At 38.0% G+C, this 57,671-nt stretch carries 56 protein-coding genes and 1 other annotated feature (2 of these 57 cut by a window edge); of the genes, 53 read left to right on the plus strand and 3 right to left on the minus strand.

Annotation, left to right across the window (positions count from 1 at the left end; genetic code table 11):
- The 3 genes from MKZ14_RS04390 to coaD form a co-directional block, all read left to right on the plus strand.
- On the plus strand, nucleotides 1-1,016 hold the 3' portion of the coding sequence (locus tag MKZ14_RS04390; RefSeq protein ID WP_036077102.1) for a hypothetical protein. It extends 406 nt beyond the left edge of the window; only the last 1,016 of its 1,422 coding nucleotides appear in the window; the start codon falls outside the window, past its left edge; its stop codon occupies nucleotides 1,014-1,016.
- Between the two features lie 71 nt (nucleotides 1,017-1,087).
- Nucleotides 1,088-1,654, plus strand: a complete 567-nt coding sequence (rsmD, locus tag MKZ14_RS04395; RefSeq protein WP_036077105.1) for a 16S rRNA (guanine(966)-N(2))-methyltransferase RsmD — start codon at nucleotides 1,088-1,090, stop codon at nucleotides 1,652-1,654.
- 1 nt (nucleotide 1,655) lies between these two features.
- On the plus strand, nucleotides 1,656-2,147 hold the full coding sequence (coaD, locus tag MKZ14_RS04400) for a pantetheine-phosphate adenylyltransferase (protein WP_036077107.1): 492 nt from the start codon (nucleotides 1,656-1,658) through the stop codon (nucleotides 2,145-2,147).
- 58 nt (nucleotides 2,148-2,205) lie between these two features.
- Here coaD and MKZ14_RS04405 read toward each other — a convergent pair whose 3' ends face one another.
- A complete protein-coding gene (locus MKZ14_RS04405; protein WP_258859592.1) occupies nucleotides 2,206-3,105 on the minus strand; it encodes a hypothetical protein in 900 nt (299 codons plus the stop codon).
- A gap of 118 nt (nucleotides 3,106-3,223) precedes the next feature.
- Here MKZ14_RS04405 and MKZ14_RS04410 point away from each other — a divergent pair, with 118 nt between their 5' ends.
- Nucleotides 3,224-4,270 (plus strand): SepM family pheromone-processing serine protease, encoded by a 1,047-nt coding sequence (locus MKZ14_RS04410; RefSeq protein ID WP_258859591.1) that lies wholly within the window; start codon nucleotides 3,224-3,226, stop codon nucleotides 4,268-4,270.
- Between the two features lie 44 nt (nucleotides 4,271-4,314).
- Here the strand turns inward: MKZ14_RS04410 and MKZ14_RS04415 are convergent, their stop codons facing one another.
- On the minus strand, nucleotides 4,315-5,526 hold the full coding sequence (locus MKZ14_RS04415; protein ID WP_333006140.1) for a nucleotidyltransferase: 1,212 nt from the start codon (nucleotides 5,524-5,526) through the stop codon (nucleotides 4,315-4,317).
- 167 nt (nucleotides 5,527-5,693) lie between these two features.
- On the opposite strand from MKZ14_RS04415, the gene MKZ14_RS04420 reads away from it, so the two are divergent.
- From MKZ14_RS04420 to ileS, 31 genes are all read left to right on the plus strand, one after another.
- The gene (locus tag MKZ14_RS04420; RefSeq protein ID WP_004224818.1) at nucleotides 5,694-6,227 is read left to right on the plus strand and encodes a YceD family protein; all 534 of its coding nucleotides are present in this window, start codon (nucleotides 5,694-5,696) and stop codon (nucleotides 6,225-6,227) included.
- 24 nt (nucleotides 6,228-6,251) lie between these two features.
- Complete coding sequence (gene rpmF / locus MKZ14_RS04425) at nucleotides 6,252-6,425, plus strand: 50S ribosomal protein L32 (protein WP_004224819.1); 174 nt, start codon at nucleotides 6,252-6,254, stop codon at nucleotides 6,423-6,425.
- A 163-nt stretch (nucleotides 6,426-6,588) separates the two neighbouring features.
- On the plus strand, nucleotides 6,589-7,356 hold the full coding sequence (locus MKZ14_RS04430; protein WP_333006132.1) for an enoyl-CoA hydratase/isomerase family protein: 768 nt from the start codon (nucleotides 6,589-6,591) through the stop codon (nucleotides 7,354-7,356).
- 110 nt (nucleotides 7,357-7,466) lie between these two features.
- Nucleotides 7,467-7,844, plus strand: a complete 378-nt coding sequence (locus MKZ14_RS04435; RefSeq protein ID WP_333006130.1) for a transcriptional regulator — start codon at nucleotides 7,467-7,469, stop codon at nucleotides 7,842-7,844.
- Between the two features lie 357 nt (nucleotides 7,845-8,201).
- On the plus strand, nucleotides 8,202-9,122 hold the full coding sequence (locus tag MKZ14_RS04440; protein ID WP_312125009.1) for a 2-dehydropantoate 2-reductase: 921 nt from the start codon (nucleotides 8,202-8,204) through the stop codon (nucleotides 9,120-9,122).
- Entirely contained in the window at nucleotides 9,119-9,514 is a 396-nt protein-coding gene (locus MKZ14_RS04445) for a DUF3397 domain-containing protein (protein WP_221679721.1), read from the plus strand. The genes MKZ14_RS04440 and MKZ14_RS04445 overlap by 4 nt, the downstream gene beginning before the upstream one ends.
- A gap of 414 nt (nucleotides 9,515-9,928) precedes the next feature.
- Nucleotides 9,929-11,545, plus strand: coding sequence for a bacillithiol biosynthesis cysteine-adding enzyme BshC (gene bshC, locus MKZ14_RS04450; protein ID WP_339280639.1), 1,617 nt, complete (start codon nucleotides 9,929-9,931; stop codon nucleotides 11,543-11,545).
- A gap of 254 nt (nucleotides 11,546-11,799) precedes the next feature.
- On the plus strand, nucleotides 11,800-12,231 hold the full coding sequence (gene mraZ, locus MKZ14_RS04455) for a division/cell wall cluster transcriptional repressor MraZ (protein ID WP_004224832.1): 432 nt from the start codon (nucleotides 11,800-11,802) through the stop codon (nucleotides 12,229-12,231).
- A gap of 62 nt (nucleotides 12,232-12,293) precedes the next feature.
- Nucleotides 12,294-13,244 (plus strand): 16S rRNA (cytosine(1402)-N(4))-methyltransferase RsmH, encoded by a 951-nt coding sequence (gene rsmH / locus MKZ14_RS04460; RefSeq protein ID WP_112117457.1) that lies wholly within the window; start codon nucleotides 12,294-12,296, stop codon nucleotides 13,242-13,244.
- Entirely contained in the window at nucleotides 13,245-13,616 is a 372-nt protein-coding gene (gene ftsL, locus MKZ14_RS04465; protein WP_004224836.1) for a cell division protein FtsL, read from the plus strand.
- Complete coding sequence (locus MKZ14_RS04470) at nucleotides 13,613-15,835, plus strand: penicillin-binding protein (protein ID WP_048394667.1); 2,223 nt, start codon at nucleotides 13,613-13,615, stop codon at nucleotides 15,833-15,835. Before ftsL ends, MKZ14_RS04470 begins: the two co-directional genes overlap by 4 nt.
- Before the next feature lie 57 nt (nucleotides 15,836-15,892).
- Entirely contained in the window at nucleotides 15,893-17,809 is a 1,917-nt protein-coding gene (locus tag MKZ14_RS04475) for a stage V sporulation protein D (protein ID WP_048394665.1), read from the plus strand.
- A gap of 125 nt (nucleotides 17,810-17,934) precedes the next feature.
- Nucleotides 17,935-18,906 (plus strand): phospho-N-acetylmuramoyl-pentapeptide-transferase, encoded by a 972-nt coding sequence (mraY, locus tag MKZ14_RS04480; RefSeq protein WP_048394663.1) that lies wholly within the window; start codon nucleotides 17,935-17,937, stop codon nucleotides 18,904-18,906.
- Nucleotides 18,906-20,255, plus strand: coding sequence for a UDP-N-acetylmuramoyl-L-alanine--D-glutamate ligase (gene murD, locus MKZ14_RS04485; protein WP_339280640.1), 1,350 nt, complete (start codon nucleotides 18,906-18,908; stop codon nucleotides 20,253-20,255). The genes mraY and murD overlap by 1 nt, the downstream gene beginning before the upstream one ends.
- A gap of 40 nt (nucleotides 20,256-20,295) precedes the next feature.
- Nucleotides 20,296-21,375, plus strand: coding sequence for a putative lipid II flippase FtsW (ftsW, locus tag MKZ14_RS04490; protein WP_333006122.1), 1,080 nt, complete (start codon nucleotides 20,296-20,298; stop codon nucleotides 21,373-21,375).
- 20 nt (nucleotides 21,376-21,395) lie between these two features.
- A complete protein-coding gene (locus MKZ14_RS04495) occupies nucleotides 21,396-22,229 on the plus strand; it encodes a cell division protein FtsQ/DivIB (RefSeq protein ID WP_036077132.1) in 834 nt (277 codons plus the stop codon).
- Nucleotides 22,207-22,935 (plus strand): DUF881 domain-containing protein, encoded by a 729-nt coding sequence (locus tag MKZ14_RS04500; protein WP_036077199.1) that lies wholly within the window; start codon nucleotides 22,207-22,209, stop codon nucleotides 22,933-22,935. The genes MKZ14_RS04495 and MKZ14_RS04500 overlap by 23 nt, the downstream gene beginning before the upstream one ends.
- 123 nt (nucleotides 22,936-23,058) lie before the next feature.
- The gene (locus MKZ14_RS04505; RefSeq protein ID WP_036077135.1) at nucleotides 23,059-23,778 is read left to right on the plus strand and encodes a DUF881 domain-containing protein; all 720 of its coding nucleotides are present in this window, start codon (nucleotides 23,059-23,061) and stop codon (nucleotides 23,776-23,778) included.
- Between the two features lie 3 nt (nucleotides 23,779-23,781).
- Nucleotides 23,782-24,153 carry a small basic family protein gene (locus MKZ14_RS04510; protein WP_048394651.1) on the plus strand — a complete coding sequence of 124 codons (372 nt, stop codon included), beginning with the start codon at nucleotides 23,782-23,784 and terminating at the stop codon, nucleotides 24,151-24,153.
- 95 nt (nucleotides 24,154-24,248) lie between these two features.
- On the plus strand, nucleotides 24,249-25,532 hold the full coding sequence (ftsA, locus tag MKZ14_RS04515) for a cell division protein FtsA (RefSeq protein ID WP_004224856.1): 1,284 nt from the start codon (nucleotides 24,249-24,251) through the stop codon (nucleotides 25,530-25,532).
- Between the two features lie 53 nt (nucleotides 25,533-25,585).
- On the plus strand, nucleotides 25,586-26,743 hold the full coding sequence (ftsZ, locus tag MKZ14_RS04520) for a cell division protein FtsZ (protein ID WP_004224858.1): 1,158 nt from the start codon (nucleotides 25,586-25,588) through the stop codon (nucleotides 26,741-26,743).
- A 182-nt stretch (nucleotides 26,744-26,925) separates the two neighbouring features.
- Entirely contained in the window at nucleotides 26,926-27,759 is an 834-nt protein-coding gene (locus MKZ14_RS04525) for a sigma-E processing peptidase SpoIIGA (RefSeq protein ID WP_339280641.1), read from the plus strand.
- 13 nt (nucleotides 27,760-27,772) lie between these two features.
- Nucleotides 27,773-28,480, plus strand: a complete 708-nt coding sequence (sigE, locus tag MKZ14_RS04530; protein ID WP_009373518.1) for an RNA polymerase sporulation sigma factor SigE — start codon at nucleotides 27,773-27,775, stop codon at nucleotides 28,478-28,480.
- Between the two features lie 114 nt (nucleotides 28,481-28,594).
- On the plus strand, nucleotides 28,595-29,368 hold the full coding sequence (sigG, locus tag MKZ14_RS04535; protein ID WP_004227313.1) for an RNA polymerase sporulation sigma factor SigG: 774 nt from the start codon (nucleotides 28,595-28,597) through the stop codon (nucleotides 29,366-29,368).
- A 131-nt stretch (nucleotides 29,369-29,499) separates the two neighbouring features.
- Nucleotides 29,500-29,742, plus strand: a complete 243-nt coding sequence (locus tag MKZ14_RS04540) for a YlmC/YmxH family sporulation protein (RefSeq protein WP_225340754.1) — start codon at nucleotides 29,500-29,502, stop codon at nucleotides 29,740-29,742.
- Between the two features lie 119 nt (nucleotides 29,743-29,861).
- On the plus strand, nucleotides 29,862-30,566 hold the full coding sequence (locus MKZ14_RS04545; RefSeq protein WP_054549893.1) for a YggS family pyridoxal phosphate-dependent enzyme: 705 nt from the start codon (nucleotides 29,862-29,864) through the stop codon (nucleotides 30,564-30,566).
- The gene (locus MKZ14_RS04550; RefSeq protein ID WP_004227319.1) at nucleotides 30,550-31,047 is read left to right on the plus strand and encodes a cell division protein SepF; all 498 of its coding nucleotides are present in this window, start codon (nucleotides 30,550-30,552) and stop codon (nucleotides 31,045-31,047) included. Before MKZ14_RS04545 ends, MKZ14_RS04550 begins: the two co-directional genes overlap by 17 nt.
- 20 nt (nucleotides 31,048-31,067) lie before the next feature.
- On the plus strand, nucleotides 31,068-31,349 hold the full coding sequence (locus MKZ14_RS04555) for a YggT family protein (RefSeq protein ID WP_004227322.1): 282 nt from the start codon (nucleotides 31,068-31,070) through the stop codon (nucleotides 31,347-31,349).
- A gap of 169 nt (nucleotides 31,350-31,518) precedes the next feature.
- Nucleotides 31,519-32,307 carry an RNA-binding protein gene (locus MKZ14_RS04560; protein WP_339280642.1) on the plus strand — a complete coding sequence of 263 codons (789 nt, stop codon included), beginning with the start codon at nucleotides 31,519-31,521 and terminating at the stop codon, nucleotides 32,305-32,307.
- A 95-nt stretch (nucleotides 32,308-32,402) separates the two neighbouring features.
- On the plus strand, nucleotides 32,403-32,927 hold the full coding sequence (locus MKZ14_RS04565) for a DivIVA domain-containing protein (RefSeq protein WP_004227329.1): 525 nt from the start codon (nucleotides 32,403-32,405) through the stop codon (nucleotides 32,925-32,927).
- 96 nt (nucleotides 32,928-33,023) lie between these two features.
- Nucleotides 33,024-33,247, plus strand: a binding site (T-box leader).
- A 112-nt stretch (nucleotides 33,248-33,359) separates the two neighbouring features.
- A complete protein-coding gene (ileS, locus tag MKZ14_RS04570; protein WP_048394646.1) occupies nucleotides 33,360-36,128 on the plus strand; it encodes an isoleucine--tRNA ligase in 2,769 nt (922 codons plus the stop codon).
- A gap of 99 nt (nucleotides 36,129-36,227) precedes the next feature.
- On the opposite strand, the gene MKZ14_RS04575 is transcribed toward ileS, so the two are convergent.
- Entirely contained in the window at nucleotides 36,228-37,433 is a 1,206-nt protein-coding gene (locus MKZ14_RS04575) for an AraC family transcriptional regulator (RefSeq protein WP_339280643.1), read from the minus strand.
- 202 nt (nucleotides 37,434-37,635) lie between these two features.
- On the opposite strand from MKZ14_RS04575, the gene MKZ14_RS04580 reads away from it, so the two are divergent.
- From MKZ14_RS04580 to opp4B, 18 genes are all read left to right on the plus strand, one after another.
- Nucleotides 37,636-37,971 (plus strand): hypothetical protein, encoded by a 336-nt coding sequence (locus MKZ14_RS04580; RefSeq protein ID WP_048394642.1) that lies wholly within the window; start codon nucleotides 37,636-37,638, stop codon nucleotides 37,969-37,971.
- A gap of 24 nt (nucleotides 37,972-37,995) precedes the next feature.
- Nucleotides 37,996-39,564 carry a cation acetate symporter gene (locus MKZ14_RS04585; protein ID WP_004227344.1) on the plus strand — a complete coding sequence of 523 codons (1,569 nt, stop codon included), beginning with the start codon at nucleotides 37,996-37,998 and terminating at the stop codon, nucleotides 39,562-39,564.
- A 164-nt stretch (nucleotides 39,565-39,728) separates the two neighbouring features.
- Nucleotides 39,729-40,208, plus strand: coding sequence for a signal peptidase II (lspA, locus tag MKZ14_RS04590; protein ID WP_004227346.1), 480 nt, complete (start codon nucleotides 39,729-39,731; stop codon nucleotides 40,206-40,208).
- Nucleotides 40,205-41,116, plus strand: a complete 912-nt coding sequence (locus tag MKZ14_RS04595) for an RluA family pseudouridine synthase (RefSeq protein ID WP_054549866.1) — start codon at nucleotides 40,205-40,207, stop codon at nucleotides 41,114-41,116. The genes lspA and MKZ14_RS04595 overlap by 4 nt, the downstream gene beginning before the upstream one ends.
- Before the next feature lie 240 nt (nucleotides 41,117-41,356).
- Entirely contained in the window at nucleotides 41,357-41,905 is a 549-nt protein-coding gene (gene pyrR / locus MKZ14_RS04600; RefSeq protein WP_004227349.1) for a bifunctional pyr operon transcriptional regulator/uracil phosphoribosyltransferase PyrR, read from the plus strand.
- Between the two features lie 14 nt (nucleotides 41,906-41,919).
- Nucleotides 41,920-43,230: a solute carrier family 23 protein gene (locus tag MKZ14_RS04605; RefSeq protein WP_054549867.1), complete on the plus strand. Its 1,311-nt coding sequence runs from the start codon at nucleotides 41,920-41,922 to the stop codon at nucleotides 43,228-43,230.
- Nucleotides 43,231-43,424: 194 nt separating this feature from the next.
- Nucleotides 43,425-44,303, plus strand: a complete 879-nt coding sequence (locus MKZ14_RS04610) for an aspartate carbamoyltransferase catalytic subunit (RefSeq protein ID WP_048394636.1) — start codon at nucleotides 43,425-43,427, stop codon at nucleotides 44,301-44,303.
- Between the two features lies 1 nt (nucleotide 44,304).
- A complete protein-coding gene (locus MKZ14_RS04615; protein ID WP_054549868.1) occupies nucleotides 44,305-45,582 on the plus strand; it encodes a dihydroorotase in 1,278 nt (425 codons plus the stop codon).
- Entirely contained in the window at nucleotides 45,582-46,682 is a 1,101-nt protein-coding gene (carA, locus tag MKZ14_RS04620; protein WP_016994256.1) for a glutamine-hydrolyzing carbamoyl-phosphate synthase small subunit, read from the plus strand. Before MKZ14_RS04615 ends, carA begins: the two co-directional genes overlap by 1 nt.
- Complete coding sequence (gene carB / locus MKZ14_RS04625) at nucleotides 46,675-49,872, plus strand: carbamoyl-phosphate synthase large subunit (protein ID WP_333006117.1); 3,198 nt, start codon at nucleotides 46,675-46,677, stop codon at nucleotides 49,870-49,872. The genes carA and carB overlap by 8 nt, the downstream gene beginning before the upstream one ends.
- A 1-nt stretch (nucleotide 49,873) precedes the next feature.
- Nucleotides 49,874-50,647 (plus strand): dihydroorotate dehydrogenase electron transfer subunit, encoded by a 774-nt coding sequence (locus MKZ14_RS04630; protein ID WP_333006116.1) that lies wholly within the window; start codon nucleotides 49,874-49,876, stop codon nucleotides 50,645-50,647.
- Nucleotides 50,644-51,555 (plus strand): dihydroorotate dehydrogenase, encoded by a 912-nt coding sequence (locus tag MKZ14_RS04635; protein WP_333006115.1) that lies wholly within the window; start codon nucleotides 50,644-50,646, stop codon nucleotides 51,553-51,555. The genes MKZ14_RS04630 and MKZ14_RS04635 overlap by 4 nt, the downstream gene beginning before the upstream one ends.
- A complete protein-coding gene (gene pyrF / locus MKZ14_RS04640) occupies nucleotides 51,555-52,259 on the plus strand; it encodes an orotidine-5'-phosphate decarboxylase (RefSeq protein WP_036077160.1) in 705 nt (234 codons plus the stop codon). The genes MKZ14_RS04635 and pyrF overlap by 1 nt, the downstream gene beginning before the upstream one ends.
- A gap of 3 nt (nucleotides 52,260-52,262) precedes the next feature.
- Complete coding sequence (gene pyrE / locus MKZ14_RS04645) at nucleotides 52,263-52,892, plus strand: orotate phosphoribosyltransferase (protein ID WP_333006113.1); 630 nt, start codon at nucleotides 52,263-52,265, stop codon at nucleotides 52,890-52,892.
- An 880-nt stretch (nucleotides 52,893-53,772) separates the two neighbouring features.
- Nucleotides 53,773-54,768 (plus strand): ABC transporter ATP-binding protein, encoded by a 996-nt coding sequence (locus MKZ14_RS04650; RefSeq protein ID WP_036077163.1) that lies wholly within the window; start codon nucleotides 53,773-53,775, stop codon nucleotides 54,766-54,768.
- A gap of 4 nt (nucleotides 54,769-54,772) precedes the next feature.
- Nucleotides 54,773-55,762, plus strand: coding sequence for an oligopeptide/dipeptide ABC transporter ATP-binding protein (locus MKZ14_RS04655; RefSeq protein WP_016994267.1), 990 nt, complete (start codon nucleotides 54,773-54,775; stop codon nucleotides 55,760-55,762).
- A gap of 53 nt (nucleotides 55,763-55,815) precedes the next feature.
- Nucleotides 55,816-57,549, plus strand: coding sequence for an oligopeptide ABC transporter substrate-binding protein (gene opp4A, locus MKZ14_RS04660; RefSeq protein ID WP_036077165.1), 1,734 nt, complete (start codon nucleotides 55,816-55,818; stop codon nucleotides 57,547-57,549).
- Nucleotides 57,550-57,631: 82 nt separating this feature from the next.
- Nucleotides 57,632-57,671, plus strand: partial view of an oligopeptide ABC transporter permease gene (opp4B, locus tag MKZ14_RS04665; RefSeq protein ID WP_036077167.1) — the 5' portion only. It continues 926 nt past the right edge of the window; only the first 40 of its 966 coding nucleotides appear in the window; it begins with the start codon at nucleotides 57,632-57,634; its stop codon lies beyond the right edge, outside the window.

Raw genomic sequence — 57,671 nt, forward strand, 5'->3', positions numbered from 1 at the left:
CCTATTCAATTGTTTCGATTTCTACAGACAGTAAAGTGAAAGGACAATGGGTTACAGGTTTACCCCTAGTAGGTCAACAACAACTTGTACTTGTCAATTACACAATGTTTAGAGGAAACGGTACTGTTCAAGATTTATATTGGCAAGCTGGGGAGCTTAAAGCGCAAGAGCAAACACCTGTATTATCAATTTATGCACAGCAAGAAGTCCCTAATGATTTTCTGAAATCAGTAGAAAATATACAGCTTCTAAGTGATGAACATATTGCAATTATTCAAGAAAAAAGTCCAGTAGCAGTTCATGACGAAAGATTGTTATTTTTACCAACACTTACTGCACAAGCTGTAGAGCAGGAAGTAATTTTATCACAAATAAAATCACAATATAATTTTGTAGATTCTCCAGAATGGTTGCCTGAGGTTGTGGCATCCTATTTAATAAACGATCCAATTGGTGGAGAAAAAACAAAGAAAATCATCAAGACATTAAATGATTACATGACGGATAGTCAACAACAAGCTTGGCAGGAAACATTGAAAAAGCTTGGAGATGAATCGATTTCACCAGATACAATGGACAAGTACTTATCACAGGTATTAGATGCCAAAACATCTTATTTTGCCTTAAATGCAGCTCAGCAAAATGGAACCTATCCACTTTTATTTGAGGATGCACGTGATATCTATGTGGATGATACGTTGAAAGAAGATGTTCATGTTATTCTATATGATGGACAGGTGTTATATACGGCAGATACATTATTGCCTTACCTTGGCTACTCGGCTGAGGAAGGAAAGAATGGCTATTATGTAAATAGTGAGCATCGGACATTCCGCTTTCCGAAAGAGCCTGGATTTTATGTATTCAACCAACGTAGATATTCATCAATCTCTGAACCAATTATTAAGATTGCTGATCATTATTATGTAGAAGAAGCTTGGTTACAGCGATTATTCCAAGTTGAACTGCAAAAAAAGGATGAGCGTATTCAAATATTAACACAAGAGCAACAATAACTTTTGCAGCGGAGGGCCAACCTTTCGCTGCAAAATACTTTATATAGACGAAAGCACGGTGAGATATTGATATGAGAGTTGTAGCAGGAGAGCGCAAAGGAATGCCGCTTAAAGCAATAGCAGGAAATACGACAAGGCCTACAACTGACAAAGTAAAGGAATCCATTTTTAATATAATTGGGCCGTTTTTTGATGGAGGTTTCGCGCTAGATCTGTTTGCTGGAAGCGGTGGCTTGGGGATTGAATCATTAAGCAGAGGGGCGGAGCGTGCCGTTTTTATTGAGAAAGATCCTAAAGCATTCCAGGTGCTACAAGAAAATATAAAAAAATGCCGTTATGAAGAATATACAGAGCTTTTTCGTATAGATGCAAAACGCGCTGTGAAAGCGCTATTAAAACGTGACATTACGTTTAAACTCGTTTTTTTAGATCCACCATACCATCAGCAGGAATATTATGACCTCGTACAGATTTTGGTCGATAACAGTAAAATACAACAAGATGGTATTATTTTATGTGAACATGCAAAAGAGGTACAATTACCTCAAAATTTTGGGGAATTTGTTTTAACAAGACAAGAAACATATGGCGGAACAATTATTTCTGTTTATCGCTGTACAGAGGAAGAGGGAGAATAAGTTGTCTGAAAAAATTGCTGTAGTTCCTGGAAGTTTTGACCCTGTAACATTCGGCCATTTAGATATAATTAAACGTGCGGCGGATGTGTTTGATATCGTATATGTAGCAGTATTAAACAATTCAGCAAAGAATCCTTTGTTTTCTGTAGAGGAACGTATGGCTTTGATGGCTGAAGTGACAAACACCTTACCTAATGTTCGTATAGAGAGTTCTTCAGGCTTATTGATTGATTATGCTAAGGAAAAAAAGGCGAAGGCAATTGTTCGTGGCTTACGAGCAGTGTCAGATTTTGAATATGAGATGCAAATTACATCGATGAACCGTTTCCTGGATGAAACAATCGAAACATTTTTCATCATGACGAAAAATCAATATTCATTCCTAAGTTCTAGTATAGTAAAAGAGGTTGCGAAATACGGTAGTGATGTTAACGAGCTAGTCCCTACATGTGTCGTAAAGGCTTTAAAAGAAAAATATGGTTTTGCACAATAAGGATGCAGAGGATGTCAAAAGAACAACGACATCCTCTTTTTAATATTTAGAGCGATTGTTATTTTAGAAAAAATAGAGCATAAATAGTGGGTACAATGATTATGCTAAGGAGGCGGAATTTAATATAAGGTCGTACAGAAAGTTTTGCAGATTTGGCGATAACAAAAATTTGTAAGTGAATACTTATACTTTGCATCGTTAACAAAATCACAACAAGTAAATGGATATACGGAAGATCTGGAAATGCTGTAACTGTCATTTTAAGACCGTTCGTTACCTCCAGAACAGCTGCTATGGAAAGCTCAAGCGTATAGGGAAGCTTTGGTATCAGCTGATCTAAGCCTTGTTGTACGATGGTTTGAATCGTTGTGAAAAAGATGATGGTTGTACCAACTAGCAGAATTGTTGGGGCTGTTTCTTTAATACTTTCCGAAAATGGAGCACTATAGAGTGGTGTGTTGTGTACGGAGATATTAGGTGAATCAGTTTTGCGAAAGAAAAAGTAGCCAGTTACTAGGCAACAAATATTAAACGTATGTAGTAAACATAAAAACAACCATCCAAATGTATTATTGTGTAGTAAATCAAGACTTACAAAACCTAATACAAAAAGTGGACTGGGGGCATGACAAACAGCTAGCAAAAAATTTGCCTCTTTAGGGTGTAGTTGACCACTATTTTTCAAATAAACAATAGTGGTTGCGCCAGTTGGATAGCCTCCAAGAGCACTAATAATGTAGGCTTGTACGTATAAAGAAGCCCTTTTAGTTTTGGTACGCATAGGGGCTGTTAAACGCAGAAGCCATTGTGTTAACACAAGATACGGCAATAAGTACGGAAAAAGTGCTTCCATGAAAAGATTTAAGCCTAAATCAGTACCACTGTGAGCGGTTTGTGGGAATAACAAGAGTAAGAGAATTAGAATTACGCAGAGCACTATTTGAATTGTAGCAAACATGTTATCATCTCGTTTCAACTTTTTGTCATTCACATAGGCAAATGCTAAAATCAATATATGTGAGAAAGGCAAAAACATGAACGTATGGTTTTGCAAGCGTCCTAGGAGGTGTTTTCAAGTGAAGAAAAAAATTAGTATTTATGCAGTGTTAATAGTCGTGATTTGTTTTATGATGTTATACCGACTAGACGCGTATATTATGAAACCTGGAAGTGCCTATGATGTCAGTAAATTCGTTACTGTGGATAGTAAAGAGGCAGATAGTGAGGGGTCTTTAAGTTTAATGACAGTTGCTATGCAGCAAGCCACACCATTTTCGTATTTGTGGGCGAAAGTTCAAAAATATCAAAAGCTAATGGATATTGAGCAAGTACGAAATCCTTTAGAGGATGATGAGGAATATAATATTCGACAGTTAAAGTTAATGTCTGATTCACAATTTAATGCCAAATATGTAGCCTTCCAAAGAGCAGGACTAGAGACAAAGGTTCTTTTTAATGGTGTATTCATATTAAATGTATTAGACGGAGGAGCTTCTGACGGTATTTTAAAAGCTGGTGATGAAATTATCGAGGTTGATGGTCAAAGAATAACTAGCCAGCAAATGCTTGTGGATCTATTAAAACCTAAGCAGCTTGGCGATAAAGTAACCATTCAATTTATACGTAATGAAGAACAACATCAGGAGACTATTACACTACAGGAAATTCCAAACGCCCAAGAACATAGAGCGGGTTTAGGTATTTCCTATACAGAAAGCAAATCAATTGAAACGAATCCGAAAGTGACGATGAAAACAGAGGATATTGGGGGACCTTCTGCTGGACTGATGTTTACACTTGAAATATTAGACCAACTGCTTGATGAAGATTTAACAAAAGGTTATGCAATTGCTGGTACAGGTGAAATGCTAATAGATGGATCGGTTGGCAGAATTGGTGGAATAGATTATAAGGTTATTGCCGCTGATCGTGACGGTATGGAAATCTTTTTTGCACCAGATGATGAAATCACTCAAGAAATGAAAGCGAAGTATCCAGAGCTAGAATCGAATTATGCAACTGCTGTCAAAACGGCCAAAGAGATTAAAACAAAAATGAAAATCGTTCCCGTGAAAAGCGTTGACGATGCTATCAATTATTTAAAGCAACTTCAACCAAAATAATGTAAAGGGATGCTAAGAGGACTTTAGCATCCCTTTTGATGTCTTTAGCAACGAATAGGTGGTGTTTGATAATCCCTTGGCAGCGTAAGCCCCTTTGTTCCTTGCTCGATACTTAAATTATAAAGCTCTGCTGCATGAATATCGATAGCTAACATCGCATCATTTGTAGCTGCAACTCGACTGATTAAGGGTAATTCTATATTCTTTTTTTGCTGACCTAAATAAGCTTGTCCTGTCGAACTCATACCCAATAGCCGAATAAAAGAGGGTGCGTTAAAACTTTGAAGCTGCTTTTTGGTAAACCCTGTATAGATATGTGTTATCATCCGTTGAAGGCGGGTCCAAGTATAACGCTTAGATTTTATTTTTTCCATAAAGCTATAAAATGTAGAGCTGTTTTTTGCTGCTTTTACAATTGCGTTTTCTATGCCCTCTGTTACTTCTGCATAACGAGTAAGTTCTGAAGGGGTATGTCTTATAATGGTGAACTGTAATAACGGCCAAAAGGTTTCCCAGCTTGCAAATTGGTTATACTTTGTATGCCAGTCTGTTAAATAATCAAAAGTAGCAGTAGGAACAACATTTTGTACACTTTGTAAAGAATTTGTAGAGGCAAGGGCTTTACGTATGCCAGTGGCACTGGCGATCGATGCATCTTCCTTTAATGCATCATGATATCCTGCTGCAACGCGAGGAATTGTTAATGGTTTAATGTTGCTGTTAAGTGCCCTTGCTGCTTCAAGATAATGAAAACCCAATATATTATTTGGTTGTGCAAGATCGATGTATGGAGCAGGGTACATCTGAGAAAGCTGTTCATAGGCGTAATGTAGGCTTTTTGGGTAGCTTGCACCTGTTTTAAGGCTGTCTTTAATGAACTGGTCATATTCTGTACGGTGGCTGTCAATCAGCTCAAAAGTGTTTTGAAAGGGCTGAATAGAGCCGTCTTCACTTCCAAAGGCAAAAGAGTTGCAACCAACAGCACTTAATAAGGAAATGGCTCCTTTTGCGAAGTCTGTGGCAGGTGCTGTACTATAGACATAAGGCAGTTCAATAACAATATCTACACCGCCAGAAAGTGCCATTTTCGTACGTGTCCATTTATCTACCATGGCAGGTTCTCCACGTTGTAAAAATGTGCCGCTCATAACAGCGATTACGAGATCTGCCTGTGCTGCTTTTTTAGCCTGTTCTAAATGATAAGCATGTCCGTTGTGAAAAGGATTATATTCAACAACAATTCCAACTGCTTGCATGCTTCTCCCCCTTATAATTTGTGTCTTTATTTTAAACTGTTAGGAGTAAATACACTTCTCATAGTATATAATTATAGGTGGGTTTTAAAGTGGTGACAAGAAATTATCTTGACATCTATTTTTACACATTATATAATCAACAGTGTTGTCTCGAGGTGATTAAACGAATGAAATGGTCAATTCATCAATTATCTAAATACCGCCAAAACGGGATGCCAATCGATGCCTTTGTCCAGCTGGACGAAGTGATGGAGCGAAACCAGGATATTCGAGCAATTTCGCCCGTTCATGTAAAAGGGCTATGTACTTTTGGTGCATCGCAAATGACATGTCAGTTAACTGTGACAGCAACGTTAACACTACCATGTGCTCGCACATGGGAGGATGTTGAGTTTCCAATTGAAGTTGAGACAGTTGAAATTTTTAGCTGGATTGACGAAGATAAACGAGGAGACGATGACGGAGACATTCACTATATTGACGGTGAAGTCATCGACATGAAACCAGTTCTTGAGGAATTAGTTTTGCTTGAGGTACCAATGCAAGTGTTCAAGGAAGATTCTGAAGGACAAGTGCATGGTGGTAAAAACTGGTCTTATGCAACAGATGAAGACGTAGAGCTACACAAAAAAGCTGACGAACAAAAAGTGGATCCAAGACTAGCTGCTTTAGCTAAGTATTTTGATCAAACAGACGAATAGACGATCTGTAAGGAGGTGCCATCAATGGCTGTACCATTTAGAAGAACTTCTAAAACTGCAAAAAGAAAGCGTCGTACGCATTTCAAATTATCTGTACCTGGTATGGTAACTTGCCCTAACTGTGGTGAGGCTAAATTATCACACCGTGTTTGCAAAGCTTGCGGACAATACAAAGGTAAAGAAGTAGTAAGCAAATAATACAGTGTTTGCTCACTTAAAAGGCTAGTAGAGAGACCATGGCTCTTTACTAGCCTTTTTGTTTGCTTGAAAAGACGGAATATTTCGTTGATTATGAAGTTCTTTACAATAGTGAAATAATTGTGTGATACAATTTATTCATTGCGACAAAGGGGGTAGTAATATGTCTTATACAATTGACAATCATGATGGCATTATGACGTTTACCATTAACCGAGAAGAGAAACGGAATGCGGTCAATGATGAAGTGATGAACGGTCTTCAAGAAGTCATTACATATATTCGTGGGCACGAAGATGTGCGTTTCTTAGTAGTGACTGGTGCTGGCGATAAATCGTTTTGCTCAGGAGGGGATTTATCTGAGTTTCATTCATTAGAAACAGAAGATGAGGCATTTGGTATGTTAAGTAAGATGGGGAAAATATTATATGAACTTGCAACACTGCCGGTGCCGACTATTGCTCTTATAAATGGTACTGCTGTTGGAGGTGGTTGTGAGATTGCTACAGCCTGTGATTTTCGTCTAGTGGCAAGTCATGCGAAGTGTGGCTTTATTCAAGGGACCTTAGCGATTACAAGTGGTTGGGGTGGTGGTACATACTTATTTGAGCGGGGATTACGCCATGATCGTGCGATGAAGATGCTTGTAGATGCAAAGCCATATCCCGCACAGCTATTATATGAGATAGGGTGGGCTATGCGTGTTTTTGAAGGCTCGAAAGAAGAAGCGTTGGATGATTTTATTGAACATATGCGTAAAATCCATCCTTCTGTTCATAAGGCGTATAAAGAAATTGAACTTCGGAAGTGGCGTGAACGCAATATGTATGAGCGTGTAATGGAGGAAGTTCGGACATGTGCAAAGTTGTGGGAAAGTGACGCGCACCACCAAGCAGTTAATAATTTCTTGACAAAGAATAATAATAAGTAATGTATAGAGGCAGTGATAAGAGGAAATCAAGATCACTGTCTTTTTTCATGCAATGATTCTATTTTGCTCGTTACTGCATATAGTAGTAAAAAATGCGAGGGTGATAGATTATGGAATTGAAAAAAAGAAAAGATCAATGGACAAAGGAAGACGATGAAAGACTAGCAGAGATTGTCTTGCATAATGTGCAAAATGGTAAAACGCAGCTAGAAGCCTTTGAAATGGCGGCTGCAGAACTAGGTCGTACAAAACAAGCATGTGGTTTCCGCTGGAATAAAACATTACGTGGTCAATATAGTCAGTCGCTATTAGCTGTGCGAAATCAGCCCCAACAATCTATGCGAAGTCATTTGAAATTAGCGTTGACAAGTTTTGACGAATTAACGGAGGCTTATCAAACGCTTGAAATGAAGCATCGTGAATTGCAAAATGAGCATGATAAGCTAGTGAAATGGCTTCAGCAAGGTTATTCATTAATGAAAGATTAAAATTATGCTTACGTGGCTTTTGGAACATGAATTACATTGCTTTTCTTTTATGGACATAAAACCCTTTCTGTATATCGTCAATAATCAGTCTATCCTGTATAATAAAAGAACCTGCGTAGAAGGTGCCTTAGATGTATTCTAAGGCACCTTATTCTTATAGTTTTATGAATGTATTATTCAGAGGTGAAGCATCAGATGGGTGTTTTAGAAGTCTACTGATATAAGGGCATGCAAAAAAGTGCGTAACCCTCTTTGATGGTGTGAATAATATCGTGTTGCTTCAAAGTATCCCAGAGTGTTTCAATTTTTTTGAACAATCCAGATGTAAAGACCTCGAGGTAACATTGATCAGTAAAGATGGAAAGGGTGGAGACAATGAAAGTAGCGATAATTGGGGCAGGGGCGGTTGGTCAATTAACAGCAAGCTTTTTAGCGGAGTCTGGTGTACCGGTAACGTTGGTTGCCAGAAGGCAGGAACAAGTAAATGAACTAAATGCCAAGAAGTTAACACGTATCAACGTTGATGGGACTAAAACTGTGCAAAGGATTGTTGCTACTACGGATTTGGCTAATCTCCCGAAGCAAGATTTACTAGTGATTGCTGTTAAATATGGACATTTGCAAAAGCTCTACAATCAATTATCCTTATTCTCAAGTGATATGCCGTTGCTTTTTATGCAAAACGGCTTAGCGCATTTTGAGGAGGCGCTACTCTTGCCACAAAAAAATATCGCCTTTGGTTCAGTGACCTTTGGAGCTCAATTGTTGGACCAATCAACGGTTCAGCATAGAGGAGTAGGACTATGTAAAATAGCGATAGAACGAGGAGAACACCAGGCTTTTCAACAGCTACTACAATTACAACATTCCTCATTTCCTATTGAATTGGCTAGTAATGCAGAGCAAATGCTTTTTGCAAAAGCGGTACTTAATAGCTTAATTAATCCATTGACAGCTGTATTGCAAGTAAAGAACGGAGAGTTAGTGACTAATCAACAAGCATTTATACTGCTAGAGAATATTTATCGAGAGCTTACGGAAGCTTTTGAAGAGATTGAACACACCATATCTTTTAGTGATGTGATAGACTTATGTAGGAAAACGGCCAACAATACTTCATCTATGCTAGCAGATCGTCTGCAGGGGAGAAAAAGTGAAATCGAAACAATTGTTGGTGTCATTCTAAATAAAGCTTTAGCAAACGGTCATAATTTACCTACTTTGCGTACTTTATATCATCAAGTGCTTGCAATAGAGGAGAGCGGTGAAAGAAGTTGAAAGACCTTTTACATATAGTTATTAGTATTATAATTTTTTGTCCAATTGTTCTTTTCATCATTGTTTATCTGGTTGGCAGGAAAGTTAAAATTCGTGGCACACATGCTTTTGGAGCAGCCTCTGATGTTACGACATTGTGCTTGTTTTTTTCTGTTCCATTAGCTATCGGTGTGCTTTGGCGTGTGAATGTTGGGGCGCTTTTGGTGATACTCGCGATAATGATGGCCATGATTTTTACATATATTGATTGGCGGACAAAAAAGGAAATAGAAGTAAAGCCGTTATTAAAGAAAATTTGGCGTTTTTTATTCTTAATACTTAGTACAGCTTATCTAGTGATATGTATCGTGGGTGTTATTCAATCCATTATGGAATATTTACAGGTTGTCTAAGCATTTTCTTTTCATGTTGAAGCTTTAAGCGTTAAAATAATAGCATTAAAATAGTTATAAAAATCATTCTATGGGGATGAGAATATTGATTGCATTCATAAACCTTCGTAACTAGTTCAGTGACATGGACGAAGTGAACCAGCACATGTTTTTTGTACCAAAAGCAAAGTTGGATATAGAAAATCCTACTTGAGGGAGATCGATGCTTTTTAATGAGTTTGAAATGTCTGCTGAAACATTGTCAAAAAGTGTTTGATGATACACTGTTACCTCAAAGCCGCTAGATCGCGGATTTTTTTTGAGCTATTTGAACGTCAAGGCGACATTGGAAGCCTCATGTGCATAGTATGAATGAAATTCAATTTCTTGTTATGAGTAAGGAAATGATTTAGTGAGTAGAGGAGTTTATGTTAAATGAAACTGGAGTCAATCCAAGTACCTATAAAAAATCATGTACTAGCAGATTACTGGTCGCCAAATACTGCCATTCATCAATTTTTTGAGTATGAATACAATGATCAAGCTTTTGAGAAAAGAGCGGAGCATTTAGCGCGAAATTCCCGTGATCAAAAAGAGTTAACAACAATCATCCGTCAATTTATGGAGCCGCTGGGGTTATCCAAAAAAACGAATGAACATTTAGAACAACTAGAGCAAGGAGCTATGGTAATAGTTGGTGGACAACAAGCAGGTATCTTAACAGGCCCTCTTTACTCCGTTCATAAAGCTATTTCAGTTATTGCATTAGCGAAAGAGCAAAGTACGAAGCTTCAACAGCCTGTTATTCCTGTTTTCTGGATAGCTGGAGAAGATCATGACTTAGAAGAAATCAATCACACCTATACGGTACATGGGGAATTGCTGAAAAAAAGAGCTTATGGGGAGCGCTCTAGACGTAAAACGATGGCTTCTGCAACAGCCCTCAACAAAGAGTTGATGACGCAATTAATTAATACAATTATTCGTGATATTGGAGAAACAGAGTATACAGAAACGCTGATTAAGCAACTAGTTGACGCATTGAACAATAGTGAAACATTTACAGATTTCTTTGCCTGTCTAATGAATCAATTATTCAAAGAGGAAGGCTTATTATTAATCGATGCCGCTAACTTTGAATTCCGTCAATTTGAACATAAATATTTTGCTCAAATCATTCAATCCAATGTAGAAATTGCTAGAGTAGTAACGGAAAAGGAGCAAGAGCTTGAACGTGCTGGCTATGGTAAGCCTATTTTAGCAACATATGAAGCAGCCAATTTATTTTACGTAGAAGATGGGGAGCGACATCTTTTAGAAAGAAAAAATGATCTGTTTGTTAATTTAGCGGCAAACCTTAAATTTACACAAGAAGAGCTATTAGAAGTGGCGCATAATCATCCTGAACGTTTAAGTAATAACGTAGTAACTCGCCCATTGATGCAGGAGATGACATTGCCAGTATTAGCGTTTGTTGGAGGTCCAGGAGAGCTAGCTTATTGGGCGACACTGAAAAATGCATTTTCAGTGTTAGATTTACAAATGCCGATTTTTGCTCCGCGCCTACATATAACTATTGTCACTCGTCATGTAGAGCAATTATTACGCGAGCATCAACTAACTGTTACTGACGTATGGGAAGGGAAAGCATTACACCTGAAAGAACGTTTTATTGCAGATGTACAGGACAGTGAAGCCAAACGCCAAATTCAAGCTATGCAGCAGTTGTTAGTAGAAAAATATGAAGAGCTAGCCTCCTATTTAGAGAAACAGCATCTGCAATTAGATAAGATTCTTGAGAAAAATCAAGAAAATCATGCGAAGCAATTTGACTATCTACAGCAAAAAATAGAACAAACTGTATTAGGTAAGCATGAAACGACGATTCGTAAATTTATGACATTGCAAAATGAATTATATCCGAATGATGGTTTCCAAGAGAGATCCTTTAATCCGTATCAATATTTCAATGAGTTTGGACCTATGTTAATTACTGAAATGCTGAAGCAAAATTATAGCATCGGTAAACACCACTATTTACTTTATTTATAAAATTAATAAACAGATACTTTTTACCTAAGTAGTAATTTGATATCCTGTGAATTTGATGAATAATGTCGAGATAAATAGTATTTAAAGAGCTATCCTACCAGGGGTGGCTCTTTTTTTGTATCATTTAGCACATGTCAAAAAAATTCCTAAAGGTCTAATTGCATATTAAGTGATAAAATGTCAAGTTTTTTTTAAAAAAAGTGGAGGAAAGTGGGGGGATGTGGTACATTATTTAATAAAGTGGGGTGAGTAGTATGTTCATGGGAGAATATCAACACTCCGTTGATGCGAAAGGGCGATTAATCGTACCGGCAAAATTTCGTGAAGCTTTAGGCGAAACGTTTGTTGTCACAAGAGGTCTCGATAACTGTCTATTTGGCTATCCTATGAATGAATGGCGAAAACTCGAAGAGAAATTAAAAGGTTTACCAATGACCAAAAAAGATACACGAGCATTTGCGAGGTTTTTCTTTTCTGGAGCAACAGAGGTAGAGATAGACAAGCAGGGGCGTATCAACATCCCAGCTACCCTTATGCAGCATGCGCATCTAGTAAAAGAATGTGTGGTGTTGGGTGTTTCAAATCGAATCGAGATTTGGGCTAAGGATGCTTGGGAAGCTTACTTTAGTGAATCTGAACAATCTTTTAATGAAATTGCAGAAAATATGATTGGCTTTGATTTTTAACTTGTAATAGGCATTACAACGTGATAGTTGAATGAGGTTAAGGCCTGAGAGGAGCGAGTGGTATGTTCGATCATACAACCGTGTTATTAAAAGAAACTGTTGATGGGTTGAACATAGATCCTGATGGTGTATATGTGGACTGTACACTAGGTGGTGCGGGACACAGTGAATATCTAGTACAACAATTATCAGATAAAGGCCGCTTAATTTGTTTTGATCAAGATATGACGGCTATTGAAAATGCGAAAATTCGATTAGCACCTTATTTAGAGCGTGTTACATTTATCCATTCGAATTTCCGTTACTTAAAAGAAGAACTATTAGCTCATGGCATTAAGCAGGTTGATGGTATTTTATATGACTTAGGCGTATCTTCTCCACAATTAGATACACCTGAGAGAGGCTTTAGTTATCACCACGATGCACCACTTGATATGCGTATGGATCAAACTGCAACACTGACAGCATCAGATGTTGTTAATCAATGGGCATACGAAGATCTTGTTCGTATATTTTTCCGTTATGGAGAAGAAAAGTTTTCTAAACAAGTTGCCCGTAAAATTGAAGAGGCTCGAAAAACAGCACCGATTGAAACAACTGGTCAACTTGTAGAATTAATTAAAGAGGGTATTCCAGCAGCGGCACGCCGAAAAGGTGGACATCCGGCAAAGCGCATTTTCCAAGCAATAAGAATTGCTGTTAATGATGAGCTAGGCGCAGCAGAGGATTCATTAGTCGATGCGATTGATATGATTAACGTAGGGGGGCGCATTAGTGTCATTACGTTCCATTCATTGGAGGACCGCCTATGCAAGACAATCTTTAAGGAAGCGTCATCATTACCGGAATTACCGCCAAATTTACCTGTAATTCCTGATGACATGAAGCCAACTTTAAAGCTTATTACACGAAAGCCTATTATTCCTTCTGATGAAGAATTGGCAGTTAATAATCGTGCGCGTTCAGCGAAGCTTAGAGTGGTGGAGAAAATTAACGACAAAGGGCGTGAGTAAATGGCAGCAGTTCGTGTAAGGCAACAGCACCAACATCAACAAGTGCAACAACCGATAACACCACCTAGTCCACAACCCACTATCATACGTCGTAAAAAAACGAACCAGAAGTTTGAAAAGACAATGCTAATTGTTTTAATTGGCATTATTGCTGTACTAGGAATTCTTGTATTAAATAAACAAGCAGCGATTCAAACAACAAGTATAGACATTCAAAAAATCGAATCAGAAGCAGAAGAGATTGCGAAACAGAATGTTGACTTAACGGTTCGTGTAAGTGAACTTTCTACATACGAAAACATATGGAAAAAAGCTAAAGAACTCGGTTTAACTCAAAATGAGAAAAATGTAAAGGTAGTGCCGGGAGAATGAAAAAAAAGAGATTTCGATTCCAATGGGGAGCCTTTCTATTATTAATTTTTTATGGAGGGCTCTTTTTTCTATTATTCACAAGAATGGTGACATTACAGGCTACAGGTGAAGTGGAAGGACAAGAGCTTGCAGCGAGAGCAGCAGCTAAGTATGGTAAGGAAAGTGTAATTACAGCTAATCGTGGGAAGATTTATGATCAAAATGGTCAAGTAATTGCAGAGGATACATTGAGTTATCGCATGATTGCCATTGTAAGCGAAAAGGCTACAACAGATCCAAAGAATCCTCGTCATGTAGTGGATTCGGAGAAAACGGCAAAAGTACTAGCGAAATATATTCCAGCGATGAAGGAAAAGGAAGACGAGATTGTTAAAAAATTGAACAATCGATATAGAAGTGATGGTGAACCTTTATATCAAGTTGAGTTTGGTAGCGCAGGCCGTGGCATTAGTCACGAGGTCATGAGTAAAATAAAGGAAGAAAAATTACCAGGAATTCTCTTTGTGAGTGACTTAAAACGGTATTATCCAAATGGTGTATTTGCCTCTCATTTAATTGGCTATGCTCTCAAAAAAGATAATGAAGATGGCACGGTTACAACCAAGGGAGAAATGGGTCTAGAATATACGTATGATAAAGAATTAACAGGCGTTAATGGCAAGGTGGAATATGAGACAGATGCTTTCCGCTATTTGCTTCCAAACAGTGAGAAAATGATTACACCTGCAAAAAATGGGGACGACATTTATTTAACACTTGATAAAACAATCCAAAGCTTCTTAGAGGAAGCAATGACAAAGGTTGAACAGGAATATAATCCTGAGTCGATGACCGCGGTAGTAGCAGATCCGAAGACTGGAAAGATTTTAGCAATGTCACAGCGTCCTACATTTAACCCAGAAACACGTGAAAGTCAAAATATGAAGTGGCTGAATGAGGTGATTGAGGAAACAATTGAGCCTGGCTCGACGATGAAAACTTTCACGCTTGCTTCAGCTATCGATACGGGAAAATGGACACCGAATGATTGGTTTATGTCAGGTTCATATACAGTATTTGACCGTACGATTCGAGATCACAATAGATATGGTTGGGGTCCAATCACTTATTTAGAAGGTTTTCAACGCTCTGCCAATACTGGTATGGCCCATTTATTAACTAAGATTGGCGATGACGTATTTATTGATTATCTAGACCGCTTTGGTTTTGGGCACAAAACGGGAATTGATTTACCGAATGAAGCAGCGGGTACTATTTTATCGAAGTACCCTATTCAACGAGTAACAACAACTTACGGCCAAGGTTCAACAGTAACACCTATTCAGTTAATCCAAGCGATGACTGCTATTGCGAATGATGGCAAGATGATGCAACCGTATGTTATCGACCGTATTGTTGATTCTTCTACAGGGAAAATTATTCAAAATCATGAGCCTGTTGAAAAAGGACAGCCGATTAAAGCTGATACAGCGAAACAAGTACGAGAAATCCTAGCTTCAACATTAACATCAAAACATGGGACAGCGAAGGATTTTATATTGGAGGATTATGAGGTTGCAGGGAAAACGGGGACTGCCCAAATTCCGAAAGCTAGTGGTGGATATCTTTCAAACCAATACCTTTATTCATTTTTAGGTTTGGCTCCTGTAGATGATCCACAGCTAATTGTATATGTCTCAGTGAAAAAACCTAAGCTGAACAATGAGCTTGGATCTGTACCAGTATCAAAAGTCTTTAATCCAGTTATGTTAAATAGCTTAAAGCACCTTAATATCAACCCAGACGATGTTCAACATGTCAATAAAGTCAGTATTCAGGACTTTACAGGTCAAAGTGCTGAAGCGGTTGAAGTAGAATTAGCCAATGATGGTTTACAACCAATTGTTGTTGGTAGTGGTGGTAAAATTATTGAACAATATCCAACGAACACTCAAAAGCTGGTAAAAGGTAGTTTTGTATTTTTAAAGACAGATGGCGAGGTAACATTGCCTGACTTTACGAATTGGTCATTACGTAATTTACTAGTCTTCAAATCTATGACTGGACTAGAGATGGAAATATTCGGCGAAGGTTTTGTAGCAAGTCAAAGCGTTTCAGCTGGAACCGTCATCACTGATAGTTCCCCGATTGTTGTTAAGCTCAAAACACCTGCTGAAAGCTTTGTACAAGACGTTGAAGCTGCCTCTGAGGGTGAAGTTGAAGAAGTAGAGGATGAATAATACTGAATAGAAGTCCACTTTATTTCATACGTTGTAAAAAACAAGGTGTGATGTCGAATGAAGTGGATTTCTATCCATTCTAAAAAGCGTTTACGTATTTTATATGTGTTGTTTATGTGTGTAGCAGTGGCAATTGTTGTTAGGTTGTTCTTTTTGCAAGTGTTAGATCAAAAAGAATTGACTACTAAGGCAGAGGAGAACTGGGACAGGGAAATTCCATTTGCGAATGAACGAGGGCATATAACAGATCGAGATGGAGAGAGTATTGTAACTAATAAGCTAGCGCCTACTTTATATTTCATGCCTTCACAAAGTGATGATATTGAAGGAGCTGCTGAAAAAATTGCCCAGGTTCTAGAAGTGGATAAAGCGAAGCTATTAGAGAAAATGCAAAAAAAAGCGTACTTAGTGAAACTAGCACCTGAAGGCAAAAATATACCTTATGAAAAAGCAGTAGAATTACAAGGCATGCAAATTGAAGGATTGTATAGTGGTGTTGATTATTCTAGGGATTATCCTTATGGCACGCTATTATCTCGATTTTTAGGTTTTACGGGGTATGATGCCCAAGGATTAGCTGGGATTGAATATGAATATGATAAATTTCTGCAGGCTAATTCTTCTGCTATCCGTCTCTTTACAGATGCAAAAGGTAATAATTTACCTAATGTTTCAAGTGCTTGGAAAGCAGGAGAAGATGGTGCTACGATCGAGCTAACAATTGACGTTGATGTACAGCAAGTCGTAGAGCGCGAAATATCGCAAGCAATGAAGCGCTATGAAGCTGACCAAGCACTAGCGATTGCGATGAATCCAAACACTGGCGAAATTTTGGCATTAGCCTCTTATCCTACTTTCCACCCAGCGGAATATCAATTAGTAGAGCCAGCCATCTACAATCGAAATTTACCTGTATGGATGACGTATGAGCCCGGTTCTACTTTTAAAATTATTACCCTTAGTGCTGCGTTGGAAGAAAACTTAGTGGATTTGGAGCATGAAACCTTTTATGATCCAGGTTATACGATGGTGGCGGGAGCAAAGCTTCGCTGTTGGAAACGTGAAGGACATGGGCATGAAACCTTTTTAGAGGTGGTTGAGAACTCCTGTAACCCAGGCTTTATAGAATTAGGTCAGCGTCTAGGCAATGAGCGACTACTACAATATATTAAAGACTTTGGTTTTGGAAAAAAGACAGGGTCTAATATAGCTGGTGAAGCATCGGGTATTTTATTTTCTAAGGATGCCTTTGGTCCTGTTGAGCAGGCCACCACTTCATTTGGGCAAGGGGTAGCCGTGACACCTATTCAACAAGTTCAAGCAGTAGCTGCTGCCATAAATGGAGGCAAGCTTTATACGCCATATGTTGTGAAAAAGGTATTTAATCCAAATACAGGTGAAGTCATACAAGAAACGCAACCAGTTGTTAAAAATCAGGTAATTCGTGAAGAAACCTCTGCTAAGGTTCGTGGTGCTTTGGAATCAGTAGTAGCGAATGGTTCAGGTCGACAAGCCTTTCGAGATGGACTGCGAATTGGTGGTAAAACTGGAACAGCGCAAAAAGTTGAAAATGGCCGTTATAAAAGTGGAGAATACATCGTATCCTTTATTGGCTTTGCACCAGCAGACAATCCGCAAATTGTTGTCTATGTAGCTGTTGACAATCCGAAAAAGACAACCCAGTTTGGTGGTGTTGTAGCAGCACCTATAGTGGGGCAAATTATTGAGGATGTTGCGCCTTTTGTAGGTATTGAAAAATCGAAGGAACAACTGGAAAAGGATTATCGTTATGGTGACCCAATTACTGTGAAGGTACCGAATTTTATTGGTCAAACAAAGGATGATATTGCCAAGCAATTTTATCCATTCCGTATTGAATGGCATGGAGAAGGGACTAAAATTGGTAATCAATTACCTGAAGTGGATAGTGTTATCAAACAAGATGGTACCATTCATTTATATTTGGAGAACTAAAATAACTTTACCTTTAAAAAATGGGAAAGAACCACTATTATTATGAAGGGTAGTAATAATAAAATGAAAGTTAATGCTTTTTTCTTAAAGAAGAAAGTGAAACAAGATTTAAAGGAGATTTTTCAATGAAACTCGCAACAACACTTACCATTTTAGCTCTTGCTTTTATAGTAACAGTTATCCTGGCACCAATTAGTATTCCACTTCTTCGTCGTCTAAAGTTTGGGCAAAGTATTCGAGAAGAGGGACCAAAATCACATATGAAAAAAGCTGGTACACCAACAATGGGGGGAATCATTTTCTTAATATCCATCCTCGTAACAACTGTTGGTGTAGGTAGCTTTTTAGATTTATTAACGACACAGACCGTAGTACTTTTATTAGTATTAGCAGGATTCGGCTTAATAGGTTTATTAGATGATGGTTTAAAGGTTGTATTTAAAAGAAATTTAGGTTTAACCTCTCTTCAAAAATTGATTGGTCAAATTGTTATTGCTATTCTTGCGTATTTCCTTCTACATGTAGGATCGTTTGATACAACGTTAGCTATTCCATTTACGGAGTGGACTATTGATCTAGATGTATTCTATGTAGCCTTTTTAATTTTTTGGTTAGTAGGCTTCTCCAATGCAGTGAATTTGACAGATGGACTAGACGGGCTAGTGGCGGGTACTGCCTCCATTGCCTTTGCAGCATTTGGTGTTATTGCGCTATTCCAAAGTCAGGCAGATATTGCACTATTTTCGTTTGCTGTAACAGGTGCTTTATTAGGCTTTTTATTATTTAATGCAAATCCTGCAAAGGTATTTATGGGGGATACGGGGTCATTAGCATTAGGTGGAGCATTAGCTATGGTATCTGTCTTAGTAAAAGAAGAATTCTTGCTTTTACTAGTTGGCTTAGTGTTTGTGATCGAAACACTTTCCGTTATTTTGCAGGTAGGTAGCTTTAAGCTTCGAAAAAAGCGTATTTTTAAAATGAGCCCTATTCATCATCATTTTGAATTATCCGGTTGGTCAGAATGGAAAGTAGTGCTTGTCTTCTGGTCAACTGCCTTAGCAGTAGCATTAATTGCAGTCTTATCGGAGGCGTTCTAATGAAAAACTATACAGATTTACAACATAAAAAAGTACTTGTGTTAGGTCTAGCAAAAAGTGGTGTGGCCGCTGCTGAAATTTTACATGAGCTTGGTGCATTTGTAACAGTAAATGATTCAAAACCATTTGATGAAAGTCCAGATGCACAAGGGCTCTTACAGAAGGGGATTACAGTTATCTGTGGTCGCCATCCTGAAGATTTACTTGATGAAGGCTTTGAGTTAGTGGTAAAAAATCCAGGTATACCTTATAGCAATCGAATTGTGGCTGATGCCCTTAGTCGAGAGATTCCAGTCTGGACAGAGATTGAGCTAGCTTTTTTAATTAGTGATGCACCATTTATTGGTATAACAGGCTCAAATGGCAAAACAACGACGACAACTTTAATATTCGACATGTTAAGTAACGGAAGTAAAAATCCTTTAATTGCTGGAAATATTGGGACAGTTGCTTGTGGCGTCGCAAAAGAAGCTAATCAAGATGACATCATTGTAACAGAATTGTCTTCTTTCCAATTGATGGGGATAAAAACGTTTAAGCCTAAAATTGCTATTTTGACGAATCTTTATGATGCGCATCTAGACTATCATGGAACATTTAATAACTATGCTGAAGCGAAGTTTGGCGTAACTCGTAATCAAGATGACAGTGATTATTTTATTTATAATGCCGACCAACCGATAGTGGTTGGATATGCAGCACAATCTCATGCACAGAAGATTCCATTCAGTTCGAAGGGGCGTACTGCAAATGGAATTAGTGCAGATGATACAACAATTTATTGGCAAGGTGAACCATACATGGATCGCGCGAACATTGCCTTGCCTGGTAAGCATAATTTAGAAAATATCCTAGCAGCCGTGGCAGCCTGTATTTTAGTTGGTTGTGACAAAGAGAAGATGGAAGAGGTTTTAGCGACATTTGGTGGAGTTAGACACCGTACACAATTCGTACGTGAATGGAACGGTCGTAAGATTTACAACGACTCTAAGGCAACCAATTGCTTAGCGACAAAGAGTGCTTTAGATGCTTTCCAAGCTCCTGTCATTTTACTCGCAGGTGGCTTAGATCGTGGACATTCTTTCGAAGAGCTTCGCCCTTGTATGAGTCATGTAAAGGGTGTTGTTGCGTTTGGAGAAACTGGCTTACGATTTGTAGAATTTGCAAAATCGTGTGGTGTCCAACATACCGTCATTGCTCAAAATGTAGAAGACGCTGTTCAATATGCAGCACCGATGTCTGCAGAAGGAGATATTATCTTACTATCTCCTGCATGTGCAAGCTGGGATCAATATGACAGCTTTGAAATACGTGGAGATGTTTTTATTGATGCTGTAATGAAGCTGTAATGAGCCTGTAACTATTTTAGAATATACTTGACTTGGAAGGATGGCATTACTGAGAGGTAAAGAAAGCTACTTATTGCTCGTCACAACTTTGATGCTATCAATAATCGGCATTATTTTCGTCTATTCTGCAGGTACCTATTGGAGTGCCGTTCATTATAGTGGAAAAATGCCGTTTTATATGAAGCAAAGCGTATACTTTGTGGTAGCCATTGTCGTATTTTTAATCACGATTCGATTAAATATTTTGAGAGAGCAGTCCTTTTGGAAAATGGCCTATATATTTTCGTTAATATTACTCGTTCTCGTACTGATTCCTGGTATAGGACTCGTGCGAAATGGTTCGCAAAGCTGGATTGGTGTAGGTCCATTAACAATACAGCCAGCAGAGCTAACGAAAATTACCGTCATTGTGTACTTGAGCCATATATTAGCCCAACATAAAACGGGCACTCCTGTTGTTAACTGGCGACATGGTTTCATCCTGTTATTACCTGTTGTTCTCATCATGTTGCAGCCTGATTTTGGCTCAGTATTTATTCTCGTTGTATCTGTATTTTTATTATTTTTTGTCGCTGGCTATCCTCTAAAACTATACGCCATGATTATGCTAGCTGGTGTCGCTGGATTAGTAGGTCTCATAGCGACAGCGCCATATCGTCTAAAGCGTATAGAAGCATTTCTTGATCCATGGGCTGATCCCTTGGTTAGTGGGTTCCAAGCGGTGCAATCATTAATGGCTATCGGCCCAGCCGGGATTTTTGGGCATGGCTTTGGACAAAGCAGACAAAAGTTTCTGTATTTACCAGAGCCTCAAAATGATTTTATTTACGCCATTATTTTAGAGGAAGTCGGATTGATTGGTGGCCTCGTTATTTTAGCGCTTTTTGTACTAACGATCTATGCAGGCTATAGATTTGCTGTACAGGCTAAAAATCGAACGTCCTATTATGCGATTATCGGGCTTGTCACAATGCTTATGGTGCAAGCATTTTTAAATATAGCCGTAGTAATAGGTTTAGTGCCAGTAACGGGTGTCACATTACCTTTTATTAGCTATGGTGGAACATCTTTAGTAACAATGTGGTTAATAATAGGTATTATTTATCAATTAGCGAAATAAATATAAAGGAGGAGTACTTTTTGGAGAAAGTAATTGATATAGAAGATCGCATACCTACGCTAAAAAAGCGACGAAAAAAGCGTACAAACCGTAAATTTATCGTGCTAATATTACTTTTCTTTATTGTGTTAGCAGTACTCCTTTATTTTCAATCTCCATACAGTAACATCAATAAAATCACAGTCAATGGTGCAAAGCTAGCAAATGACCAATATTATTTGGAGGCAAGTACTCTTGCACCAGGAAAATCAATGTGGAGTTTCAAAGTGGAAGATATTGAGCAGATTTTATTAAAGGATAAATGGGTAAAAGAAGCACATGTTAACCGTAACTGGTTACAAGGCGTAACGATTGATATTAAAGAATGGAAAAAAGTTGCGTACTTAGCTGGAGACGGCACTTATTATCCTTTGCTAGAAAACGGCAAGCGCTTTGAACAAACAGGAAATGATACACCCATTGATGCACCTGTTTTTATCGGGATAACTGGTGAAAAGACCATAAATAAGCTTGTTGAACAGCTAGCACAATTAAAGCCAGAAGTATTAGCTTTAATTTCTCAGGTTAACACGAATAGTAATGAGGCAAATCCAAATGCAGTCAAGCTTTATATGAATGATGGCTATGAAGTTCGTGCTGTTATTCAGACACTAGCGGAAAAGTTAAATTACTACCCCTCTATTGTCGCACAAATTGCCAACTTAGAAAAAGGTGTGATTGATTTAGAGGTCGGTTCATACTATCGTCCTTTTAACGAGGAATACAACAAGATTAGTATTGATATGGAAGCGAATGCAGATGGGGAAATGGTTAACCAGGAAGTGACGGATGATGAACAACAAGAAGACGAATAGCAAAGGGAGTTTTTTTACTAGAAAACAATTTGAATTACTAATTGTTTGTGTAACAACAGGATTTATCATCGGCTATTCATACAACCAGGCAAAAGATAACCGAGAAGCAGGCACTATTGATTCTGAACTTTTTGAGCAAGAAGAATCTTATCGGGAGGAGCTAATCACCCAACAAGAGCGCAATAAAGAACTCACAGAAGAACTAAATAATTTACAAGAACAAATTCGAAAGTATGAAAAATCCTTTGCTTCAAACGAAAAGGACTATAAGAAGCTTGTTGAGCAAGCAGAAGATTTACGGCTTTTACTCGGTGAACTAAAGAGTGAGGGGAAGGGCATACGCATAACCCTTCAGGATGGAGACTATGATCCAAAATCCTTAAATCCAAATGACTATATTGTCCATGAAAGTCATGTTTTTAAATTGTTAAATGAACTAAAAATTTCAGGCGCGCAAGCTATTGCTATTAATGGACAACGTGTATTAGCGAGTTCTTATATTCGCTGTAATGGTCCAGTAATAACAATTGATGGTACACAACATCCAGCTCCATTTGTGATCGAAGCGGTTGGTGATTCAGATACATTGATGGCTTCTTTAAATTTAAATGGGGGCGTAGTGGATCAATTATTAAATGACAATATTGTGGTGTCACTTGAAGAAAATCAAAAGCTTACAATGCCAAAAGTAAAAGTAGAAAGTTAGGACAAGTTCTATACTTTAAGCTTCAAGTTTAATTTAGCCTCCAGTTTTATAGTCAATTGTAGATAATTATACAATTCAAAGTCGTATTCTGAGGGGCATACGATACGTCTAGGAGGGGCTATTTTGAAAAGAAATATGTACACCCGAATAACGATCGTGCTATTTATTATCGGTTTGATGATAGCGGTACAATACAATACCATACAAAAACCAGCTGAGCGAGATACACGAGATATTTGGGCAATAAGAGAGGAATTAGCACAAGAAAAACAAAGACATTCCGCACTACTGGCAGAAATTCGCTCACTTCATGAAGTAGTGGATCGCTATGAGCAATCTGAAAAAGTAAATCAGCAAGCAGCTTTAAATGAAACATTAAATCGTTTAAAGCTACAAGCAGGATTAACAGAAGTTATAGGGCCAGGTGTTGTACTTCGAGTTGAACCTGCACCTGAACTGATAGAAATGGGCTATGAAATTAAAGAGATTTCACCCGATTTGTTAACTCAATTATTGAATACCCTTTTTAAGAACAATGCTACTAATGTCTCAATTGATGGTAATCGGGTAGTACAAACAACAGCCATACGGGATATTAATGGTAAGACAACAGTAAACAGTATACCACTGTCTTCGCCTTCATTTGAGATATTTGTTGGGACAAGCGATTATAAAGCAGCACAAAAAATGTATAATTCCTTGCAGGCCTCAACATTTATAGACTCATTTTATTTAGACAATTTTAATTTAGTAATTGAAGAACCAATTGAACAGTTACAAATTCCAGCATTTGATCAGCCGTTGACAAATGATTATTTAGCAGAGGTAAAAAAAGGAGATTAATATATGTGGCTACCATTTTTAGGTTTGGTATTTGGACTTGCCCTTGGCTTGTTAACAAATATACAAATCCCCTCTATGTATGAAAATTATCTGTCAATAGCTGTTTTAGCAGCTTTAGATACATTATTTGGAGGTATTCGTGCTCAATTACAGCAAGTTTACGATGATAAAGTTTTTGTATCAGGATTCTTTTTTAATATAGTTCTAGCAGCAGGATTAGCTTTTATAGGAGTGAATTTGGGGATAGATTTGTATTTAGCAGCGATTTTTGCTTTTGGAGTACGTTTATTCCAAAATATAGCAATTATTAGGCGTATATTACTAACTCGGTTAGATGAGAAACGTCACAAGCGGAAAAAAACTTCCATAGAATGAGAGAAAAATTGACCAAAATACTCGATTTGCTTAGACATTATGCCAAATTTACAATAGAATGAAAACAAGAGCATTTTTCAAGGAGGTGCAGCGAATTGAATCAGCAAGATTTATACATTTCCCTTGATATTGGGTCCTCCTCTGTCAAGGTATTAATAGGTGAAATGAGTGACGGGCAATTACATGTAATTGGCGTCGGAAATGTAAAGTCGAATGGAGTTCGAAAAGGTGCAATTGTTGATATTGATGCAACAGTACAATCTATTCGAAAAGCAATAGAACAGGCCGAACGAATGACTGGTTATCAAATCCATGAAGTCGTTTTAGGCGTTCCAGCTAACCAGACGATGTTACAGCTAGTTAAAGGTGTTGTCGCTGTAAATAGTGAAAATAGAGAAATTACAGATGATGATTTAGACAGAGTGGTAGAATCTGCACAAGTCATGTCAATACCTCCTGAACGTGAATTAGTTAACATCATTCCAAGACAGTTTATTGTGGACAACCTTGATGAAATTAAAGATCCTCGTGGTATGATTGGCATCCGTCTTGAAATGGATGCAACAATGATAACGACATCCAAAACGCTTTTACACAATGTTCTTCGCTGTGTTGAGCGAGCGGGTTTAAGTATACGAGAAATATATTTGCAGCCATTAGCATCAGGCTACTTTGCATTAACAGAAGATGAAAAAAACCAAGGAACTGCCTTTATTGACTTAGGTGGCGGATCTACAACAATTGCAGTTTTTGAAGAGGGATTATTAACGCATACGGGTGTCATACCAGTTGGTGGTGATCATATAACGAAAGATATTTCAATCGTTTTAAAAACACCAACAGAACAAGCAGAACAAATTAAACACCAGTTTGGACACGCCTTTTATGATGACGCATCAGATGACGAACTCTTTGAAGTGCCTGTCGTGGGTACAGATTCTACTGATCAGTACAGCCAACGTTATATATCGGAGATTATCGGTGCTAGATTAGAAGAATTACTAGAGTTAGTTATAGATGAATTAGCACGTTTAGGTGTTAGAGATTTACCAGGCGGTGTAGTTTTAACTGGTGGTGTTGCAAAGCTTGAGGGGATTGCCCAATTAGCACGTCAAATTCTACAAACGCGTGTTAGAATCTATACACCCGATTATATCGGTGTTAGAGAGCCTTCATTTGCGACGGCAGTTGGACTTATTCGTTACGCCTATTTAGAAGATGATTTTTACGGTAAAAGTACGAATACGCAGCCTGTTGAATATGCAGTTGTAGGGGCTCAACCAGCTATAAGCAAAAAGCAAGAGTATTCTGCACCTTCAGAACCAAAAGAAAGCGTAATTGGGAGAGCAAAAAAATTATTTGATAAGTTTTTTGATTAACTAGAATGCGTAATGAATGATACAGAGTCGAGTTACCGTGGGAGGAAAAAGAGATGTTAGAATTTGATACAAGTGTTGATGAACTTGCAGTAATAAAGGTCATAGGTGTTGGTGGCGGCGGTAACAACGCTGTCAATCGAATGATAGAACATGGTGTACAAGGTGTTGACTTTATCGCAGTTAACACGGATGCTCAGGCATTAAATTTATCCAAAGCGGAAGTAAGGCTACAAATTGGGGCTAAATTAACGCGTGGATTAGGTGCAGGTGCAAATCCAGAAGTAGGAAAAAAAGCTGCTGAAGAGAGCAGAGAACAGCTAGAAGAGGTTTTACGAGGCGCCGATATGGTATTCGTGACTGCTGGTATGGGCGGCGGAACGGGTACTGGGGCAGCTCCAGTGATTGCACAAATTGCACGTGAATTGGGAGCCCTAACAGTAGGTGTTGTCACACGTCCATTTACTTTTGAAGGTCGTAAACGTCAAACACAAGCAATCGGTGGAATTGGCGGAATGAAAGAAGCAGTAGATACACTGATTGTGATACCAAACGACAAGCTACTACAAATAGTTGATAAATCAACACCAATGTTAGAAGCCTTTAGAGAAGCCGATAATGTATTACGTCAAGGTGTACAAGGTATTTCAGATTTAATTGCTACACCTGGTCTTATTAACTTAGACTTTGCTGACGTGAAAACGATTATGTCCAACAAAGGTTCAGCTTTAATGGGAATTGGTATTGCAACAGGTGAAAACAGAGCTTCTGAGGCTGCAAAGAAAGCTATTTCAAGTCCATTGCTTGAATCATCCATTGATGGTGCTAAAGGTGTCCTTATGAACATTACAGGTGGTTCAAATCTTAGCTTATTTGAAGTACAAGAAGCAGCAGATATCGTAGCTTCTGCATCAGATGAAGAGGTAAATATGATTTTCGGTTCTGTAATTAATGAAAATCTTAAAGATGAAATCATTGTTACAGTTATTGCGACAGGCTTCACAGAGGAAGCTTTACAGCAACAACGACCTACAGCAAAACCGACACTTAATATGAACAGACAATCTGCTCCACAGCAACAAGCACCTATTCGTGAACAACGACAAGAAATGCATGTTCAACATGAGCAGCCACGTCAAAATCAGCAAAATTATGCACAGGATGACATGCTTGAGGTTCCGGCATTTTTACGTAACCGCAAAAATCGTGGTTAATTAACTTCTAAAAAGCTCGTATTTTACATATGTAAAATACGAGCTTTTTATATTGTCTGCCATGATGTTCAAATGTGTAAGGAAACCATGTTTTTTGTCAAAACATTTTTAGGAAATGATGCGATTGTTTGACAATATTTGTGGGAGTAACGTGCTAACTTTGTAAGTAGGAGGCGGCTGTTATGTATGGAGAATGGCTGGTGCTCATTAATACGCTTTTTAATCTAGCGATACTCACGTTTACGGCAAGAGTAACAGGAGTCCTTGTAAAAAATTCAAGATTATTAATGAGTTCTATTTGTAGTAGTTTTGTAGCTGTCATTGGCGGTCAAATGCTGTGGACGACAATTCTTAGTTTTATATTGTTAATTGGTATAGCGTTTCACTTTAAGATTCGAAGCTTTCAGAAGCAAGGACCTATTGTGTTAACAGCAACGATCGTTATTGGCGGATTGTTAACAGCACTACAACCTTTTTTAAAAAATCTTTCTTCCACCCATTTCATTATGATTTGCTTTTTGCTTGCAGTTTTAAATCTTATTGCATTTTATAAGCAATGGGGTTTTGTAAAGTTAGAACGCTTAAGTGGTCAATTTGTATTTGATACAACTTTAACAATCTTTGGGGCAAAGATACCACTTTCTGCCTTTGTAGATACAGGAAATCAAGCCATTGAGCCATTATCAGGAAAGCCGGTTCATTTTGTTTCCTATACTGCTTTGAGACCACATTTACCTTCAGCGTTCCGGGAAGCATTAATGGAATGGCAAGAAACAGATCCGTACAATGTATCTATGTTTTCAGAAGATTATCAGCGTTATATACGATTTATTCATGTCAATACAGTACAGCAGCAAACCGTTGTCCTTGGTTTTCGCTTTGATGAGTGGCATATAAAGGGGGAGCCTTCGCAAGTGAAAATGAATGAATATATCGTATTAACCAAAAAAGCTAAAAATTTTCCACATAGCACAGCAGCAATTTTACATTTTTCAGCGCTTTCAAATAACTCATAGAGGGGGAGAACTATTGCTTCTTAGGCTACTTGCTAGCTTGAAAAAATTATGGAGTAAGTTTCGGAGTCGTGAAACGTACTATATAGGGGGAAATGATTCATTGCCAGTGCCATTAAGTCGAGAAGAAGAAGTTACAGTCATTGCATCCTTTATGAATGGTGATTTACGAGCTAGAGACACACTAATTGAACGTAATTTACGTCTTGTTGTTTATATTGCTAGACGTTTTGATAATACGGGAACGCCAATCGAAGACTTAATCAGTATTGGCTCCATTGGTTTAATAAAAGCAATTGAGACGTTCAATACGGATAAAAATATTAAGCTTGCAACATACGCATCACGCTGTATTGAAAATGAAATTTTAATGCATTTACGAAAAACAAGTCGTATGAAGGGTGAAGTATCCTTAGATGAGCCACTAAATTCTGATGCAGATGGAAATGAATTATTACTGTCAGATATTTTAGGAACAGAAGAGCATATTATTTTAGATAATGTGGAGAAAAAAATTGAACGTCAGCATATGTTCCACGCTATTAATTTACTAGGTGCGCGTGAACGTTATATTATGGAATGTCGCTTTGGTCTCAATGGAAAAGTTGAAATGACACAAAAAGAAGTTGCAGATCATTTAGGCATATCGCAATCATATATTTCCCGTTTAGAAAAGAAAATTATTCAAGATTTACGTGAAAATTTAAATCAACCAATTTCTTAGAAAGGGAAATTTATCCTACCTAAAATTGGTCGCAGCTTTTGTGCATATTCTTGTTTCTCTCGGACAAACTGATGTCACGGTTTAGTCAGAGAATAACATCCGGAGGAATCGAATATGCGAACAAAAGTAGATCTTTGCGGCTTAGATACATCGACTTTGCCAATTCTAAAGCACGAGGAAATGAAGGAACTCTTTATCCGATTACAAGCTGGAGAAACAGAGATTAGAGAAGAGCTTGTGATGTGCAATTTAAGGTTAGTGCTTAGTATTGTCGGTAGATTTGCCTATAGAGGTGAACAGGCAGATGATTTATTTCAAGTAGGCTGTATTGGCCTCATGAAAGCCATTGATCATTTTGATTTAAAGCATAATGTACGATTTTCGACATATGCTGTACCAATGATTATTGGTGAAATTCGTCGCCATCTGCGTGATCATCATGCATTACGTGTATCTCGCTCTCTAAGAGATATAGCTTATAAGGCAATGCAGGCAAAAGAGCAATGGATAACCGATAATTTGCGAGAACCAACGATTGAAGAAATTGCCGAGATGATTGACATGAAAAAGGAAGACGTTTTATTTGCTTTAGATGCCATTCAAGATCCAGTTTCATTACAGGAACCCATTTATTCAGATGGCGGAGATGCTGTTTATATGATGGACCAATTACGTGATGATGATGTATCAGAAGATCAATGGGTTGCCTATGTGTCGGTAAAGGAAAGCTTGCAAAAGCTAGATGAACGTCAGCAAATGATCGTTGCCAAACGATTTTATTATGGAGAGACCCAAACTGAGATTGCCAAAGAACTTGGGATTTCTCAAGCACAAATTTCACGTCTTGAAAAAAATGCAATTGAAACAATGCAAAAAGATTACAAATAAAAAAATGCGCATCGTATAATTCGGTGCGCATTTTATCTTCATTCAATGAACAAATGATACATAAATATAAAGTAACAGCAAAGTTTGATGGTAGTAGAAATGTTTATACGAAAGTAAACAATAGAGGAGGTATGTCATTGCGTTTTTCGATGTTACAACAAAAAGAAGTCATTGAAGCAGGAAATGGACGATTTATAGGCTTTGTCATAGATGCTGAAGTATCAAAAGAAACAGGCTATGTGACAGCATTTTTGATTGCAGAGCCTCGCAAATATCTTGGTTTTTTTAAAGGTGAAGAGTCTGTGAGAAAAGTGTATATGAAGGATGTGCTTGTTGTTGGTAAGGATGTCATTTTAGTCAAAGCCCTTTCCTAAGACATAGGCACATTAAAATTGTGAGAATTGTATGCTGACATAGGTCAGGCTATTCATTGATAAATCAAGCATTGCTTGTTACAATAAAGGAAACTATTGTTGTAAAGTTGGGAAAAACAGTGACAAAAATCTTAACAAATTTAAACAAACTAAATGATTTAATAACAGCAGCAGAAAAAAAAGGGAATCGTGAGGGCGAAAAAGTCCAAATAATTGCCGTGACGAAGGAAGTTTCTGTTGAAAGAACACAAGAAGCAATTGAAGCAGGGCTCACTCATTTAGGAGAAAACAGACCAGAGGGCTTACATCGTAAAATTACTGAGATACATGCTGATGTTCATTGGCATTACATTGGGTCGCTTCAAACACGTAAAGTAAAACAAGTGATTAACAGCATTGATTATTTACACTCCTTAGATCGTTTGAGTTTGGCAGAAGAAATTGAAAAAAGAGCCGAACAACCTGTTAAATGTTTTGTACAAGTAAATATTTCTGGTGAAGAATCAAAACATGGTTTAACTATCGAAGAAGTTTTGCCTTTTGTAGAAGCGTTAAAAGGTTTTACTAAGATTCAAGTTGTAGGTTTAATGACTATGGCACCAAACACCGAAAACGAAGCAATTATTCGCTCTGTTTTCAAGCAATTAAAACAATGTCAACAGCAAATAGCCGAGCAAGGATTCGCACACGCACCTTGTACCGAGTTATCAATGGGCATGTCTAATGACTTTGAAATTGCGGTAGAGGAAGGGGCTACTTTTGTTCGAGTCGGAACGGCTCTTGTTGGAAATGAAAGAGGGGAACAGGATGAGCATGAAAAATAAGATTAAAAACTTCTTTTACCTTGAAGAAGAATTAGAAGAAGAAATCACGCAAGCTCCTATTCAGCAACAACAACCCATACAACAACAGCAACCGATTCATTCAGTTAAGCCAAAAAAAATGATGAAAGAACGCAAAGCACCTATTCATGAAATCATGCCACAAAGCACAGCAACTCCTAATAACATTGTCAGTTTGCAGGCAGCTATGAGTTCTAAGGGAGCAAAAGTTGTTTTAATAGAACCGAGAGTTTATGCAGAAGCACAAGATATCGCAGAGCATTTAAAAAATAAACGTGCAACAATTGTCAATTTGCAACGTATCGAAAGAGAACAAGGTAAACGCATTATTGATTTTTTAAGTGGCACAGTCTATGCTCTTGCTGGAGATATTCAACGTATTGGTAAAGATATCTTCCTTTGTACGCCAGATAATGTAGAAGTGACTGGTGAAATTACAAACTTTATTTTAGACGATAATTAATAGCGAGGATTGTAGTTTATATGACTTTTTTTATTATACTTGGTTATGTATCATTAGCATTTAAGATTTACTCATTCATGCTAATTGCATATATCTTAATGTCTTGGGTGCCTGCCGCTCAAAATTCAGCAATTGGTCGCATGCTTGAAAAAGTTTGTGAGCCATATTTAGGTATTTTTAGGAAATTCATTCCGCCTCTTGGTATGATTGATATTTCGCCAATTGTGGCCATCTTTATGCTGAATTTTATAGAAAGAGGGCTTTATATAGTCATTCAGAAAATATATTTTATGTTCGCTTAGAAGTAAATCCTCACGTTTTGGTGGGGATTTTTTATTTATTTTAATTTTCTATGCTACTAAAGCGACTAATAAAAAATTTAAAACAATGACGTTCAAACGTCATTAATTGGGAATACTAAGTTTCCAACTAACAAAGCAAAATGGAACTAGTGAAAGAGGAGACAACAAGATGGAACACTTAATCCAGCATTTTCGAAAAGATGAACAGCCCTTTATTGAACAGGTAATAAGCTGGCAGCGTGAGGTTGAAGATCGTTATGCGCCTAAGCTGACAGATTTTCTTGATCCAAGACAACGTTTTATTGTGACATCGATTATCGGGCAAAATGATACCCTAAAAACTGCATGCACAGGTTTATTTGAAGAGGCGGAGAGGCAGCGTATGCTTATTTTTCCTACTTACTATGAAGCAATAGAAGAAGACTTTCAGTTAGTGGCATTTACGATTCAATATCCAGTGAAATTTGTCCAATTACGACATCCTGATGTTTTAGGTGCGTTGCTTTCATTAGGTTTAAACCGTGGCAAATTTGGTGATATTCGTGTAAATGATCAGCAGGTACAATTCGTTGTAGCTCAAGAGGTAGCAGAATACGTTCGATTACATTTAACAGGTATTGGTAAAGTTAAGGTGCATATTGAGTCTTTAAAAGAAGCGGATTCCCTTATTGTAAATGAGGAAGAATGGTTGGAGGAATCTCATACAGTATCTTCCATGCGCTTAGATGTAATAATTGCGACTGTATTAAATGTATCACGCCAAAAAGCTCAAGCTTTAATTACTGGGAAAAAAGTTCGTGTAAATTGGACAGAAAGAGATACAGTTGCTTTTGAATTACAAGAGGGAGATATTTTATCGATACGTGGAAGTGGTCGGGTGAAAATTATTATGACTGAAGGCCGAACAAAAAAAGATAAAATCCGTCTTCAAATCGGTCGATTGGCCCAAAAAAGCTGAAAGTGAAGTAAATTTCATTAATTTTTACTGCTAAGTTGTCGGAACAATTGTATAATAGGAATTACGAATGTACATGTAAAGGAGAGAAGGATTGTATGCCATTATCACCTATTGATATACATAATAAGGAGTTTACAAAAGCCTTCAGAGGTTATGCTGAAGATGAAGTAAATGAATTTTTAGATCAGATTATTAAAGACTATGAAATTCTGCTTCGTGAAAAAAAAGAGGTTGATAAGCAATTAGAGATGGCTTTAGAACAAGCGAGGCATTTCAACACCTTAGAAGAAACTTTGCAGAAGTCTATTGTCGTTGCACAAGAAGCGGCTGATGAAGTGAGAAGAAATTCTCAAAAAGAGGCAAAGCTCATTGTAAAAGAAGCTGAAAAAAATGCTGATCGAATTGTCAATGAAGCTTTGACGAAGGCTCGTAAGGTGACGATTGAAATTGATGAGCTTAAAAAGCAATCTAAGGTATTTCGTAATCGTTTCAAGATGCTTGTAGAAGCACAGCTGGATTTACTTAATGCAGATGACTGGGATCATTTGCTGCAATATGATATCGATTTAACAGAAATTCAAGCATCTGTTGAAGAAGCACAGGATTCTGAGGATATTTAACTTTTCTTTTTAATTGCTGTAATTGACAAATGAAACTTGACGCGATTGTTTGAATTTCATATACTTTGTAATAGTAATTATTTTGAACAGATATGCATAAAAGCAGAGACGAAGACAGTATTTGTTAGGCGTTGTTAAGCGATTTGGGGACAGTGAGAGCCCAAACATACAACTAGCATTGAACATCACTTCTGAGCTAAATAACTGAAAAAAGTAGGTTATTTCGTGATGCACGACGTTAAACGTGCTTTTAAGAGGTAGTGCAAATTTTTGTACTACAATTAGGGTGGTACCGCGAGTAGAAGCTTCTCGTCCCTTAGTGGGATTGAGGGCTTTTTTTGTTTGTTTCCGAATCGTTTTAGATAATTTTGCCAATAACTGTCTTATGAGAAAAATGTCTACCTGTTTGTGTAAAATAAAGGAGGAATTTTAATGGTTGAATACAAAGATACTTTATTAATGCCAAAAACAGATTTCCCAATGCGTGGAAATTTACCGGCAAATGAGCCAAAAATGCAAGAAAAATGGAATGGCATGGATATTAACAAATTACAGATGGAGCGTACGGAAGGTCGACCAGAATTTGTTCTACATGATGGTCCTCCCTATGCAAATGGTGATATCCATATAGGTCATGCTCTAAATAAAGTATTGAAGGATATGATTACACGTCATCGCTCCATGACTGGCTACCATGTCAATTATATTCCAGGTTGGGATACACATGGTTTACCAATTGAGCAAGCATTGACTAACAAAGGTGTAAAACGTAAAGAAATGTCAGTAGCAGCATTCCGCCAACTTTGTGAAGAGTATGCTTATGAGCAAATTGACAATCAACGTGCCCAATTCCGCCGTCTAGGCATTCGAGGTGATTGGGAAAATCCATATATTACATTAAAGCCTGAGTTTGAAGCTCGTCAAATTGAAGTATTCGGTAAAATGGCGGAAAAAGGTTATATCTATAAAGGGTTAAAGCCGGTTTATTGGTCTCCTTCTTCTGAATCTGCTTTGGCGGAAGCTGAAATTGAATATAAGGACATCAAATCTCCATCCATTTATGTAAGCTTTGCAATTAAGGATGCGAAGGGTGTTGTTCCAGCAGATGCTAAATTTATCATTTGGACAACAACACCATGGACATTACCAGCAAACTTAGGGATTTCTTTGAATCCTGAATTTATCTATGTAGTAGTTGCAGTGGCTAATAAAAAATTCATCATTGCCAAAGAGTTATTAGAGTCAGTGGCAACTACGCTTGGATGGGTAGACTATGAGGTTGTACAAGAGGTAAAAGGAGAGGCATTAGATCGTATTGTAGCACAACATCCATTCTACGATCGTGAATCGCTTATTATGGTAGGTGAACACGTAACTGCTGAAGCGGGTACAGGTTGTGTTCATACAGCCCCAGGGCATGGTGAAGACGATTATCATATTGGTAAACAGTACGGTTTAGGTATTCTTAGCCCTCTTGATAATAGTGGCTGTTATACAGATGAAGCACCTGGCTTTGAAGGCGTGTTTTATAATGATGCGAATAAACTCGTCACAGAAAAACTAAAAGAAGTAGGAGCGTTAGAAAAGCTTGATTTCTTTACGCACTCCTATCCACATGACTGGCGTACGAAAAAGCCTGTTATTTATCGTGCGACACCACAATGGTTTGCATCTGTTGAAGCATTCCGTGGGGAGTTATTAGAGGCTGTAAAAGCAACAGCATTTACACCAGCTTGGGGAGAAACTCGTCTTTATAATATGATTCGTGATCGTGGAGACTGGGTAATTTCACGTCAACGTGCGTGGGGTGTGCCGATTCCGATTTTCTATGCTGAAAATGGTGAACCTATTATTACACCTGAAACAATTAGTCATGTCTCAGCATTATTCCGTGAGAATGGATCAAATATTTGGTTCCAAAAAACAGCAAAAGAGTTATTACCAGAAGGCTTTACACATCCAGGTAGCCCGAACGGCGAATTTACAAAAGAAAATGATATTATGGATGTTTGGTTTGATTCAGGTTCATCACACCAAGGTGTACTAGTAGAACGTGGTATGAAATATCCAGCTGATCTCTATTTAGAGGGCTCTGACCAACATCGTGGTTGGTTTAATTCCTCTCTTATTACATCTGTAGCTATTAACGGCTATGCACCATACAAAGGACTTTTAACACATGGTTTTGTACTTGATGGTGAAGGACGTAAAATGAGTAAATCTTTAGGGAATGTGATTATTCCGCAAAAAGTAATGGATCAGTATGGAGCAGACATACTTCGTTTATGGGTTGCTTCTGTTGATTATACAGCAGATGTGCGCATCTCTATGGATATGTTAAAGCAAGTATCTGAAGTGTATCGTAAAATTCGTAATACTTTCCGTTTCTTACACGGCAATATTGCTGATTTCGATCCTACGAAAGATCGTGTAAGTTATGCTGAGCTTCGTGAAATGGATCAATATGTGTATATGCGCTTACAGGATGTCTTAAAAACTGTGCGTGCTGCCTATGATCGCTATGATTTTGCTGCTGTCTATCATGTAGTCAATAATTTCGTTGCTGTAGAGTTATCTTCATTCTATCTTGATATTGCCAAAGACGTAGTCTATATCGAGGGTCATGACAATAAGGATCGTCGTGCGATGCAAACAGTTATTTATGATACATTGATGACATTAGTAAAAATCATGACACCAATTATCCCACATACAACAGATGAAATGTGGTCTTATCTACATGCTCAAGGTATTGTAGAAGAAGTTTCTGTTCAATTAACAGATTTCCCAGAGGTAGATGTTCAAGCGAATTTTGACAGCATACGTACAAAATGGGAAAAAATTATTGATGTACGCGATGATATTTTAAAAGCATTAGAGGAAGCACGTAATGCGAAAACAATTGGTAAATCACTTGAAGCAAAAGTCACTGTCTATGCGAAAGAAGATGTTGTCGCATTATTGAACGATGCGAACATTGACTTTGCACAACTTTCCATCGTTTCAGCTTTTGAGGTAGCTGCTATCGAGGAGGCACCTGCTGAAGCTTTAACACTTGAGCATGTTTCCATTGTTGTTGAGAAGGCTACAGGTGAGAAATGTGAGCGTTGCTGGTCAATTTCAGAAACAGTTGGTTCAAATGAAGCACAGCCTACAGTATGTGCTCGCTGTGCAGAAGTTGTAGAAAAGTATTACGTTTAATCTATAAATAACAAGAATCTGCATTTTAATGTAGAGGATGTGCAAGTCTCCTTGTTGGAGGCTTGCTTTTTTCATGGAAGTTTTGCAGATTCTTTTCCATTATTTAAATAAAATTTCTGTCGTATTGCGATAGTCTGTTGGAGATATACCTACATATTTTTTAAAAGTTAAACTATAGTAATTTGGTGTATTGAAGCCACAGGTGGAGGAGATTTTTTCTATGGTGTAGTCGTACTTGCGTAAAAAAGGTAAGGTTTTGATAATGCGTGTATAAGCAACATAGTCAACAAAATTGCGACCTGTTTCTTTTTTAAATAGTCTACTAAAATGAGTTGGGCTAAAGTTAATATATTTTGCAACATCACGAATGGTCAGTTGTTCGTCGTAATGCTCTTCAATATACTGAATAGCTTTTTGCAGCTGCTCATGCTTTGTTAAATCTTCGTAATATCGGATGTGTATATTATGGATAGGTGGTTTTCTACGTGCTTTTCTAGCCTGGCTATAGGATTCCTTCACTTGCATAGCATCCTGAAATACACCTCCAACCCCCATAAAAAGATGAATAGAACAATCCCTTTTTAGGGTCTCGATAACCTCTAATAAACAGGCTTCACCCTCAGTCCAATGTTTGAAAGAGTTGTAGTCAGTAGGAATTCGCATGAGAAGTAATAAATAGCGTTCAAAATGTAAAAAGGATAATGAGGCCTTCTCAGCAAAGTGCTGACGAAAAACTGTTGTAATACTACTACTTGCATCATGTGGGACAGCTTTCTTATTAGCCCCATCAATATAGCCTTGAATTAAAAATACAATATTAGGTATACAGTTTGTCGATAAAAATGAAGCAGATTGTATTATTTCTTGTTCATTGTCAATTTCTCCACGGATCAGGCGTTTTAAAAATGCTTCCCTAAATGGAGAGGTATGTTGTTGGGATACTTGTTGTGATAGCTCAAGCATTGTAAGTGTACTCGCCTTTTTTTTCTGATAGGACGTATACAGCTTTTTTACAATTCGTAAAAATTTTGATTTTTGTAATGGTTTTATGAGAAGTGCAGGTAAAGCTAATTCAATTGCTATACCAGTCGAGTAGGTAAGGTGTTCTGTAACAAACGGGACAATAATACTATTAGGATAATTTCTTTTTAATCGATTAATCTTTACCCAATCAAATAACCGATTGACTTCATAGACAATAATGACCTCATCTTCTGGCTTTGGCACTTTACATTCCTCTAAAGCGTTTGGTAAAACCTCTTTTAACCATTCACTCATTTGCTGCTTGTCAAATGAGTTTTCCATATACCATACCACCTTTAAAATGCTACCAGCCCCCTACGAATAAAAAGATAAAAATATTTTAACTTAAAATAGCAATTTTTTGTACTAATACAGCAATATTTTATATCTATATTGAAGTTGAAATAGAATAGAATAATTGTAGTGAATAATAATTTGAAATTTCAGACAATTATTCACTTACCAGAAAAGGGGGAGTTGGCTTATGGCGGAAGTAGGCAGTCATGATTATGACTATGTAGAAGCAGGAACAATTGATGTGAAAGATCTACCACCTTTAGATGCAACAACAAACAAAATTATGAAAGATGAATTTACAACAGGTTTAGGTTTATCGATATTTTACTTTATTTTGATTTTTAGTATCCCTGTTATGAATTGGTTTGCGCCAGCATTTGCGTTTAAGAAGATCTGGGGTGGTATGACAGTCACATGGTTTGTGACAACGATTGTAATGATGGCTATGGCATTTATTATTGCATATGTTCACACAGCCATGTACGAGAAACGTCTAAAGCAATATGATATAGCAAATAAGTAGTTGGAACAAAGGGGGAAATGTTGAATGATGGAAGCTCTATTAGAACCAAAGATGTTAATGACCATTGCTTTAATGGGAACAATTGTATACATTACGTATTTAACAAAAAGAAATGCAACAGCTTCGGATTTCTTTGTAGGTGGCCGAAGCTTCGGATGGTTTACAAATGGGTCTGCCATTGGTGGGGATTACTTAAGTGCAGCAACATTTCTGGGTATCGCAGGGTTAACATTTCAACTTGGATATGATGGTGCTTATTATGCTTTTTGCTTCTCCATTGGGTTAACATTATTAGCGATTTTTGTGGCAGGTCCTTTAAGACGTTTTGGTGCATTTACCGTTGCAGATTTTTTAGGCTATCGTTTTCATAGTAGACGAGCTCGGCTTGTAGCTGTGGCAGTGGTGTTAGCTATTTCAGGCTTTTATGCAGCTCCCCAATTATTAGGTGCTGCACAGATTTTAAGTATGTTTTTCGGTACTTCTTATGAATTCGGTATTATATTTACTTGTGTTGTTATGATTTTTTATGTAGGTATTGGTGGTATGAAAGGAACAACCATCAACCAAGCATTAGAGTTGTGGATTCGTCTTGGTGCGTTTATTGTGATGTTAATTGCAGCAGTTTATGGCGGTTTACATTATGATAAAATTTTAGCAGCCATCCATTCATTTAGCGGTCCAATTACAGGCACTTCACCGTATGCCTTAGATGGTAATGATATCAATTTTGATGGTGCTGCTTGGACAGGCACGGGCTTTTATTTCCCCACGTTCTGGCAAACAATTAGTATGACGATAGGATTAGCGCTAGGAACAATTGGTCTTCCTCATATTTTATTGCGCTTTTATACAAACCCAAGTGCTAAAGCAGCCCGTAAATCTGCACTCATGGCCATTGGGATTGCAAGCGCGTTCTTCTTGTTAGCTGTTTATTTAGGTGTTGTAGGTCGATCTATTTTTATTTCTGGGACAGCTAGTGAGGAAGTCATGCGTGATTTAGTGCTGGGTGGGAATAATATGGTCATTCCTACTACAGCCCTTGCACTAGGTGGCAAATGGCTACTTGGATTAGTTATAGCAGGAGCATTTGCAGCTATTTTCTCCAATCTTTCAGGATTGTTTATTACAAGCTCAGGTGCACTAGCTCATGATTTATATGCCAATATCATGAAAAAGGATATTACACAAAAACAACGAGTTATTGCTGGGAAAGTGGCTATTGTATTATTAGGTATTTTATATGGAGCATTGGGTTTACTTGTAAAGGATGCATCCATTGGCCATTTAGTGGCGCTCGCTTTTACTGTCGCTGCAAGTACATTTACCCCAATATTCATTTTAGGTATTTGGTGGAGAGGCATGACAGAAAAAGGAGCCATTGCAGGATTATTAATAGGACTTGGCGTGTCTATGTGGATGATCTTTTTACCAGGAACGTTACCAAGCTTCTTGCAGTTTAAAATTCCAGGTATTGTGACAGTACCTGTGGGCTTCTTATCTGTTATCATCGTGTCATTAATAGATCGCAAAGTTCCTGCTGATGTTAATGACTTCATGAAGCGAGTACATTCAAAAGAATCTGAAACTGTCTAACCAATAAGTTATGGCTATTTCTATTGCTTAAACGTAATAGGGGTAGCCTTTTTATATTTCTTGAAGAGATTTAGAATCAGCCATATTTAGATATGATATTAGTTATTGTGAATGGTACTGTTATGGTAGAATAGGTAAGATGTTGAGTGAACGGAGGAATGTCTGTGTATAAATATTATGGATTAGCTGCTTTTGTCGTTTTACTGGATCAATGGACAAAATGGCTGATTGTGAAAAATATGGAATATGCTGAACGCATTGCTGTATGGGACCCATGGTTTGGTATTTTGTCTCATCGAAATAGAGGGGCAGCATGGGGGATGCTAGAGGGGCAAATGTGGTTGTTTAGTATTGTCACAGTTGCTGTTATCTGTGCGATTGTCTATTTTTATCATAAAGAAGCAAAGGGAAAGCCTGTTTTTCAAGTCGGCTTAATGCTCTTGCTTGGTGGTGCAGTAGGAAACTTTATAGACCGTCTATTTAGAGGAGAAGTGGTCGATTTTGTAGATGTTTTAATTCCAATTATTAATTATGATTTTCCTATTTTTAATGTGGCAGATGCTGCATTAACAATAGCGGTTGTCGTGCTGATGATTGGCTTAATTATGGAAGATAAAAAAGAGAAGAAACAGGTGAAACAATGACGCAAGTAACATATACAATCGAAGAACAGCAGCAAGGAGAGCGCATTGATAAAGCACTTTCTAGCTTACAATCTGAGTGGTCACGCACGCAAATTGGGAACTGGATTAGTGAGGGAGTCATTAAAGTAAACGGTGATGCTGTAAAGGCAAAATATAAGGTTAAAGCTGGTGACATCATCGCTATTGATGTACCAGAAGTGGAAGAATTGGATGTTGTCGCAGAAAATTTAGATTTAGATATTGTTTATGAGGATGCAGATGTTCTTGTTGTGAATAAACCAAAGGGTATGGTGGTACATCCAGCACCGGGCCATATGGGAGGTACACTGGTAAATGGCTTAATGTATCATTGTAAAGACTTATCAGGAATTAATGGTGTACTACGACCAGGGATTGTCCATCGTATCGACAAAGATACATCGGGCTTATTGATGGTTGCTAAAAACGATACGGCTCATGAATCATTAGTCAATCAATTAGTGAATAAAACAGTTACTCGTAAATATATTGCTCTTGTCCACGGGCATATTGCACATGATAAGGGGACAATTGATGCACCAATTGGACGTGACCAAAAAGATCGCCAAAAACAGGCAGTTGTCGATAATGGTAAACATGCTGTCACACACTTCCAAGTTGTTGAACGTTTTGGTGACTATACGCTGGTGGAATGTCGTTTAGAAACGGGACGTACACACCAAATTCGTGTGCATATGAATTATATTGGCTTCCCACTTGTTGGAGATCCAAAATATGGTCCGAAAAAGACAATCGACTTTGGGGGACAAGTTTTACATGCAGCGACTTTAGGATTCGATCATCCTTCATCTGGAGAATACTTGGAGTTTGAAACACCACTTCCAGCTGATTATGAACAATTATTAAATGATTTACGAAATAGGCATTGACGTATACGAAAAGAAAGTCTATACTAACGACAGTGAATGAACAACATAACTAAATATTCACCTTTAATGGCAGTCCAGAGAGGCTGAGAAGGGACATGTGATAGTGTTGTGGAAATTTGTGCTGCAAATTTTTCCAACATGCTTTTTCGACACGTATACAACCCTCTCAGGCTATTCGCCTCGAGAGGTTTTTTTATGGACACATGGCCGATAATAGATTGAAGAGAGGAGGATACGAATATGGCACAAAATGAATTATTAGATGGCCCATCAATGACACGAGCATTAACACGTATTGCCCATGAAATAATTGAACGTAATAAAGGAATCGATGAATGTATTTTAGTTGGCATTAAAACACGAGGTGCCTTTCTAGCCAGACGTTTGGCGCAGCGAATTGAAAAAATTGAAGGTAAACCGATTCGTACAGGGGAACTTGATATTACACTTTACCGAGATGATTTAACAACGAAACATGAAAACGAACAAGCACATGTAGAACAAGTTGATATCGAGTATCAAGTGAAAAATCAAAAAATCATCTTAGTAGATGATGTACTTTATACAGGTCGGACAGTACGTGCAGCTCTAGATGCTGTAATGGATTTAGGAAGACCTGCACAAATTCAACTAGCTGTTCTAGTAGATAGAGGACATCGAGAGCTACCAATTAGAGCAGACTATGTGGGAAAAAACGTTCCAACTTCTGGCTCTGAGCGCATTGTTGTCAATTTACAAGAAGTAGACGGAGAAGATTGCGTCATTATTTACAAAGAAGACGAACAATAAAGTGAGGAAACAGTATGTCAAATGCAGTTTTAGATATTAAGGATAAACCGACCCCGCTCCAGCTAGTGACATTAAGTTTCCAGCATATGTTTGCGATGTTTGGTTCAACGATTTTAGTACCGCAGTTAGTAGGTCTTAGTCCAGCGATTGCCCTTTTAACAAGCGGAATTGCTACATTATTCTTCCTATTAATTACGAAATTCCAGGTACCGGCTTATTTAGGCTCATCCTTCGCCTTTATTGCACCAATCCTACTTGCTGCAGGTGGTTTAAATGAAGACGGTTCGAGTGTAAACCCAGGCAATGCCATGATCGGTGCTATGGCTGTCGGCATTACGTACGGAATTGTATCCTTAATCATTTGGAAAAGTGGTTATAAGTGGATTATGAAAATCTTGCCACCGATTGTGGTAGGTCCAGTAATTATGGTAATTGGGCTTGGACTTTCTGGTACGGCTGTGAATATGGCAATGAACGTTAATGGAGAGTATAGCTTTTTACACTTCTCAGCTGCTTTAGTTACGGTCTTTACAGCGATCATCTTTACGATTTTCTTTAAAGGAATTTTAAGCACTATGCCAATTTTGATGGGCCTAATTGTAGGTTACATTTACTCCATGATAATTGACATAGTAGACTATACACCGATTGCCAAAGCAAAATTCTTCGCTATGCCTGATTTCTTAATACCGGGTGTGCATTATGAGTTTGAAATAACAACAAAAATTCTACTTATCATGGTACCGATCGTTATTGTAACAATTTCAGAACATATTGGTCATCAACTGGTATTAGGAAAAGTAGTAGATCGGGATTATATTAAAGAGCCAGGACTACACCGTTCGCTACTAGGTGACGGACTTGGCACATTTGTGAGTGCTTTAATCGGAGGCCCTCCGAAAACGACGTATGGTGAGAATATTGGTGTACTAGCCATTACTCGAGTATACAGTATCTACGTTATTGCAGGTGCTGCAGTGGTTGCTATCTTACTATCATTCTTCGGGAAAGCAATGGCCGTAATTGCAACGATTCCAACCGCAGTACTTGGTGGGGTCTCCATCTTACTCTTCGGAATTATCGCAGCAAGTGGCTTACGTATGCTAGTAGATAATCATATTGATTTTGGTAACAGTCGTAACCTAGTAATTGCTTCAGTGATTTTAGTCATTGGTATTGGCGGTGCCAAGTTTGTTATCTCAGAATCATTGAGTGTTGAAGGAATGGCCCTAGCAGCGATTATTGGTGTGCTATTGAATGCGATTCTACCAGGTAAAAAAGAAGCTGATATACCCGTACAATACAATCAAAATAAAGATTCATAGTAGTACCTTTTAATGAATTGTCCAGAGAGGCAAAAAAAGGGAAGTTGTGGACAGGCTGAAGTAGGATGTATGTCTTGCTGTAGTTTGTCACGCCTCCTCATGCCTCGTTGATGACATCAACGGGGCTTTTACTTTATATACAGAGAACGTCAGACAAAGACGTTCACGATTCACAACCTAATGGAGGTCACATGATGAAGAACTTATTATCGATGGAACATTTAACAACAGAAGAGATTAACCAAATCCTAGATCTTGCGCAAGCATTTGAAAATGGTGAAACATCATCGTTATCTCGCACACACAAAGTGGCCAACCTATTCTTTGAACCAAGTACTCGTACAAAAACAAGCTTTGAAATGGCAGAATACAAAATTGGCTGTCATGTTATCCCTTTTGATGCAGGGTTTTCGAGTGTTACAAAAGGGGAAACGATGTACGATACGGTCAAAACATTGGAAATGATTGGTTTAGATGCTGTCATCATTCGAGCGTCAGAAGATGAGTATTACAATGAGCTGCTGAATGGTATCAACGTAGCGATTATTAATGCAGGAGATGGTGCTGGGCAACACCCTTCACAATCCTTATTGGATCTTTATACCATCAAAAAAGAGTTTGGCTATTTCGAAGGGTTGAATGTCACAATTGCAGGAGATATCTCTCATAGTCGAGTAGCGAAATCAAATGCAACAGCATTACAAAATTTAGGGGCAAATGTTCATTTCCTTTGCCCAGAAGAATGGTCTGGCGGTTTTGAAGCGCACCATTCATGGGATAATCTGATCGAAATAAGTGATGTCATTATGTTACTACGTGTGCAACATGAACGTCATAAAGTAAATAAAAGCTTCTCAAAGGAAGGTTACCATCAAGAGTTTGGTTTAACAATTGAACGAGAAAAGCAAATGAAAGAATCGGCCATTATTATGCATCCAGCACCCGTCAATCGTGATGTCGAAATTGCTTCTGAGTTAGTCGAGTGTGATCGCTCTCGAATTTTTGAACAGGTGCGGAACGGTGTTTACACACGGATGGCTATTATGGAAACCATTTTAAAGGGGAGAGAATAACATGACAAAGGTACTTCAAAATGTACAAATGCTAGATGAACAAGGTGAATTGAAGACAGTCAATATTGCAATGGCAGACGGAAAGATTACGGCTATTGGTCAAGATGTGACTGTAGCAGGTGCAGAACTGATTGAAGGACATGGCTTAATCGTAGCACCAGGCTTTATCGATGTTCATACACATTTACGAGAGCCAGGATTTGAGCATAAGGAAACCATTGCAACAGGTTCGGCATCAGCAGCAAAAGGCGGCTTTACGACAATTTGCGCAATGCCTAATACAAAGCCAGTACCTGATTCGGTTGAAAACATGCAACTCATCAATGGGCTCATTAAGGACAGTGCGGTTATTCGAGTACTCCCATACGGTTCCCTAACAAAGGATATATCGGGTGAGGTTCGAACAAATATTGAAGAATTAAAAGCACATGGAGCAGTGGCATTCTCAGATGATGGTGTTGGTATCCAGCTAGCCTCAACGATGTATGAGCAAATGAAAGATGCGGCCCAGCACGATATGGTCGTTGTAGCACATTGTGAGGACAACTCATTAATCTATGATGGTGTGATGCATGAAGGAAAGCGTAATAAAGAGCTAGGCCTCCCAGGAATACCTTCCATTTGTGAATCCGTACAAATTGCACGAGATGTACTACTTGCAGAAGCAGCAGGCGCTCGTTACCATGTTTGTCACGTATCGACGAAGGAATCAGTGCGTGCGGTAAGAGATGCAAAGGCTGCAGGAATCCGTGTCACAGCAGAAGTTTGTCCACATCATTTATTACTAGAAGAGATGGATATTCCATCTGATGATGCTAATTGGAAAATGAATCCACCATTACGCGCAGCGGATGATAAAGATTCTCTACATGCAGCACTACTTGATGGCACAATCGACTGCATTGCAACAGATCATGCGCCACACACAGTAGAAGAAAAATGCTGCGGTATGGTTGGCGCACCATTTGGTATTGTAGGTTTCGAAACAGCTTTCCCACTACTTTATACACAGTTTGTAGAAACAGGAAAGTGGACGTTAAAACAATTAGTTGATTGGATGACAGTGAAAGCAGCTGAGATTTTTGATCTGCCATATGGCACATTAGAAGTGGGTGCTTCAGCGGATATGATTTTAATTGATATTAAAAAAGAACAAACGATTGATGCAGAAGGCTTTGTATCAAAAGGTCGTAATACACCATTCAACGGCTGGGTGGCAAAGGGTTGGCCAGTACTAACTATTTTTGAAGGCAATATCGTATATCAGGAGGCAGAGTAATGAAAAAACGTTTACTAGTTTTAGAAGATGGCACAGTATTTACAGGTACAGCATTTGGTAGCGAGCGCGCTTCACAAGGTGAGGTTGTTTTCACAACAGGGATGACGGGTTATCAGGAAACGATTTCAGATCCTTCATTCTATGGACAAATTGTCACTTTAACTTATCCTTTAGTTGGTAATTACGGCATTAACCGTGATGACTTTGAATCGATTACGCCAGCTATTCGTGGATTTGTTGTGCGTGAATTAGCTAAAAATCCTTCAAATTTCCGCTGTGATTTAACTTTAGATGATTATTTGACATCAAAGGATATCCCAGGAATTGAAGGGATTGATACACGAAAATTAACACGTATTATTCGTAGTAAAGGTTCCGTAAAAGCGATTTTGACAGCTGCTGATGAAGAAGTAAATGTGGATGAAATAGTAGCACAATTACAAGCAACGCCAGCCATTACGCACCATGTTCGTGAAGTATCACCAAAAGCGGCCTACCCATCTCCAGGACGTGGTAAACGAGTTGTCCTAATTGATTATGGTATGAAGCATGGGATTTTACGTGAATTAAACAAACGTGATTGTGATGTGCTAGTAGTACCTTATAATACGTCAGCTGAGGAAATTTTAGCTTGGCATCCAGATGGCATCATGCTGTCGAATGGACCAGGAAATCCTGAAGATGTTCAAGAAGGCATTGAAACAGTACGTAACTTAATTGGAAAAGTGCCAATGTTCGGTATTTGTTTAGGCCATCAAATCTTTTCTTTAGCAAGTGGTGCGAAAGCCTTTAAATTACCGTTTGGACACCGTGGTGGTAACCATCCAGTAAAAGATTTACGCACAGGTCGTACAGATTTAACATCTCAGAACCATGGCTATGCGATCGATATCGAATCATTGAAAGATACTGATTTAGAATTAACACATATCGCGTTAAATGATGGAACATGTGAAGGTGTGCGTCATAAAAAATATCCAATTTTCACTGTGCAATATCACCCAGAAGCATCACCAGGTCCAGAAGATTCAAACCACTTATTTGATGAATTCATCGAAATGATGGAAGTAGAAGCAGGGAAGGGGAAACAACATGCCTAAACGTACAGATATTGAAACTATTTTAGTAATCGGCTCAGGCCCAATTGTTATCGGACAAGCAGCAGAATTTGACTATGCAGGAACACAAGCATGTCTTTCATTAAAAGAAGAGGGCTACCGCGTTATTTTAATCAACTCAAACCCTGCTACAATCATGACAGATACAGAAATTGCAGACAAAGTCTATATTGAGCCAATTTCTCTTGATTTTGTATCGCGTATATTACGTAAAGAACGCCCAGACGCGATTTTACCAACACTTGGTGGTCAAACGGGCCTAAATATGGCGATCGAATTAGACAAATCAGGTATTCTAGATGAGCTTGGGATTGAAATTCTTGGTACTAAATTAGATGCCATCCATAAAGCAGAGGACCGTGATTTATTCCGTAATTTAATGTATGAGCTAGGAGCTCCAGTTCCTGAATCTGATATTATTCATAACTTAGATGAAGCGAAAAGATTTGTTGCGAAAATTGGCTATCCTGTTATTGTTCGACCTGCCTTTACACTTGGCGGTACAGGGGGCGGTATTTGCTACAACGATCAAGACTTAGAAGAGATTGTGACATCGGGTTTAAAATATTCACCTGTAACGCAATGTCTATTAGAGAAATCAATCGCAGGCTATAAAGAGATTGAATACGAAGTAATGCGTGATGCAGCTGACAATGCCATCGTTGTATGTAACATGGAAAACGTTGACCCAGTAGGGATTCATACAGGTGACTCAATCGTTGTTGCACCAACGCAAACACTATCTGATCGCGAAAACCAAATGCTACGTAATATTTCACTCGATATTATTCGCGCATTAAAAATTGAAGGTGGCTGTAACGTACAGCTTGCACTTGATCCATATAGCTTTAATTACTATGTGATTGAAGTAAATCCACGTGTCTCTCGTTCATCTGCATTAGCATCAAAAGCAACAGGTTATCCAATTGCTAAGCTAGCAGCTAAAATTGCAGTAGGCTTAACGTTAGATGAAATTAAGAACCCTGTAACAGGCTCAACATATGCTTGTTTTGAGCCTGCACTGGACTATATCGTAGCAAAAATTCCTCGCTGGCCATTCGATAAATTCGAATCTGCTAAACGTAATCTTGGTACGCAAATGAAAGCGACTGGTGAAGTAATGGCGTTAGGTCGTACTTTTGAGGAAGCTATGCTAAAAGCGGTTCGTTCTCTTGAGACAGGTCAAGTACATTTAGAGTTAAAACATGCTGAAGAAAATTCAGATTCTTGGATTGAAAAACGTATTCGCAAGGCTGGGGATGAACGTCTATTCTTCATCGGTGAAGCTTTACGTCGAGGTGTAACAATTGAACAAATTCATGAATGGTCAGCAATCGATCTATTCTTCTTAAATAAGTTTAAAAATATTGTGGATATGGAACAAACACTTGCTGACAATAAGAATGACAAAGACGTACTTCGAACAGCTAAACGTTTAGGCTTTGCAGATAAGAAAATTGCTGAACTTTGGGAAACGACACCAGAAGATCTTTACGCTTATCGTAAAGAGCATGGCATTATGCCGGTCTATAAAATGGTGGATACATGTGCAGCAGAATTTGAATCAGAAACACCATATTTCTATGGCACATATGAAGACGAAAATGAATCGATTAAGTCAGAAAAACCTTCTGTTGTGGTACTTGGTTCAGGTCCAATCCGTATCGGACAAGGGGTAGAATTTGACTATGCCACTGTACACTCAGTATGGGCGATTCAAGAAGCGGGTTATGAAGCAATCATCATCAACTCAAATCCAGAAACGGTGTCAACAGACTTCTCAATTTCCGATAAGTTATACTTTGAACCATTAACAATTGAGGACGTTATGCATATTATCGACTTAGAACAACCAATTGGTGTTGTTGTTCAATTTGGTGGTCAAACGGCTATCAACCTTGCTGATAAATTAGCTGCTAATGGCGTGAAAATCCTAGGTACATCTCTTGAGGATATTGACCGTGCAGAAAACCGAGATAAATTTGAGCAGGCGCTACGTGAATTAGATATTCCACAACCTCAAGGAGAAACAGCGGTTTCTACAGAGGAAGCTCTTGCCATTGGTGAGCGTCTAGGCTTCCCAGTGCTTGTTCGCCCTTCTTATGTACTTGGTGGACGTGCTATGGAAATTGTTTATAATCAAGAAGAATTACAGCACTATATGGAAAATGCAGTAGAGGCATCTCCAGATCATCCAGTATTAGTAGACCGTTACTTAACAGGTCAGGAAATTGAAGTAGATGCTATCTGTGACGGTGAGAATGTGTTAATTCCAGGAATTATGGAGCATATCGAGCGTGCAGGAGTTCACTCTGGTGACTCAATCTCTGTTTACCCACCGCAAAAATTAACACAGGCACAAAAAGATACATTAGTTGACTATACAACTCGTCTTGCGAAGGGGCTAGGCATCATCGGCTTAATGAACATTCAATATGTTATTTCACAAAACGAAGTATTTGTCATCGAGGTAAATCCACGTTCATCACGTACAGTACCGTTCCTAAGTAAGATTACAAATATTCCAATGGCTAATATTGCAACAAAAGCAATCCTTGGCAAATCCATTGTAGAGCAAGGCTATCCAACAGGCTTAGCAGCGGAGCAAAAAGGCGTATTTGTAAAAGTACCAGTGTTCTCATTCGCTAAATTACGTCGTGTAGACATTACATTAGGACCTGAAATGAAATCTACTGGTGAAGTAATGGGGAAAGATGCAACATTAGAAAAAGCTCTTTATAAAGGGTTAGTTGCAGCAGGTATGGAAATACGAACAGAAGGTACTGTATTATTCACTGTGTCTGATAAAGATAAGGAAGAAGCGATTGCATTAGCAAAACGCTTCTCAACAGTAGGCTATCGCATTGTAGCTACTGAAGGTACAGCAAAAGCATTTGAAGCAGCAGGCGTAAGAACGGATGTAGTAGGTAAGATCGGGGCGAAAGGACAAACATTGATTGACCTTATTCAAAATGGGGAAGCTCAGCTTGTTGTCAATACATTAACAAAAGGCAAGCAACCAGCTCGTGACGGCTTCCGAATTCGTCGTGAGTCTGTAGAAAATGGTGTACCTTGTCTAACATCTCTAGATACAGCAGAAGCAATGGTACGTGTTATCGAATCTATGACATTTACAGCAGAACAAATGCCAAAAGCGGAGGTAGTACACTAATATGATACGTCAAGAGAAAATGACGGTCGTCTCTCAAAAGCAAATTGCGACAAACATTTTCGAACTGACACTTCATGGTGAACTGGTTCAGGAGATGACTCCTGGCCAGTTTGTCCATGTAAAGGTGTCGGATTCACTGGAGCCGCTTTTACGTCGACCAATTAGTATTGCAAATATTGATCAAGACAACAATGAATTTACGATGATTTATCGTGCCGAGGGGCGTGGTACGAAAGTGTTAGCGACGAATCGTGAGGGGCAACAAGTCGATGTACTTGGCCCAATAGGGAATGGATTTCCAGTAGATGCAGTTCAAGAAGGAGGCACGGCGCTATTAGTTGGAGGTGGTATTGGTGTACCTCCATTACATGAGTTAGCCAAGCAATTGAATGCTCGTGGTGTGAAAACAATCCATGTCCTAGGCTTCCAAACAGAGGATGTCTGCTTTTATGAGGATGAATTTAGTGCACTTGGTGAAACGCATTATGTTACGGTGGATGGCTCGAAAGGTACAAAAGGCTTTGTAACCACGGTTTTAGAGTCGTGTGCTCCTGAATTTGATGTTTTTTATTCCTGTGGACCCTTACCAATGTTAAGAGCATTAGAAGGCTATTACCCTGAAAAAGAGGGCTATTTATCATTTGAAGAACGTATGGGCTGTGGTATTGGAGCTTGCTTTGCATGTGTATGCAAAACAACAGATCAAGTTGAAAAGGACTATGTTAAAGTTTGCTCTGATGGTCCAGTTTTCCCGAAAGGAACGGTGGCACTATGAGTCGTTTAACAATTCAAATACCAGGCTTAGATTTAAAAAACCCTATTATGCCAGCCTCAGGTTGCTTTGGCTTTGGTCGTGAATATGCACAGCTTTATGATTTGTCTAATCTAGGCGCTATCATGATTAAGGCAACAACGGTCGAAACGCGTGCGGGTAACCCTACGCCTCGTGTTGCCGAAACAGCAGCGGGGATGTTAAATGCCATTGGTCTACAAAATCCAGGCATTGAAAAAGTGATGAATGAGGAATTAAAATTTTTAGAGGGTTTTGATGTGCCTATCATCGCCAATGTCGCTGGAACAGAGACAGCAGACTATGTAGAAGTAGCACGCCGTATTTCAACAGCACCAAATGTTAAAGCATTGGAGCTGAATATTTCTTGCCCTAATGTGAAATGTGGTGGTATTCAATTTGGAACAGATCCTGCTACAGCACGTGAGCTTGTAAAGGCAGTAAAGGCTGTGTCAGAAGTGCCAGTCTATGTGAAGCTATCACCAAACGTGACGAACATCGTTGATATTGCCCTAGCTGTTGAAGCAGGTGGAGCAGATGGTATTACGATGATTAATACATTGGTTGGTATGCGATTAGACGAGCGTACAGGTAAGCCAGTCATTGCTAATGGCACAGGTGGACTATCTGGTCCTGCTGTAAAACCTGTAGCAATACGAATGGTTTATGAGGTATACAAGGCCGTCAATATTCCGATAATTGGTATGGGCGGTGTAACAGAAGCGCAGGATGTCATTGATTTTATGTCTGCAGGTGCTTCAGCTGTAGCAGTAGGAACAGCTAACTTTGTTGACCATTTCGTTTGTCCGAACATTATTGAAGAATTACCAGCAAAGCTGGATGCATTAGGTGTAGAACATATAACAGAGATTATTGGAAGGAGCCATCGTTGATGAATACGAAACCTATACTAGCTCTAGATTTTCCAGGAGAAAAAGAAGTATTCGATTTTCTTAAAAAGTTCGATGAGCCTCTTTTCGTGAAAATTGGAATGGAATTATATATGCAAGAAGGACCTGATATCGTACGCAAAGTAAAGGATTTAGGTCATGATATTTTCCTTGATTTAAAATTACATGATATCCCAAATACAGTAGGCTCTGCGATGAAGGGTCTAGCAAAATTAGGGGTAGATTTAGTTAATGTCCATGCTGCAGGCGGACGTCCTATGATGGAAGCTGCTCTAGAAGGACTTGAAGCGGGAACGCCATTAGGCAAAGTACGTCCTGCACTAATAGCCGTTACTCAATTAACATCCACAACAGAAGAACAAATGCAAGCAGAGCAAAAAATTGCTCTTTCATTGCAAGAGTCTGTCCTACACTACGCAGGGCTCACAAAGGAAGCTGGCTTACAAGGTGTTGTTTGCTCTGTCCATGAGGCTAAGGCGATTGCTGAGGCGTGTGGAGATGAATTTCTACGTGTCACACCTGGAATTCGTTTAGCTGGCGGTGCTGCACACGATCAAAAACGTATAGCAACACCTGATGGGGCAAAGCGTGATGGTTCATCACTCATCGTTGTTGGCCGTGCTGTAACAGGTGCACAGGATCCAGTAGCAGCGTATAAAATCGTAAGTGAATTATGGGAGGCATAAATTATGACATTACAAAATAAAATTGCACACGCTATGTTAAAAGTTGGGGCTGTAGAATTAAATCCTACAGAGCTATTTACATGGGCATCTGGTATTAAATCACCTATATACTGTGATACACGTTTAACCATTTCCGATCCAGTTATTCGAAAACAATTAGCAAATGGTTTAGCCTCTGTCATCAAAGAGAACTTCGGTGCGACAGAAATTGTAGCAGGAACAGCTACAGCAGGTATCCCACATGCAGCATGGGTAAGTGATATTTTAGAATTACCAATGGTTTATGTACGCTCGAAAGCGAAGGAGCATGGTCGTGGCAATCAAATTGAAGGAAAATACGCAGCAGGACAAAAAGTAGTGGTTGTGGAGGATATCGTCTCTACAGGTGGCTCTTCCATTACAGCAGTAGAAGCATTGCGTGCAGCAGGCTGTGAGGTGCTTGGCGTTGTATGTGTTTACACATATAATCTTCCACGTGCTGAGCAAGCGTTTGATGAGGCTGGCATCCAATACGTATCGTTAACAAATTTTGATTATCTAATTGAAGCAGCAAATGAATCAGGGGCTATCAAAGAAGAAGATATCCCATTCTTAAAAGAGTGGCATGGAAAATTAAAAGCTGGAGAGCTATAATTAGAAATCTTGTAAAAGTAGTAGTAAAACATAGAGTTACTGGAATATAAAAGAGAGCAAATGCATAGAAACAACTATCGATATTTTTGTTGATAGTTGTTTTTTTGTGTTTTTCATCGTAGTCAAAGGAAAATAAACTTTATTAACTTTTAAGAGAAGTATGGTCTATAGATTAAAGATATTGTAAAAATAATTTATTTTTCTAATGTAATATAAAATACTTTATTTGTTTAGCACTTTAATAAATAAAATTATTCATTAATAATAATTAGGAAAATTTAGTATCATTCTATGAATTAAATAAACAATAAAAATCCTTTTATAATCATGTTTTCCAAATAAAAGTAAATTTTAACGTAGTATGAATAGGTCAATTGAGTAGGTTGTTATTATTTTAGTAAAATAAAAAAATGATACTTTAGGCAAATAAAGTTAAAAATGAACAAATGTTCAGTATGGCAAAACCTAAAGCATCTAATTTAAAATGGTATAGTTGTATGGATTATTTTGTATGTAATATTATGAGAATTGTAAAAATTCACTTGATTAAATGTATTATTTCCAGATAAAATAGCATTACGCCTAATTGTCAGAATATTATATACTGATCCAGTTACTATTACATTTGGAAAATAGGGTCAATTTTATGTAAGGAAGATGTTCTTTTTAAAATTTGATGTTTTTTTTAGCTAATATAATTTTGAAATAGGTTTAACACCTTATGATCTAATTTTTCGGAATATTGGATCTTATGAGGGAATCCAAAAGCTAATTTCTTTTTACATCTTTTACTTAAAGAATACATTTTAGACATATGTTTCTGTTGCTTACATAAAGGATGTAGTGATTTTTAGTAAAAAAATTAAAGGTGTGATATTAAATGAGCTTAATGTTAGAAGTGAAAAACCTTAAAACTGGTTTTGATATAGATGGGGAGATTTATCATGCTGTTGATGATGTTTCTTTTTCAGTCAAATCAGGTCAAATTATTGGGGTAGTTGGGGAATCTGGATGTGGAAAAAGTGTCATGTCCCTTTCAGTTATGCAGCTTCTTCCAAAAGGGATTGGTAAAATTACAGGCGGAGAAATTAAGTTTGAAGGCAAAAACATCGAAAATTATTCTAGCGATGACATGAATAAGATTAGAGGAAAAGATATCAGTATGATTTTCCAAGAACCCATGACATCATTAAATCCCGTTTTTACAATTGGTTCACAAATACAAGAGATTATCTTAAATCACTCTAAAATCTCAAAGGCAGAGGCTAAAAGTAAAGCAATAGACTTATTAAAACAAGTTGGCATACCGAGAGCGGATCAAATTGTTGATGAGTATCCACACCAATTATCTGGTGGTATGAGACAAAGGGTTATGATTGCCATTGCCATTGCATGTCAACCTAAACTATTAATTGCAGATGAACCTACTACGGCTCTTGATGTGACGGTACAAGCTCAAATCCTAGATCTATTAAAGACAATTCAAGCAAAGAATGATATGTCCATCGTGCTTATTACACATGATTTAGGTGTCGTAGCCGAAATGTGTGATGAAGTAATTATCATGTATGCAGGGAAAATTGTAGAAAGAACAAATGTAGATAATTTGTTCCACAACCCTCAGCATCCTTATACAAAGCTATTAATGGCTTCTATACCAAGAATCGATGAAGAAGTTGAAAAGTTAACAACCATTCAAGGGATTGTACCTTCGTTAAAAAATATGCCCCAAATAGGTTGCCGTTTTGTGGATAGATGTCCTTCGGCTATGCCTGACTGTAGCAAGGTTACGCCACAACTTTCCTTCATAGGCGAGGGACATGAGGTATCATGTTTACTTTACGAAAGTTGTGATACAAGAAAGGGTGTGAGCTGACAGTATGAATGAAACAATCGTAAAACAAGAAAAGAATAACTTATTAGAAATTATTGATTTAAAGACATATTACCCAATCAAAGGTGGCTTTTTAAGGCATACTGTCGGTCATGTGAAAGCAGTGGATAATATTTCTTTTACCATTAAAAATGGCGAGACATTAGGGCTAGTGGGAGAATCGGGTTGTGGAAAATCGACAACTGGACGCACAATTTTAAGATTATTAGACGCAACGGATGGAAAAATTATCTTTGATGGTAAAGATATTACAAACCTGAGAGGGAAATCTTTAAGGGATATACGAAAAGATATTCAGATGGTATTCCAAGATCCATACGCCTCATTAAACCCGATGCAAATGGTAGGGAGCATTGTTGCAGAGCCTATTATGAATTTCAGTAATAAATCATTGAAATCATTAAAAGGCGAGGTAATGGAGCTATTAAGAAAAGTAGGCTTACCTGAAGATGCCTATTATAAATATGCTCATGAGTTCTCAGGTGGTCAGCGCCAGCGTATTGGTATTGCTCGGGCACTAGCACTTAGACCAAAGCTTATTATAGCAGATGAGCCTGTTTCAGCCTTAGATGTATCAGTACAATCACAAGTTCTTAATTTATTAAAAGAACTACAGGATGAGTTTGATCTAACATTCCTGTTTATCGCACATGATTTAAGTGTGGTCAAGCATATGAGCGATCGAATTGGCGTGATGTATCTAGGAAATATTGTAGAAATAGCTGATAAGGAACATATTTACGATGAGCCATTACATCCTTATACACAAGCATTGATCTCTGCAATACCAGTGCCAGATCCGAGAAAGAAAAATAGTCGCATTGTTTTAGAGGGAGATATACCGAGTCCTGCTAATCCACCATCAGGCTGTCCATTCCATCCAAGATGTCCAAAGGCAATGGCCGAATGTTCATTATCTAAGCCAGCTTTAAAGGAGGTGAAGTCAGGGCATAGTGTTGCTTGTCATTTATATTAAAAACTAAAACGGAAAATAGTTATTGACAAAAATAAAATTACGGGGGGAAAAAAATGAAAAAATCAGCAATATGGTCATTTATGCTATTGCTAGTTATGGCATTATTTTTAGCTGCATGTAATAATGACGCATCAAAAACAGAGAAGGAAAATGAAAAGGATACAAGCGGGGATACAACGGCAACAACAGATAAACCTTCTACAGAGGGTGGAATCGTAACATTTGGTACAGATGTTGCACCTGAGGGCGTATATGATCCAGCTTATTCAGGTAGTATTGTAGATAGCTATATTCAAAATTTCACAACAGAAGGTATCTATGATGTAAATGATAACTTAGAATATGTTCCTAACTTAGCTTCTTGGGAAATTAGTGAAGATAAATTAACATATACATTTACATTCCAAAAGGGTGTAAAGTGGCATAATGGTGAAGAGTTAACAGTTGACGACTGGGTATTTGCATTAGAGACTCTAGCAGACCCTGATTATGCTGGACCTCGTTTTAATTATGCAGAAGGTATTAAAGGGGCAAAAGCTAAAAAAGAAGGCAAAGCTGATAAAATTGAAGGTATTGAAGTGGTAGATCCACATACAGTAAAAATTACTTTTGAACAAGTGAAAATTAATAATTTAGAACAACTTTGGCAGTATCCAATGCCGAAAAAACATTATGAAGGCATTGCGGTAAAAGATTTAGAGGAATCAAAACAGGTTCGTGAAAATCCTGTTGGCTTAGGGCCTTTTAAAGTGAAAAAGGTTGTAGATGGAGAATATTCTGAATTAGAGCGTTTTGATGATTACTGGAAGGGCAAACCACAGCTTGATGGTGTTATTGTAAAAGTAATCGACCCATCACTAGCAACTGGTGCATTCCAAAACGGAGAAATTGATATTATGGATATTAGACCACAATCCGTAAAAGAATTAGAAGCTTTAGGCAATGTACGTATTGAAGAAACTAATGGTGTGGGCTATTCATACATCGGACTTCGTTTTGGCCACCGTGATAAAGCGGCGTTAAAAAATGTGGCAGATTTTGATAAATTTAATGCAAAAGAATTACGTCAAGCATTATTATATGCAATTAACCGTCCAGCAATGATCGATGCTTTCTTAGAAGGAAAAGCAACAGTTGCCAATACTGTGATTCCAACTACTTTCTGGACTGCTGCACCAGAGTCAGAATTAAATCAATATGAATTCAACCCAGAAAAGGCAAAAGAGCTATTAGCAGCTGCTGGCTATGTTGATAAAGATGGTGATGGTTTTGTCGAAGATCCAAAGGGACAACCATTTAAAATTTCATTTGGACACTATGCAGGTTCAGCAGCATTTGAAGGACGTGCACAAGCAATTGTACAATCTTGGAATGATATTGGTGTAAAAACAGAATTAGCGACAGGTAGTTTAATTGAGTTTAACTTATATAATGATATGAAAGACAATGATGATGCAGCATTAGAAGCATTCTTTGGTGCTTGGAGTATGGGTTCTGATCCAGATCCATCAGGATTATGGGGCAATGATGCAGAGTGGAACTATGGTCGTTGGGTAGATCCGAAAAACCAAGAATTATTAGATAAAGGCTTAAGTGAAGAAGCATTTGACAAAGACAAACGTATGGCAACATATGTTGAATGGCAAAAATACTTCAACGAAGAATTACCTGCACTTCCTTTATGGGAAAACTTAGATTTATATGGTATAAATAATCGTTTACAAGGTGTTCATGTTAACGCTGTTGGCTTCCAAACGGATGTTTATAAATGGCATATTAAAGAATAAGCTTTTCTGTATTTTAATTCTTGCTAACTAAGTCCTTAAAAAGAGGACTTAGTTAGTAAATTTGTAGATAAGGAGACGTTACATGCTTCAATATACACTTCGACGATTACTTGGCATGATCC

It is taken from the genome of Lysinibacillus sp. FSL P2-0066 (genome assembly GCF_037969495.1).
GTDB lineage: Bacteria > Bacillota > Bacilli > Bacillales_A > Planococcaceae > Lysinibacillus > Lysinibacillus boronitolerans.

Excerpts from the sequence above, each read along its gene's own strand:
- MKZ14_RS04430 (WP_333006132.1), top strand. The coding sequence starts at position 6,589 with ATGTCTTATACAATTGACAATCATGATGGCATTATGACGTTTACCATT.
- MKZ14_RS04595 (WP_054549866.1), top strand. The coding sequence starts at position 40,205 with ATGACGCAAGTAACATATACAATCGAAGAACAGCAGCAAGGAGAGCGC.
- MKZ14_RS04415 (WP_333006140.1), bottom strand. The coding sequence starts at position 5,526 with ATGCAAGCAGTTGGAATTGTTGTTGAATATAATCCTTTTCACAACGGA.
- MKZ14_RS04510 (WP_048394651.1), top strand. The coding sequence starts at position 23,782 with ATGTGGCTACCATTTTTAGGTTTGGTATTTGGACTTGCCCTTGGCTTG.
- MKZ14_RS04635 (WP_333006115.1), top strand. The coding sequence starts at position 50,644 with ATGAGTCGTTTAACAATTCAAATACCAGGCTTAGATTTAAAAAACCCT.
- rsmD (WP_036077105.1), top strand. The coding sequence starts at position 1,088 with ATGAGAGTTGTAGCAGGAGAGCGCAAAGGAATGCCGCTTAAAGCAATA.
- MKZ14_RS04525 (WP_339280641.1), top strand. The coding sequence starts at position 26,926 with ATGTATGGAGAATGGCTGGTGCTCATTAATACGCTTTTTAATCTAGCG.
- rpmF (WP_004224819.1), top strand. The coding sequence starts at position 6,252 with ATGGCTGTACCATTTAGAAGAACTTCTAAAACTGCAAAAAGAAAGCGT.
- pyrE (WP_333006113.1), top strand. The coding sequence starts at position 52,263 with ATGACATTACAAAATAAAATTGCACACGCTATGTTAAAAGTTGGGGCT.
- carA (WP_016994256.1), top strand. The coding sequence starts at position 45,582 with ATGAAAAAACGTTTACTAGTTTTAGAAGATGGCACAGTATTTACAGGT.
- ftsW (WP_333006122.1), top strand. The coding sequence starts at position 20,296 with ATGGCATTACTGAGAGGTAAAGAAAGCTACTTATTGCTCGTCACAACT.
- MKZ14_RS04565 (WP_004227329.1), top strand. The coding sequence starts at position 32,403 with ATGCCATTATCACCTATTGATATACATAATAAGGAGTTTACAAAAGCC.
- ftsZ (WP_004224858.1), top strand. The coding sequence starts at position 25,586 with ATGTTAGAATTTGATACAAGTGTTGATGAACTTGCAGTAATAAAGGTC.
- rsmH (WP_112117457.1), top strand. The coding sequence starts at position 12,294 with ATGTTCGATCATACAACCGTGTTATTAAAAGAAACTGTTGATGGGTTG.
- MKZ14_RS04575 (WP_339280643.1), bottom strand. The coding sequence starts at position 37,433 with ATGGAAAACTCATTTGACAAGCAGCAAATGAGTGAATGGTTAAAAGAG.
- MKZ14_RS04580 (WP_048394642.1), top strand. The coding sequence starts at position 37,636 with ATGGCGGAAGTAGGCAGTCATGATTATGACTATGTAGAAGCAGGAACA.
- opp4A (WP_036077165.1), top strand. The coding sequence starts at position 55,816 with ATGAAAAAATCAGCAATATGGTCATTTATGCTATTGCTAGTTATGGCA.
- MKZ14_RS04475 (WP_048394665.1), top strand. The coding sequence starts at position 15,893 with ATGAAGTGGATTTCTATCCATTCTAAAAAGCGTTTACGTATTTTATAT.
- MKZ14_RS04615 (WP_054549868.1), top strand. The coding sequence starts at position 44,305 with ATGACAAAGGTACTTCAAAATGTACAAATGCTAGATGAACAAGGTGAA.
- MKZ14_RS04435 (WP_333006130.1), top strand. The coding sequence starts at position 7,467 with ATGGAATTGAAAAAAAGAAAAGATCAATGGACAAAGGAAGACGATGAA.
- bshC (WP_339280639.1), top strand. The coding sequence starts at position 9,929 with ATGAAACTGGAGTCAATCCAAGTACCTATAAAAAATCATGTACTAGCA.
- murD (WP_339280640.1), top strand. The coding sequence starts at position 18,906 with ATGAAAAACTATACAGATTTACAACATAAAAAAGTACTTGTGTTAGGT.
- MKZ14_RS04650 (WP_036077163.1), top strand. The coding sequence starts at position 53,773 with ATGAGCTTAATGTTAGAAGTGAAAAACCTTAAAACTGGTTTTGATATA.
- MKZ14_RS04560 (WP_339280642.1), top strand. The coding sequence starts at position 31,519 with ATGGAACACTTAATCCAGCATTTTCGAAAAGATGAACAGCCCTTTATT.
- sigG (WP_004227313.1), top strand. The coding sequence starts at position 28,595 with ATGCGAACAAAAGTAGATCTTTGCGGCTTAGATACATCGACTTTGCCA.
- MKZ14_RS04420 (WP_004224818.1), top strand. The coding sequence starts at position 5,694 with ATGAAATGGTCAATTCATCAATTATCTAAATACCGCCAAAACGGGATG.
- MKZ14_RS04555 (WP_004227322.1), top strand. The coding sequence starts at position 31,068 with ATGACTTTTTTTATTATACTTGGTTATGTATCATTAGCATTTAAGATT.
- mraY (WP_048394663.1), top strand. The coding sequence starts at position 17,935 with ATGAAACTCGCAACAACACTTACCATTTTAGCTCTTGCTTTTATAGTA.
- MKZ14_RS04500 (WP_036077199.1), top strand. The coding sequence starts at position 22,207 with ATGAACAACAAGAAGACGAATAGCAAAGGGAGTTTTTTTACTAGAAAA.
- ftsL (WP_004224836.1), top strand. The coding sequence starts at position 13,245 with ATGGCAGCAGTTCGTGTAAGGCAACAGCACCAACATCAACAAGTGCAA.
- MKZ14_RS04610 (WP_048394636.1), top strand. The coding sequence starts at position 43,425 with ATGAAGAACTTATTATCGATGGAACATTTAACAACAGAAGAGATTAAC.
- MKZ14_RS04655 (WP_016994267.1), top strand. The coding sequence starts at position 54,773 with ATGAATGAAACAATCGTAAAACAAGAAAAGAATAACTTATTAGAAATT.
- pyrF (WP_036077160.1), top strand. The coding sequence starts at position 51,555 with ATGAATACGAAACCTATACTAGCTCTAGATTTTCCAGGAGAAAAAGAA.
- carB (WP_333006117.1), top strand. The coding sequence starts at position 46,675 with ATGCCTAAACGTACAGATATTGAAACTATTTTAGTAATCGGCTCAGGC.
- MKZ14_RS04540 (WP_225340754.1), top strand. The coding sequence starts at position 29,500 with ATGTCATTGCGTTTTTCGATGTTACAACAAAAAGAAGTCATTGAAGCA.
- MKZ14_RS04605 (WP_054549867.1), top strand. The coding sequence starts at position 41,920 with ATGTCAAATGCAGTTTTAGATATTAAGGATAAACCGACCCCGCTCCAG.
- MKZ14_RS04440 (WP_312125009.1), top strand. The coding sequence starts at position 8,202 with ATGGAAAGGGTGGAGACAATGAAAGTAGCGATAATTGGGGCAGGGGCG.
- MKZ14_RS04550 (WP_004227319.1), top strand. The coding sequence starts at position 30,550 with ATGAGCATGAAAAATAAGATTAAAAACTTCTTTTACCTTGAAGAAGAA.
- MKZ14_RS04405 (WP_258859592.1), bottom strand. The coding sequence starts at position 3,105 with ATGTTTGCTACAATTCAAATAGTGCTCTGCGTAATTCTAATTCTCTTA.
- MKZ14_RS04470 (WP_048394667.1), top strand. The coding sequence starts at position 13,613 with ATGAAAAAAAAGAGATTTCGATTCCAATGGGGAGCCTTTCTATTATTA.
- mraZ (WP_004224832.1), top strand. The coding sequence starts at position 11,800 with ATGTTCATGGGAGAATATCAACACTCCGTTGATGCGAAAGGGCGATTA.
- MKZ14_RS04630 (WP_333006116.1), top strand. The coding sequence starts at position 49,874 with ATGATACGTCAAGAGAAAATGACGGTCGTCTCTCAAAAGCAAATTGCG.
- pyrR (WP_004227349.1), top strand. The coding sequence starts at position 41,357 with ATGGCACAAAATGAATTATTAGATGGCCCATCAATGACACGAGCATTA.
- ileS (WP_048394646.1), top strand. The coding sequence starts at position 33,360 with ATGGTTGAATACAAAGATACTTTATTAATGCCAAAAACAGATTTCCCA.
- MKZ14_RS04585 (WP_004227344.1), top strand. The coding sequence starts at position 37,996 with ATGATGGAAGCTCTATTAGAACCAAAGATGTTAATGACCATTGCTTTA.